The organism is Acetobacter sp. JWB, assembly GCF_003323795.1.
GTDB lineage: Bacteria > Pseudomonadota > Alphaproteobacteria > Acetobacterales > Acetobacteraceae > Acetobacter > Acetobacter oryzifermentans.
This window is the reverse complement of record NZ_CP030871.1, coordinates 1,380,539-1,438,209: the sequence shown is the minus strand read 5'-3', so window position 1 is coordinate 1,438,209 and position 57,671 is coordinate 1,380,539. Positions and strand designations below refer to the sequence as shown.

The following is a 57,671-nucleotide window of genomic DNA, read 5'->3' as shown; positions in this document are numbered from 1 at the left end:
CATGCCGGGCTTTTAAGTGCAGGGCCAATATGAAGGCCAGTAAGGCGTTCAAGCGTAACACGGGGCATTTCCCCAAGCTGCGCATGGCTTTGAAGAAAAAGCTGCCCGACAAGCCCCACCATTACACAAATGGCCACCAGCCATCGGCTGGCAAACAGGCGCATTTTTGCGTGCATGGTGGCTGATCTAGACAAAAATCCTCTCCAAATTGTGCACTTGTTAAAGGAAGATAATTTGCCTTTTGTCAAGGAAGAGTGGTTGGCGTGATCATGTTACACGTAAAAAGCACGGTATAATCTGGCACAAGCCAGAGGTCAGCAGGGCTGTTCTGTTGTGTAGGCAGGTATAGCTGCTCCTATATCAAGTCTATCGCTTTTGCGAATGAAGGAGCGTAACCCAATAAAAGGCCTGCATGAGGCTTTTATCGGCTTCCTGTATTTCAAAACCGAATTCAGGCCTGATTGTTATTCCTACAAAAAGGAAACAAACCATGTCAGCTTACAGCATTTTACGGACTGCCATTGAACAGAAAAAAGCCGTAGCTTTTACGCTTCATGACAAGCCGCAGCTAGGCTCACCTCACGCTCTGGGCAAAGGGGATGGCGTAGAAAAGGTGCTGATGTATCGTGGTGTAGATACACACGAAAAGCGTGTACCTGCCCAAGGGCAGTGGGATTGCCTTGCCGTATCTGACCTGAACGATGTGAAGCTGCTTGCTGACGAGCCGTTCCACCAAGGCCACCCGGATGCCACACAGCGCGCTGGTATTCGTGAAGTGGATATCGAGCTTTAAGATCGCCCTGTTTATCGGCATCACTTAATTTGATGCCGATAAAACCCTTATACAGTTACCAGATGACTAAACATTATTTCCACAAATGATGGAAATGGTGCAGGGGGCCGTGCCCATGCCCGACATCAAGCATATCACTCGCTGCAAGCGCACCATGCAAATATGCTTTTGCTCCTCGCACGCTTTCTTCAACCGATTTAGAAGGGAGAAGAGCCGCTATTGCAGCAGAAAGCGTGCAGCCAGTACCGTGGTCATTACGTGTGCAGATGCGTGGTGCTGCAAACTCAATAATTTTTCCAGCGGAACCATAAAGCAGATCAACACTCTGCGTTGATCCTTCAAGATGTCCCCCCTTTAACAAAACCCATTCCGAACCCAGCTTGGCCAACTCTTTTACCCGTAAGCGCATTTCATCCAGCGTCCATACGGGGTGAGCATTCAGCAAAACACCTGCTTCTGGCAGGTTGGGGGTAATAAGCGTTGCAAGCGGCACCAAAAAGTCTTTGATAGCACTTACCGCGTTGCCTTCCAGCAGGTGATCTCCACTTTTGGCCACCATAACAGGATCAAGCACAATATTTTTTGCACCATGATAATGCAGGCGGTCTGCAATAACCTCAGCAATGCTGCTGTTGGGAACCATCCCTATCTTCACCGCATCCACCCGCACGTCATCAAACACGCTATCAATCTGTTCGCCCACAAATTGCGGGTCTAGGGCCACAAAAGAACGCACGCCTTGAGTGTTCTGGGCCACCACAGCCGTAATGGCCGCCATGCCATACGCCCCATAGCCGAAAATGCTTTAATATCAGCATGAATTCCAGCGCCTCCTGTGGGGTCGGTGCCGGCAATACTCAAAACATTGGCGATCATGGTCAGGCAATTCCCTTTTCGCAAGAACGTAGCTTCCTGCCGCGAAACTCCAGCAAAAAAGGATAGGGTGGCCAAACCTGTCCCTTCGCCGGCATAACCCGGATCAGGTTCAAAGGGTCATTGCGCTGCCTTTTGGCCCTGCAATATCTCAGCTCCATGTCGGAGCCCCCCTCGGTAACACGCAACGTATCAGGGCAAGGGGCTTTATGCACGTAATATTAACAGTAGGTTTGGAGGGCGTCTTCAGTTTTACAGCGGCCTGTGTGATATCCATATCTTTGACACCATGAGAGGCAGGTATTCTTAGAATTACGGTATAAAAGAAATTAGAACAGGCTTTTTACGGAATAATGACTATCCATGACTTTTAGCATACGTACGGCGTGTATTAAGGATGCGCCTGTTCTTCCGCTCATTGAAAAATCCGCCGCGCAGATTTTTCGGCAAATTCCTTCATTAAGCTGGATAGCCGATCACGCCGTTTTGCCGGTGGATACGCATCTTGCTGCCATAACCACAGGCACAAGCTGGGTTGCTATTGATAAGCAGGGCCACCCAATTGCTTTTCTTTGTGCGCAAATATACGCGCAGGAATTGCATATTCTAGAAATATCCGTTTGCAAAAAAGAGCAGGGGCGGGGCATAGGCACCGCGCTGCTTTACACGGCATGTAGTTGGGCAAAAGCATATGGCCTTAGAGCCGTCACTCTGACGACTTTTCGTGATCTACCGTGGAGTGCGCCTTTTTATGCGCGTCTCGGTTTCAAGATACTTCCAGAAGGCTTAATAAGCCCAAGGTTAGCTGCTATATTACAGGATGAGGTAAAAAGTGGTTTTTCCAAACAAACCCGCTGCGCTATGCAATTGAGCCTGAGCCACTTTAAGCCCGCATAATCTGCTACAAGCCTTTTATAGCACAAATGGCAATCAAACAGCCGCAAAGCGTAGTATCCCAGCCTTATACATTGAAATGGCTGGGATATTCACACAGATTTTTATTTTTGCAGTACAGGCGCAGAAATGGCGACGCCGTTTTCCCATGTTTCAATAATTTTGTCGGCATTTGCAATGTTGGTTGCGGGGTTACCGGTAACAACTAACACATCAGCCCGTTTGCCCGGCGCCAATACGCCACGGTCAGAAAGATCCAGCAAATCTGCTGCGTTCTGTGTGGCGATATGAATAGTCTCTAAAGGTGTCAGGCCGGCCTGCACTATAAGGGCCAGTTCCCGATGTTCTGCTACGCCGGGCACTCGTAAAGGGGTGGCACCGCTATCTGTGCCAAAGCCGATTTTTACGCCCGCATCATGCAATGTTTTCAGGTTTTGTAGGTTCATTGCCAAAGATGTGCGGGCAAAATCGACCTGTTTGCCCGTTTTGTGCTGCGCCTGCCATGCTGGATCGTTAATCTGTTTTTGTAGAGGGCCAGAAAGACCGGCTGTTGCAAAGGGTGTTTGCGTCCACGGTGCGCGATCAGCCCATGCTGTGGTGGCTTCATCAAGCTGAAGGGTGGCAATATACCAGATCCCGCGGGCTTTAAGCGTTGCAATCAAATCCGGTGTAACGGGTTTGTCTCGTATGCCGTGGGCCAAAATATCCACTCCGGCGGCCACAACATGCTGAGCGTCTTCCAGATCATGAATATGCGCCGCCACACGTAGCTTGCGTTTATGGGATTCCTCTACAACGGCGGTAATAACATCTGGGCTCATTTTAACAGGCAGTGTGCCATCAAAATCATCAACCCAGATTTTAACCAGATCCGTGCCTTCATCTGCCATTGTGTCCACGGCTTCTCGGGCTTCATTGGCGGTTTTCGGGCGGAAAAGCTGGTTGGGTGCCACATTCACAGGCGGCGCACCATTGGGAACACCAATACCTTGATCAACACCGAACAGATCAGCCGGGGTTTTACCCGCATGTGCTTCCTTACGGAGCGGATCAAACACATCTGGCACGTTATTACCCAGCGCCGTAACCGTGGTAACACCATAACGACGATACTGACCAAGCGCCGCCATAATATTGGCGCGTGTATAAAACTGAGAACCCGTGGTAACGCCCTCATACTGTCCAACGTGGCTGTGATCGGAAATAATGCCGGGCAGAACGGTATCTCCTGCACGATCCAGCACTTTGGCATCTTTGGGAATATCCACCTCCTTGCCCACCGCAAGAATATGCTCTCCCTGCATCACAAGCGTTCCATCTTCTATGGGGGCTGCTCCGGTGCCATCCACAATACGCACATGCGTAAGCGCAATAGGGGGAGATGAGGCAGCAAGCACCGGCGTTGTTATAAAAAGAGCAGTTGTGATGAAAAGCATACGGCGCATATTGATCTCCCTAATAGCGTCATAAACGGCAAGAAAGTGATATTCGTTCCATGTTTATCAGATATTCATGAACCAAGGATCACTTCTACTTTATGTAAAAGCCCATCATCTTTCATATTTATTTCATGCGTCATGTAGCTTTGCACGCCATCTATGGTGATCTTTCTTACACCATGGCAAACATGATCCGGGTTTTTTACCAGAATACTGTAACGCGCTGTTTTCCACTGCAATGTTACCTCAAACTCTGGCCAATGCTGCGGAATGCAGGGGTCTATCAAAAGCTTGTCCCCCTGAATGCGTACACCAAGAATGGTTTCGGTTCCCACCCGTTGCATCCAACCGGCAGAGCCTGTGTACCAAGACCACCCACCACGCCCAACATGCGGGGCTTCAGAATATACATCAGCCGCAATAACGTAGGGTTCCAGCCTGTAACGCGCGGCTTGTTCCGGTGTTTGGCTATGGGTGATGGGGTTAAGCATATGGAATAATGTTTGGGCCAGATTGCCATCGCCTAAAGCTGCAATGGCCATAACTGTCCATAACGCTGCATGGGTGTACTGGCCGCCGTTTTCACGTATGCCGGGTGGGTATCCTCGAATATAACCGGGGTCTGACATGGCTTTATCAAACGGTGGCGTAAGCACAAGAATAAGTCCGTCCTGCTCCCGTACCAACCGATGAACGGCAGAGCGCATGGCATGGTTGGCCCGTTCTGGCGTGGCTGCACCAGAAAGTACAGACCAAGATTGAGAAATGGCATCTATCTGACATTCCGGCATGGTGTGAGAGCCCAGCGGCGTGCCATCATCAAAATAGGCTCGCAGGTACCAATCTCCATCCCATGTGTGTTCCAGCGCCTTGGCCAGTTTGCGGGTATGCTGCTGCCATTTATCAGCCCGCATATCTTCATTCCGAGCGCGGGCAATGGGGATAAATATCTCAAGTGTGGTGTAGAGGAACCAGCCAAGCCACACACTTTCCCCTCGGCCCTGTTCTCCTACACGGTTCATGCCATCGTTCCAGTCTCCCGTGCCCATGAGGGGAAGGCCATGAACGCCTACAGCAAGGCTCCGATCAAGCGCACGGGCACAATGCTCAAACAGTGTAGCACTTTGTGCCGAGTGCGCTGGCACCATAAAGTTATCATGCTCGGTTATGGGCAGCGGAGGGGCTTCCAGAAAACCAATAGTTTCATCCAGAACAGCAAGATCCCCCGTTGTGTTAACGTAATGCGCAACCGTGTAACCAAGCCATGTGCAATCATCCGAAATATGGGTGCGCACGCCTGCTCCTGTCTGCGGGAGCCACCAATGCTGTACATCGCCTTCCACAAACTGGCGGGAAGCGGCCCGTATCAGATGCTCTCGCACCAGAGCAGGGCACGAAACCGCAAGGGCCATGCCATCTTGTAACTGGTCTCTGAAACCATAAGCGCCGCTGGCCTGATAAAAGCCTGCGCGTGCGCGCACGCGGCTGGAAAGTGTTTGGTACAACAACCAGCCATTCAGCATGATATCCATGCTGCGATCTGGGGTTTTAATCTGAATAGAACCGCAAATGCTGCGCCACTGCTGTTTGACATCATCCAGAACAATATCCAGATCAACCGTCCGATAACGGGCAATCATCTGCCTGGCTTCAGCCTCGTTTTCCGCTTCTCCTAACAGGAAAACAATTTCTACGCGGCCATCTGCGGGCAAGGTGACTATGGTTTGCAAAACACCACATGGATCAAGCCCAGCACCGGTGCTTCCCTGCACGGTATCGGCTAGTGTTAAGGCATACGGGCTATCAAGCGTGCCATTTCTGCCAACAAAGGTTGTGCGGTCTCCCGAAATGGCGGTTACGTAGCCACCAATATCAGCAAAGGCAACGCGGCCTCCGTAAACGGCACTCCAGCGATTGTAAGCAAATAGTGCTCCCGTAGCGTCATCTATTTGCGTTGTAATGAAAGATGCTGTTTTGGCGCGTGCCGTCCCAAGCACCCACTCAACATATCCGGTAAGAGAAAGCGTGCGGGCATGGCCTGATAGGTTGTGCAGTTGAATGCGAGAAATCTTTATAGGGTCTTTTACCGGCGTATATTGCAAAAGCGTGCTGGCTATGCCGTGTGCAATACGATCATACTGCGTATAGCCATACCCATGCCGGCTGACATAGGTGGCATCTATATCTCGGCGGATAGCAGCCGTTGGGCTCCATAATACTTTGGTATCTTCATCCCGCAGGTAAAAAACTTCGCCCGGTTGGTTGCTGACAGGATCATTAGACCACGGGGTAATCTGGTGCTCACGGCTGTTTAGCGCCCATGTATAGCCACTTCCTTCGGCAGAAGCCTGAAAGCCCGCAGTATCATTGGCAATAACATTAATCCATGGGGCAGGCGTTGTGCGACCGGAAGCGAGTACAACCACATATTCCTGTCCATTCTGGGCAAACCCACCGTGACCATTGAAAAATTCAAGCTCAGGAATATCGGGCACCTTGAACGCACTGGGTGTAAACACATGCGGTGTTTGAAACAGAACAGATTTAGGAGCTTCGGCCACATTGGCCTGATCAAGCTGTTCTGCCAGCCCCTTATCTGCCGAAAGAACAACGCGGGCAGCTGCCAATAAAAGATTCTTTACCGGTGTGGAAATCAGATCTGCCCGCAAAATGCAGATAGAGCCCGCGACAGTTGCCCTTTTGGGCATAGAGCGCACAAGATTTTCAAGCGTGTTCTGTAGATCTTGTAAGTAGGACGATGGGTGCTCATTCATCAGCACAAGATCAACAGCAACTTGTTTCAGCCGCAAGTATTCATGCGCCAGCAAAACCTGCCGGATAATATCTGTATCTGGCGTATCCTTTACGCGCAAAACCACTAAAGGCAGATCACCAGAAATACCTTGTTCCCATAGTATTGGCTGGGCAGCCATACCTTGCATGATAACTGCGGATGATGCGCGCAAAGCAGCATTTGCAAACAGAATATGGCCCGCCAAACGCTGGAACATATCTGCTTCTGCTGGGGTAATATCAAAATGTCGGAACTGAATCTGCGCTTGTGTCCAGGCCAGTGTGCGTGCGCGATCCAGCGCGGTATCATCCTGATGCACCTCAATCAAGCGCTCCAGTTCCTGACGGGATGACGCAACCATTGTCCAAAACGTTATCCGTGCTGTAGCACCGGGCTTGATGCTTACGCGGCTACGAATAGCAAAGCAGGCGTCCAGCACCGTGCCGGTTTGCCCAGATAGTTGTGTTTTACCCGTTAAAGCCGCAGGAGATCGCGCTGTGCGGCTGCGCCCAATAAACTGCGCACGGTTTGTTTCCACCGTGATTGGGGTAGAGCACACGGCTACATGCGCAGCCCAGATTTCAGGCTCATCGGGGGTACGCCGCCTACGGGTTGCTATAAGGGTTTTGGCTTCCGGCAGGTAATCTGTTTCTACAAATAGTTTGGTGAAGGCCGGATGCGCGAGATCTGAATCTGGGGCAAGCAAAGCCAGTTCTGCATAGGATGTGATATCTATTTCAACACTATCATAGCCAGCATTAAAAACGCTCAGATAGCGTACATCAGCATCATCTTCAGCAGAAACCATGACCTCCACAGTTGTTGTTAGAGAGCCATCGCGCCGGGTGAATTCGGCGCGATCTTCATGGAAAACACTTACGTAATCATCCGGCTCCTCTCCACAGGGCTGAATGCCAGCAGACCATACTTTCCCGGTCTTTACGTTTTTCAGGTAAAGATAAGACCCAAAGTTATCCAGTGTTGGATCTTCCCGCCACCGAGTAACGGCCTGTCCCTGCCACATTGTGTAGCCAGACCCCGCTGCTGTGAGCATGACGGTATAACGACCATTGGAAAGAAGGTGCGTAATGGGTGCGGGCGTATAATCCGTGCCGTAGTACCTACCAGATGCCGCTTGTGGCAATTCCGAGCGCGGCAGAGGATATTCTTCTATTGGCAGAGGATGAGCCACAGCGCCTGTGCGTGGCGCACGTTCTTGCAATAACAGCTCGGCCGAGGCAATCACGGGGTCATCATGGAAGCGCTTTCTCATGATACCGTCCAGAACTGCATCTGCCACGGAAAGAATGGACATGCCCTGATGGTGTGCCATGTAAGCCTGCACAATAGCCATTTCCTGCCCATCCGGCACACGCTCCGGGGTATAATCCAGCGCTTCGTAAAAACCGTAACGACCGTGTGCCCCTGTTTTTTCCAGAACAAAAAGATTGGCAACAGCTTTTTGCGGATCAACCATAGCGGCCAGCAAGGTGGCATAGGGGGCTACAACTCTATCCTGCCCAAGGCCACGTTTTAACCCCAGCCCCGGAACGCCAAAGTTTGAGTATTGATAGGTGTAATCAACATCCCGCACATTATAGGCGGATTCCGAAATCCCCCATGGAATATTGTGAGACTGCCCATAAGCAATCTGGCGCTGCACAATAAGCGCGTTAGTTTGCTGGAGCAGGCTACCTATAGGCGCACGCATAACCAGAGAGGGCATAAGATATTCGAACATGGAACCCGACCACGAGACCAATGCTGCTCCGCTGCCAGCAGAGGTTAGGGCACGACCCAGACGGAACCAATCCCGCGCAGGAATGTCTCCTTTTGCAATGGCAAAAAAGACTGCTAGCCGAGATTCAGAGGCTAACAGATCATAACAGTTACTATCGGAGATATCTTCAGTAACAACAAACCCGATAGACAAAAGTTTGCGTGCAGGATCACGCAAAAAAGCAAAATCCATGCCGTACGCCAGCATGGTTGCTTTGCTCTGCAATGCTTTCAGCCGGGTTTCAAAGGTCGTGTTATGCGTATGATCCAAATCACGCAAATGGCTTTCAAGCGCTTTTAATGGCGCCACACACCAGAAAAGTGGGTCTGACGTTGTTTGTTCTTCGGCTGCATTGGTTTCTGCATAAAGATGGGCTGCGTGTTCTGCTATGGTTTGCGCCTGTTTCAATAATGCTTGCAAACTCTCCTCTGTTTTGACTTCAGGGGCTGCCAGAACAGATGTTTTTAACCGCGCGAGGGCTCGGATAAGAACTTTTTGCTGTTTTGTATTCTGCAGCCGTTCTCCATTGCGGAAGGTAAGATCTGTAATGGCAAGGGTAATGGCATCTGCTATACCTTCGCGCCACATGGAAGGTTGGGCCGTATATGCAGTCCACTCACAACAAGCACGTGCCAGCGCAACAAGGTGACCAGCAAAATTACCGCTATCTACAGTAGAAACATATAAAGGAGCCAACGGCTCCAGATCAGCCGTACTGTACCAATTATACAAATGCCCTTTATATTTTTCTAATTTATCTAGTGTTTTAAAAGTATTTTCAAGCCGATCTATTGTATCAGCCAAGCCGTTCCAGCCAAAATCATAGGCGCTAACTGTGCATAAAAGATAAAGCCCTATATTGGTAGGCGATGTACGTCTGGCGATAACAGGAGAAGGAACTTCCTGAAAGTTGTCTGGCGGAAGCATGTGGTCATCCGCCGTTACAAATTCTTCAAAAAAGCGCCATGTATTGCGGGCTGTAAGACGTAAAGTGCGAATATCTGTGCGGGAAGGCCGCGATTGGGCCGTTAAAACGGCTGCGCGACTTGTCCATAACCCAATAGCAGGAGAAAACGCCCACAGAATAGCCAGAGGGCCAATAAAAATCAGGTTTCCCACATCCTGCATGGTAACTTGTAGAACAAGAATAACCGCAATAAGTGGGCCAGAGAGCATTTTCAGGTAATATTGTTGCAATCCGGACTGTAGAAGATCCGCCGTTTGCGCTGCTGGCACCCATTGCAGCAAATAGCGCCTTGTTACAAAAACACGCCCAAGGGTACGGATAATGGCATCACCTAACAAACAAGCCTGATGCACCAGAAACGTGACGTTAAGTGCCGTCATAACAACGGCATTGGAAATGGATGCCCCCAAAACATTAAAATAACTACGAAAACTGATCCACTCCCGGCGTGGCGCAATATCGGGAATAACTGGCAAAAAAGCAGGTATCGCCATAATCAGAAGGATAAACAGTGTCCAGATACCAGCGTTTTCTGGCAACAAAACCCAGCAGATAATCAAAGCCAAAAGCGTAAAGGGCGCGCATAAGGTGCGGCGCAGATTGTCCACCATTTTCCAACGCGCAATTCCAGATAAACTGTTGCGTGGGGAAGGGGTGCGAAATATGCCTGAAACAATCCAGGGAAGTAGCTGCCAGTCTCCTCGTGTCCAACGATGGAGCCTTTGGGCTGCAACCAAATAGTCTGTTGGAAATTCCTCTATCACCTCAATGTCAGAAGCCAATCCGGCGCGCGCAAAAATACCTTCAAACAAATCATGGCTTAAAAGGGTTGCTTCAGGCACACGCCCAGCCAAAGCGGCTTCAAACGCATCAATTTCGTAAATACCTTTGCCTGCATAAGACCCTTCTCCAAACATATCCTGATACAGGTCTGATATTGCAGATGAATAGGCATCTATACCGCTAGACGCGGAGAAAATACGCTGGAACAAAGTGCTTTGATGCCCGATAGGCAAAGATGGCGTAACACGAGGCTGCAAGACGGCATAACCTTGCTGCACACGCCCGGTTGTTGCATTAAATTGCGGCGCATTAAGGGGATGTGCCAGTTTACCCACCAGTTTTTTTACTGTTTCAAGGGGCAGACGTGTATCGGCATCCAGCGTGACGATATATTTTACAGCTTGTGGAATATTCTGGCGGCATTCTGCCAAAAAAGTGGTGTCAGACGCACCATGCAACAGGCGGTTTAGTTCATGCAGTTTTCCGCGCTTACGTTCCCACCCCATCCATACACCTTCACTCTCACTCCAAACCCTATGGCGATGTAGAAGGAGGAACCTGTTGCCATCCGGCACAGATCCGTATTTTTCGTTAAGATGGTGAATACCGGCAGAAGCTAACTGGAAAAGTGCATCATCTTCTGGTGCAGATGCCTCTGAATGATCAGACCAATCTGTTAAAAGCGCAAAGTAAACACCGCTATCATGAGTGGCCAGATAGTGGACTTCCAAGCGGGATAAAAGTTCATCCACCGTTTTGACGTTGGTAAGAAGGGCAGGAATAACCACCATTGTACGCAATTTTACGGGAATACCATCTAAAAGCTCCAACCCCGGCAATGCCGTTACCTTGGCAACACGCAAAGCCAGCCAGTTGATGCATGCAACGGCTGCTTCCAATGCGGGTGAAAAGGCCAGAACAGCCACCAACAAAACCCACGGGAACCAAACATTTTCCTGAAAAGAAAGCCACACCGGTCCAGCCAGAAAAATAAGCGCCAGCATAAACACAACCACGGCATAACCTGTAATGCCGCTTTGGCAGAATGTTTGGGCCAGTTTTCTGGAAAGATTGGAACGAAAACCTATAGAGGCTTCCAGAATGGAACGCCCTTCCATCACAAGATAATAACCGGGATCATTCTTGCGTTGATCAAACGCATTGGAAGCAGCAGCTTCTTGCGCTAAAAAAACAGCCTTCTTGGCAATATCAATTTCATCAACAGTGCTGCCATAAGCCAAATCCTCAATAGCTTTGCGGTAGAGATCTCGGCTGGCAAAATCTGCGCATGTAAAACTTGCATATTCTGCAAATACTGTATCAACCAAGCAAACTTGTTCAAAAATCTCTGCCCAATCAGATTCTGCAATATGTCGCAGACTGGTAATAATATTTCGAATAGTGGCGTTAAAAGCACCCTGCGTTTGTAAATACTCTTGAATTCCTTGCTCAATATCTGTTTTTTTATCTGCCAAGCGCTGTTCTAACCACACAAGAACAGGATTTTTTTCTGGATCTATACCTCTTGAACGATGTGCAAGCTGCGCCGTAAATGCTGGCGTAATAATGCGTGGGTCTATTTGGGATAATATGGCGGACAATGCAGCAGCATCGTTCTTTCGGGCGGATGCAAGCTGATCAGCCAAAAGATCAGCCGCTTGCTGGCTTGCGTGGCTATCTATAATGGCACTTACAATGCGGCGCAGGTTTTCTATTAAAACAATGCGCAAGGTAATGGGAACAGCCCAAAGCTCACCTATCGTAAGCGGGGCAACCGTTTGATAGGCAAGCAGAAACTTACGCAGAAAATCTGGCTGTAAGTAACTGTCTGTATGCGCAACAAAAGCCCACGTAATGCCAAAAACGCGCGGCAAACCAACAAAAGGGCCATTCGCAAGTTTGGGAAGGCGCGTATAATACCCACTCGGCAGATCCAGACTGGTCTCTCTAATCTGCATATCAATAAGGGCATAGTTATCTGCCAACCACTGGGCTGCTGGCGGCAGCAGTCGGCCCCTTTGGCTAGCCTTGGTAACAGTTTCATTGGCCGCTGCAAGCAGGGCGGCATTTTCAGCTAACCTGCGTTTAAGGGGTTGTCCGCGTCGGTTATGCTTGGCGGGTACAACAGCCTGTGCGGCCGCCAGGCTTCTGGCATGAGCCTCCAAGCGTTCAATACCAAAAATTTCGCTTTTTATCGGGAAGAGGTCATCCTGTATGTGAACGTGAATGTGCCCCCCAAACAAACGGCGCAAAAATGAACGTCGGGCATTTTTGGGGCCAGTATCTGATAGTTGTTCTGTATGCATGTACCAACTCCCTGATAAGGGCCGTACAAAGCTGTAATGCGGCCTTTATTCGTTATTTACGGAACAGGATTTTTCTTGTTTTTACGCTGGGAAAAGGCACTTTTTCTTCTAACAAAGAATGGTTTTTCACCATTTTGTTTTCTGTATGAGTGGGATTTGGCAAAACATTTTTACTGGCTGCGTTGCCACCATCAGTTATATTCTGTTCCACCTTCTTTTTTGTTTTTGAAGGAGCAGAAGGAGCCTGATTGTTTACAAAGTGAGTGCGCATATTCTTTCTCCATCCAAGAAGAAGTCAGCCGCAGATGTTTCGATTGTACTTTAGGTAGATTTCGAGAAAGAAAATCATGTAACCAGACAGATAGAATATAATTCTAACCGCCAAGTATTGAGCCGTTATTCAACGCAGGAACGGATGAAACGTTCCAGAACGGATTGGGCTCTATATAAGGCAGAGCTAAAAATAATTTTCAAAGAAAATGCCAGCCCATCCACATTGGCTTATTTTACAATATCAATCATCAAACCGCACTGTGCGCCCCTGTTTAATACGTGCGCGATGCGCTTTTCCCTGCAACCGCCGTTGGCGCGCTGCGCGACTAGGCCGGGTGGCAACACGAAAAGCCGGACGATGTGCAGCCTCACGTATTAAAGCGGCTAAACGTTCCACTGCGTCTTCACGGTTGCGCTGCTGTGTGCGAAACCGTCGTGCTGTAATAACAATAACCCCATCACGCGTGGCCCGACTTCCGGCCAGTTCCAGCAAGCGCGTACGCACGCGATCTGGCAAAGAAGCAGAATGTGCCGCATCGAACCGTAATTGGGCAGCCGTAGCAACCTTGTTTACATTTTGCCCGCCAGGGCCAGACGCTAAAATATAAGTGACCTCCAATTCGGAATCGGCCAGAGAAATATTGGGAAGGATAGAGATTGCCATAAGGTCAGCATAACACGTTTTGTGTTGTTATGCTTGTGTGCCCAAAATCTGCCGTTGGAACCATTTTGCATCTCATGCGTAAAATTAAGAACACGGGGAGCGACGAAACCTTAGAAACGCGCGATTTAAGATTATGTAAAGGGACGACGCTCCCGCCGAAACACGGGCGAGGAGAAGATCATGGTTGTCAAAAAAAATACGCCAAGCAAGACTGCTAAACATGGTTTAAAAACAGATAAAAATAAAATTGAACCAAGCTATACCGAGCAACAAGGTAATGGGGGAGAAACACACCAGCAAGCTGGTGGTGATGTGGCAACGCTTACCTCTGCTCAGGGTATTCCTATAGCGGATGATCAGAACACTCTGCGTTACGGTGCACGTGGCCCGGCGTTGATGGAGGATTTCCATTTTCGGGAAAAGATTTTTCATTTTGACCACGAGCGTATTCCCGAACGCGTTGTGCATGCTCGTGGCTATGGCGCACATGGGTATTTTGAACTGACAGACAGCCTTGCAGACGTTACACGGGCCGCCATTTTTCAGAATGTGGGGGAACGCACGCCTGCCTTTGTCCGATTTTCTACGGTTGCAGGCTCTAAAGGTTCATTTGATGTCGCGCGGGATGTCCGTGGGTTTGCTGTCAAGCTTTATACCAAGGAAGGCAACTGGGATCTGGTTGGCAATAATATTCCGGTATTTTTCATTCAGGATGCCATCAAGTTCCCGGATATGGTGCATTCTGTAAAACCCGCGCCAGACCGTGATTTTCCGCAGGCGCAGTCTGCCCATGACAACTTCTGGGATTTCATTTCGCTAAGCCCAGAAAGCTTTCATATGATCATGTGGGTGATGTCTGATCGGGGTATCCCGCGTTCCTTCCGTTTTATGGAAGGATTTGGGGTGCATACATTCCGCTTTTTAGACAGCAATGACCGCTCAACCTTTGTGAAGTTTCATTGGAAGCCCAAGCAGGGCTTGCAGTCTGTTGTGTGGAACGAAGCCGTTAAGATCAACGGGGCGGACCCTGATTTCCACCGGCGAGACCTCTGGGGCGCAATTTCCAGCGGAGACTTTCCCGAATGGGAACTTGGTGTACAGCTCTTTGATGAAGAATTTGCCGAAAAGTTTGATTTCGATGTGCTGGACCCCACCAAACTTATTCCAGAGGAACTGGTGCCTGTCAGAATAGTGGGCCGTCTGGTACTGAACCGCGTTGTTGATAACTTTTTTGCCGAAACAGAGCAGGTGGCCTTTTGCACACAGAATGTGCCACCCGGCATTGATTTCTCAAACGACCCCCTGCTGCAGGGCCGAAATTTCTCATATCTGGATACACAGATCAAACGGCTTGGTAGCCCCAATTTTACGCATATCCCCATTAATGCTCCTAAATGCCCCATGGCGCATTTTCAGCAAGATGGGCATATGGCCATGCACAATCCCGTAGGCCGCGCCAATTATGAGCCGAATAGCTGGGGGACGGCAGGTGGCCCGCGTGAAAACCCCAAACAGGGCTTTCGCAGTTTTGCGAGCGAGGAAACTGGCCCCAAACGGCGCCTGCGGCCTGAAAGTTTTTCAGACCATTACAGCCAGGCCCGGCAGTTTTACATCAGCCAGACACCCATTGAGCAGAAGCATATAGCAGACGCCATTACGTTTGAGCTGAGCAAGGTGGAACGGCCAGATATCCGCTCTCGCGTTGTGTCGCATCTGCTACATATTGATGAGGAACTGGCAATAACGGTAGCAGACGGGCTGGGCTTACCATTGCCAGAACCCGCACAGGGAACACAGCCTACACGCACAGATCTTCCGCCATCTGATGCGCTCAGCATCCTTAAGAATGGGCCAAAAACATTTGCTGGCCGAAAAATGGGTATTTTGGCGACGGATGGTATAGATGCAGAGCTTTTTGCGGCGCTTATTGCCGTCCTTCAGGCAGAAAAAGCCGATTATGAAGTCGTTGCTCCCAAAATTGGCGGCATTACATTATCGGATGGCACCAAGATAACGGCGCAACAGAAAATAGATGGCGGCCCATCTGTACTCTACGATGCCGTAGCCATTCTTGCTTCCAAGGAAGGTACAAAAGTGCTGGCCGGTAATCCAGCAGCCAAAGATTTCCTGAGCGATGCTTTCACGCATAACAAATTTATTGGCTATTCTGCAGAAGCTGGCACGTTGTTTAAAAAGGCAGGTCTGGCAGAAGATGTTGATAAAGGCTGCATCAAACTTGGTAGCAAAAACGATGCCACTGCGTTTGTAAAAACCTGCGGCGCACTCCGCTTCTGGCAACGTGAAAAGCTGGATTAAGAATACACATCAGTCCTCACACGCGTTTATAAACGTGGGTGAGGACTACCCATTTTGCCAAAAGCTATTTGTTACTTATAGCCTCATAATTTGCAGGATACTGGCTGCGCTGTGTAACGGGTGAACAGCGCAACCAGCACCAGCCCGCCAAAGCCGCAACAACAGACCCGGCAAAAATCCCCATTTTTGCTGATACTACCGTATCCATATCCTGGAATGCCAGACCGGCAATAAACAAGCTGATGGTAAAACCAATGCCACATAGCAAGGAAAGCCCAAAAAGCATTTTCACCGATGTTGCCGCTGGGGCAGGGGCTATGCGCAACTGGAATGACAATATGGTTGCTCCAAACACACCAACGGGCTTTCCCACCACCAACCCCAATATGATGCCAAGGGGAACAGGAGCAAGAAGCCTGCCCAGATGCACGCCAGCAAGAGAAACCCCAACATTCATAAAGCCAAATAGGGGAAGCACCAGCCACGTAACAAAAGGTGTTAGTGCGGAGGATACTTTTTCAAGCGGTGTTATTTGTTCTGTATTTTTTGCACATGGTTGGGCGGGCAGGCAAAGACCAGTAATAACCCCGGCAAGCGTTGGATGCAGGCCGGAAGATAAAAGCATGCCCCAAAGCAGCAAGCACCCAAGGGCGTAAACCCACACAGATCTGCAATCCAACAACCGATTTGCAGCAATCATGGCCATGGTTACAAAAAGCACACCTACCAACGCGGGCCAATAAAGGGCAGAACCGTAAAACAGGGCAATAACAACAATGCCCAACACATCATCAAAAATGGCAAGAGCCATAAGCCACGCACGCGCCCCGGCAGAAACACGCGCCCCCAACGCCATAATAACGGGCAGTGTAAATGCAGCATCAGTGGCTACAGGAATGGCCCATCCATGAAATGCTTCTGCATGCCCATGCGTTACCAAAAGGTAGGTAAGCGCTGGCACAATCATACCCCCCAACGCGCCAATTAATGGCAAGGCAATCTGGCGCATGGATGAAAGATGGCCCGAAACCATCTCTTTCTTGATTTCCAGAATAATCAGCAGAAAAAACAGCGTCATCAACCCATCAGATACCCATGCCGTAAGTGTATCTGGCATATGCTGCTCTAAAAAAGGCAGCCGCATAGGCATTGTAATCAGGGTTTCATAACCATCAGACCAAGCCGAGTTTGCTAGGGCAAATCCTGCAAGCGAGGCTAGGAGCAGGGCTGTTGCACCTCCTGCGGGAGATTGCAAAAAACGTTGGATACGGTGAACACACGCAGCAGAAGTATCTGTCATGCGTGCATATTGAAGGCGTTACATACCCCACACAAGGGAAGAAAAGCGTAAAACCGCCGCTTCTCTTCCTATCAGCAAACCCCAATATGTCTGGGTAATTTTATTCCGGGGTTGGGGTGCATTGCGGCGTAACAGCTTGCCCGTTCATAACATCCTGCGTGAAAGAAGCTGAATCTGGCAACGAGGCATTTACCGTCTGATCATGGTTCAGGCTTTTGTAAACATGTGCCTGCACCACTGTGCCAGCAGCACAGGCAGCTTTTACCAGCCCGAGCTGAAGCGGTGGTGGCACATCCTTATCCAGCTCTCCTGTGCCCATAAACAGTGGTTGCGCCAGATGCATGGTAGGATATTGCATGGCCTTTAAGGCTGGAGAGAGATTTTTTGCAAAGTCAGGCTGAAGTGAATTGCTAAAATTCAACCCATCTGCCTTCACCTTATCTGTCAGCTCATGCACACATAAATTGGCTGCGGCACGGTAGGCTGGCATGGCTTTAGCTGTAAAAACGCTTTCTGGCTTAAAGGCTGTATCATACCCAGAAAGTCCCTGTGCCAGATAAAGCGTATAAACCATAACAGGATTATACGGCGCATTATCCGGCGCGGTTGCTATTTGCTTAAGCAGTTCTGGCGTAATATACGGCGCACCCGTGGCCACAGTGCCTCGGATATTCAAATCTGGCGCATATGTTGGTGCAAACGCTGCAGAGGCAAACGCTGCCCCACCACCCTGAGATTGCCCAACAATCATGATTTTGTTCTGCAAATCTGGCACCGAGGCCAAGGCCGCCTTCACACTGTCCAGCAGGTTATAGGCTTCCACGCGCGCGTTAAGATACGGATGAATACCGGAGGTTCCCAAACCCTGATAATCCGTACCTACTACGGCAAAGCCACGTTTCATCCATTCAGAGAGATAACGCTTGTTACGTGCGCTCCACGGATTGTTAGAGGGCGCGCAGTGGCCTGCAACACCTACCGTACCATGCGCCCATGCAACAATGGGCCACCCACCAGCAGGCGGCTTGCCTTGTGGTAGAATAACTTCTGCCGTAACCGGCACCAGCCCTTTGCCCGTAATACCATTGGTGGAAAGGTAGGTGATGCGCAAGGATCGCCCAGCATCAGGCAATGTAAAAGCCACAGGCAAAGATTGAGACGATGTCAACGTACCAGCCGCACCAGATGGGGTTGCCGATGCAGCAATGGCGCCGGAACTTGCACCCATAAGGCAAAGACCAGCAACCAAACGAGAAACATGATAAACAGAGGGGAGAAAACGCAAGAGATATCCTTCTTCAGGCTATTGGTCTTGTGTTTGACCGCCCGATACGCTGAAACTTAACAACGTTAAGAATGGAGCATGAGAAAAGAAAGTCAAGTGTTCTAATGGCTATCGCGAATATTCCGGAAAATACATCATGGCCCAGCCTGCTCAGCCTAAAAAAGCTTACCATCATGGAGATCTGCCAACCGCTCTTTTGCGTTCTGCGCGCGCCATTCTAGAGGAACAAGGCATTACAGCCCTAGGGCTGCGGGCCATTACGCGCCATACGGGTGTCTCACAAACAGCCGCAATTCCGCATTTTGGAAATTTAACAGGCTTGCTCAGTGCGCTGGCAACAATAGGATATGAAGAACTGGCAGCAACGCTTACACCGCTGCTTAATAAAGGGCCACACGCTGTTGGCGTGGCCTATGTACAATTCGCCATGCAACATCCGGGCCTGTTTACCCTTATGTTCCGTAGCGATGTAATTGATAGAAAAGACCCGCATCTGGCTGCAGCTGCGGCCAAAACATCCGCCATGCTCACTCAATGTGTAGGAGACCTAAAAGGCAAGCATTCCGCCCATACACGTGCTGGCGCACGCGCAGCCTTGTGGGCCAAGGTGCATGGCTTAGCTGTATTGGCGATAGACGGCCTTTTGGAAGCCTTGCTGACGCGAGAAGGCGAGGGCATGACTCTGGATGCGCTTATTGAAGATGCTCTTAGGCTGTAAATTTTGTTTTTATATTTATTATCATATAGTTATGGATGATTCTTCATTTGGAATGAATAGCTTTCTGCTATTCTAAAAATGCATCCGTGCATTCCAATAATGCGGTTGCACAATCATCGCTCCCATTTTAATTCCATCCAGACGGATTGAAATAATAAAGGACGGTGCATGGGCCGCCGCAGAACCATTGATCGGGAGAGCGTTCTGGACAGCGCGGAACAGCTTGTTCAGAAGGGCGGGGCAACTGCTTTAACGCTTGATGCCGTAGCCAAGGCCGCAGGAATTACCAAAGGTGGCCTGCAGTATTGCTTTGGCAATAAGGATGATCTGATTACCGCCATGATTGATCGCTGGATAGCAGCGTTTGATCTGGAAATAGCAAAATATGTGGGGCCCAAGGCTTCTCTGGCAGAGCGGGCACGCGCCTATGTTATGGCCTGCCGCCAGATAGATGCCGCCACGCAAGCCAGAATGGTGGGAATGCTCATTACCTTGCTGCAATCTCCCAAATACCTCAACCGGATACGGGAATGGTACGCCGGATGGTTTGGGGATTGTAACGCCACCTCGGAAGATGCGCATCAGGCGCGTACGGCAATTTTTGCCGCGGAAGGGGCTTTTCTTCTCAGAAGCTTCGGCTTTATCGCTATGGATCAGTCTGGATGGGATACAGTGTTTACAGATTGCCTGCGGCTTATTACGCCCCAAGCAGAAACACCGTGATCTTTAAAACAGGAACCAATGAGTCTTTCATGATATTTCGCGCAGGTATGACACAATGAATATGGCAAGCCGTTTTTCATTAAAGAAGATTTTGCGTTCTGGTTCAGACACTCAGGGAACAAACGTTAACACCCTTATTCAGTCTGGAAGCTCGGATATTGTGCGTCAAAAACCTGCTCCACAGGTTCCGGCAGATCTGTCCGCCCTTAAGGCAATGGGAAACAGCCTGACCCATACGCTCTCTTCTGCCTGTGAATGGTTGATGAAACAGCAAAAGCCCGATGGACATTGGGTTGGATCTGTTGGTTCCAATGCCTCCATGGAAGCTGAATGGTGTTTGGCCCTGTGGTTTTTGGGGCTGGAAGACCACCCTTTGCGGCCACGTCTGGGTAAGGCGCTCCTTGAAATGCAGCGTCCGGATGGATCTTGGGGCACATATTATGGCGCTGGTAGTGGTGATATCAACGCAACGGTGGAAGCCTATGCAGCACTCAGATCTTTGGGTTACGCAGAAGATGACCCAACTGTTAGCAAAGCCGCAGCGTGGATTATCAGCAAAGGCGGCCTGAAGAATGTGCGTGTATTCACCCGTTACTGGCTGGCCCTGATTGGGGAATGGCCGTGGGAGAAAACACCTAATCTTCCGCCAGAAATTATCTGGTTCCCCAATAATTTTGTGTTTTCCATTTACAACTTTGCGCAGTGGGCTCGCGCTACCATGATGCCGCTGGCTATTTTGTCTGCGCGTCGTCCATCCCGTCCATTGCGTCCGCAGGATCGGCTGGATGCCCTTTTCCCTGGTGGCCGGGAAAACTTTGATTACGAACTGCCCACCAAAGAGGGCAGGGATGTTATTGCCGATTTCTTCCGTATGGCTGACAAAGGGCTGCATTGGCTCCAAACCTCTTTCCTCAAGCGCGCTCCTTCGCGGGAAGCCGCCATTAAAGACGTGCTGGAATGGATTATCTGGCATCAGGATGCAGATGGCGGATGGGGGGGCATTCAGCCGCCGTGGGTGTATGGTCTGATGGCCCTGCATGGTGAGGGTTACCAATTCCATCATCCTGTTATGGCCAAGGCCCTTGATGCGCTGAATGATCCCGGTTGGCGGCATGATAAAGGAGATGCCAGCTGGATTCAGGCCACAAACAGCCCAGTGTGGGATACTATGCTCTCCCTTATGGCGCTGCATGATGCCAATGCCGAAGAACGCTTTACCCCAGAAATGGATAAAGCTCTGGATTGGCTGCTATCCCGCCAAGTGCGCGTAAAAGGGGATTGGTCTGTTAAGCTCCCCAACACAGAACCCGGCGGCTGGGCGTTTGAATACGCCAATGACAGATACCCCGATACAGATGATACCGCCGTTGCACTCATTGCCCTTGCATCCTGCCGCAACAGGCCAGAATGGAAAGCCAAAGGCGTAGAAGAAGCCATCGGCCGTGGTGTTCGGTGGCTGGTAGCTATGCAGAGTTCTTGCGGTGGTTGGGGCGCTTTTGACAAAGACAACAATAAGGGCATTCTTGCCAAAATTCCGTTCTGCGATTTTGGGGAAGCTCTAGACCCGCCATCGGTAGACGTAACAGCGCATGTTCTGGAAGCGTTTGGCTTGTTGGGCCTTCCGCGTGATCTGCCGTGTATTCAGCGTGGGCTTGCGTATATCCGCAAGGAGCAAGACCCCACAGGGCCGTGGTTTGGCCGTTGGGGTGTGAATTACCTGTATGGCACAGGGGCCGTTCTGCCCGCTCTGGCTGCCTTGGGTGAGGACATGACACAGCCCTACATTTCCAAGGCGTGCGATTGGCTGATTAACTCCCAGCAGGAAAATGGTGGCTGGGGCGAAAGCTGCGCTTCCTACATGGAAGTGGAATCCATTGGCCGCGGCACCACAACGCCATCTCAAACGGCATGGGCGCTTATGGGGCTGATAGCCGCCAACCGACCCCAGGATTATGATGCCATCGCCAAAGGCTGCCGTTATTTGATTGATTTGCAAGAAGAAGACGGAAGCTGGAATGAAAAGGAATTCACTGGCACGGGCTTTCCCGGCTACGGCGTGGGCCAAACCATCAAACTGGATGATCCAGCCATTTCAAAGCGCCTGATGCAGGGGGCCGAACTCTCACGCGCCTTTATGCTGCGTTATGATCTTTACCGGCAGCTTTTCCCGATTATTGCACTTAGTCGTGCTTCCCGTTTAATCAAAATCGGGAACTGATGCCGCAATGCTGGCCCATAAGGATACAGGATTACTCTCCTGTATCCTTTTTGCGTGAAATGCTGCACACATAACACTGCGCAGCGCGGGTAAGATGTTGCAGCTACAAATCTTGGCTTTAATGGCCAGAGGGCGTTATCTGGTCCTGATGCTCCGCAGCTTGGTTACTTGTCATAGCCATATCACCGCCGCCTTGCATACCGCCTCCACCACCTCCTCCATTACCACCACCGCCACCGGATTTTTCTGATCCGCCATCTTTCCCTTTCCCGCCAGATGCCTGCACGCGGGTTGGCCCTTGTGTAGGAATACTCAGATCAGATGGAATGGGGGCAAGATCCAGCGCCTGCCTTACAAAATTGCGCAAGGATACAACCAGATCATGCGTATGCACCCGCTGGCCCGCCACCAGTTCTCGGGCAGCGCGTTCCGCTAAGCGGACATGCTCTTCCGTACCTAGAAGAATAATATCGGATAAAGCTGCCTCTACAGCATCACGAATACGCCGCGCACGATCCGATGTGTTGGCATCTTCCAATACAGAAGTGGTTGTTATGGCTTCTGTATCTGCCGCCACGCGGAAATCTCGCTTATGCCTAGGATCTACGGCCAGATCTCCGGTAAAAGAGCCACCCAATGTGCGGTAAGCAGCAATCAATGTGCGCAAACGCTCATTGATCTGGCGGTTCATACGCTCCCGCCGTTGCTGAATCAGCACCATCATCAAAAGCCGGATGCCAACACCAATCAAAGTAATAAGCGAAAGCCCGATCATGGTGAACAGGAAACTGTGCCATGAACTAAAGTCTAGATTATGCAATATGGGCTCCCGATACAATCCGGCAAACAGTATACCTAAAAATACAACAATCAGGTGCTGGCCTTACCGTTTGGTTGTTTGCGTATCCCAGCCACCACCAAGAGCACGGGCAAGACGCACTGTTGAGAGGGCCTGCCGAGTTTGCGCACTTACCAGTTCATCTTGTGCAGAAATCTTTTTTATCCGGGTTGTCAGAATATCCTGCATGGTAAACTGTCCGCCCTCATAAAGCCCCTGCGCCTGAGTTGTGGCGAGGGTGAGGGATGAAACTTCTTTGCTCAGGCTGGCAATATTCTGGTCTGCGCTGGAACGGCTTTCATAAGCATCTTCTACTTCTGCCAAAGCTGTCAGCACAGTTTGATCATACGATGCCACAGCCTGTTTAAGCTGAGAGTCCGACGCGCGTATCTTGGCCTGTATGCGCCCAGCCGTAAAAAGAGGCAGATAGGCATTCACAGCCATAAGCCCACCAGAACCGGATACACCCGGAATGCCATCAAACCGCAAACGCCCATCACCACCAAAAAACTCTAGCCCAAACCGCGGCAAAAGGTCTGTTTTAGTGCTAATCAACCGTTCTAGATTGGCCTGCACAATGTTTTTTTGCAGCAATACATCGGGCCTGCGGTCTAATACTGTAGAAGGCAGTTCCGTAGCAGGCGGCGCGGGCACTCGGTATTGAGCCGGTGCGGTGATATCTGGCGCTTGTTCTGGGGGTAAGCCGGATAGAATAGCCAACCGATGGCGGCACGCATCCAATGCGGCAACTAATAATGGCCTTTGCGCCTGCACTTGCTGCACCTGCGCTGTTATGGTTTCCAGATCAGCCCGTGTGGTCTGACCTGCATCAAACCGAGCCGTGGCATACCGCACAAGCTCCTGCAACGTGCGGGCAGATTGATCCAGCAACACAATGCGTTGTTGCAGCCCGCGGGCTGTCAGATAGTTGGCAGCCACATCTGCTGCAATAGCCATATGCGTGCCATGTAGCACGTCTGCCGCTGCCAGAGCCATATGTTGCGCAGCCCGTTTACGCGCACGGTTGCGGCCCCAGATATCTGGCTCCCACGCCATGGTTATGCCAGCCAAATGCCCATCTGTTGCTGGGTCCTGAATATCCGGATCTGCCATCTTCATGAGCGGAGGCACCGGATGCCGCCAATCCACACCACCGCCCATCATGCCGCCTGTGGCTCCAATGGTAGGATACAAGGCAGATTTGGCCATTTGTGTATAGGCGCGAGATTCCTGCACGCGCTCCTGCGCCATCCGTATTTCGGGGTTAGCAGCCAGTGCATTCTGCACAAGTTGATCAAGCAACGGATCCTGCCACGCTGTCCACCAGTTTGTTAAGTCCGTAGGCTGTGCATCCTGTGGCGCGGCATTGAACTGAGCCGGAATAGCCACATGCGAAGGTGGTAGCGTGGTATGGAAAGGAGAGCACGCTACCAAACCAGCGCAGAGAAAAGTGCTGAGCAATAGGCGCGTAGGAAATGAAGAAAGAGACATCAGCATTCAATCCTGACGGGCAAGCATGGAGCGGAAACGAAGCAGCGCCATGGCAAGAAAAAGAGTAGAAGAGAACACAATAGCCAGCAGGGAAGGCCAGATACTTTCCAGCCCAGCACCGCGATATAAAATGGATTGTGAAATTTTGACGAATTGCGTGGTCGGAAAAAACCGCACCAGAGATTGCACAGCCTCTGGCATGCTTTCAACCGGCGTAGCTGCGCCAGAAAGCAGATAGGCCACAGCATAAACAGGCACCACCAAAAGCCCAAATTGCGGCATGGTGGGCGCAATGGTGGCCAGCATCATCCCCAGCGAAGTTACAGAAAACAGGTATAGAATAAGGCAGGCAGCAAACAATAACGGCGAGCCAGAAATAGGCACGGCCAACCCAATATGCACGATAATCCAAAGGGAAAGCATACTGGCTACAAAGATAACAGCACCATTTGCCAGAATTTTCCCAATAGCAATCTGGCTGGCAGAAACAGGCAAAACAAGCAGATGCTCAATGGTGCCGTGCTCGCGCTCACGAATAACAGCCGCCCCAACCAGCACAATGGAAAGAATTGTTGCATTGGTGACAACCTGCATAACAGATGTAAACCATGCAGATTCACTATTCGGGTTAAAACGGATACGGCTTTCAGGGTGAAATGGCATCAGCTTATTGATATCGGGGGAATGAAGCTGTGCCTGTACTTCACCCAGAAAAATCTGTTGCAGATAAACACTGCCCAGCCCAGCCTGTGTCATGGCTGTAGCATCAATCAGTTCCTGTATCTGCGGCATGCGGCCTGCCAGAACATCGGCCTCAAAACGGGGCGGAATATCAATAACAAAATTGTACGTGCCGTTATCCATACCCGTTTTGCCGTCAATACGGTTGGTTAGAGTAGGGGGCTTGAAGTAAGGCGGTAGCACAACAGACCGCAATTGGCGGGAAAGGGCTGAGTGGTCTTCATCAATAAACGCAACTGTTGCGTTTGCAACATCTACGCGCACCCCATGCGCTACAAGAACAATAGCCGCAGAAAATGCAAAAACAATCAGGCCCATCAGCACAAAATCGCGCATCAGGCTATGAAATTCCTTGCGGCACAGAAGGCCGACATTGATAAGCCAGCGCAGCATCACGTATCCTGCTTTTTCAAGAAAAGGCGAGCCCCCACCATGTAAAGGGCCGCAAACCCGCCCAACGCCAGATACATGCCAAGAAAGGATTGAACGCCCAGCCCCTTTGTAAAACTGCCAAGGCTGATAAGCTGAAACCACGAAGCCGGAAAAGCTTTACCAAGATAGTAGGTAAAGCCCGTAAGTGTTGAAACCGGATAAAGCAAACCCGAAAAATTGGCAGACATAATCAGGCAGATAATGGCCGTGCCAAAAATGGCAGCCACCTGAGAACTTACAAAAGTAGAAATCAGCAGCCCCAGCCCGGTGCTGGCCAAAATATACAGCGTAGCCCCAATACTCAGCCCGATAAAAGAGCCCTTAAGAGGCACACCCAGAACGGTAACAGAAAGTGCTACCAGCACCAGATAAGCCATAACAGCCAGGGCCACATAGGGCAGTTGCTTGCCCACCAGATACTGCCCGGAACTGGCGGGGGAGGCATACAGGTTCATAATGGAACCAATCTCCTTTTCCCGCACAACACCAAGGGCTGTAAGCATGGTGGGAACAAGAATAAGCGCCAGCATGATAGTGCCGGGAGTCATGGCGTAAATACTGCGAAATTCCTGATTGTACACAAAGCGCGGCACAATGCTGACGGGTATCAACCCAGATGTTACGGATGTCGGCAGGGTTTTCTGCATATTGGCCATATAGGTTAACAGCACGGCATCTGTATAAGAACGCACATTGGCGCTTAAAAAGGGCATGGAGCCATCAATAACCACACCAATGGCAGGGTTACGGCGTGCAGCAACATCACGCCCAAAACCGGGGGGAATATCCAGCCCCATTGCAACCTGTCCATGCTGTATGCGCGTTTCCAGTGTTTCGCGATCTGGCGAGAACGCAGTTTCCTGAAAATAGCGGGAGCCCCGAAACTGCTCCACAAGTTCACGGCTGGCGTGGGTATGATCGTAATCTACCACGGTGTAGCGAATGGTATTGATGTCGAACGAAATACTGTAAGCTGAAATCAACAGCAAAATAGTCGGGCCAAGAATGGCAAACATCAGCCGCAGGCGATCACGCATCAGTTCCACAGCCTCACGCCGCGCAAAAGCCCAGCAGCGTGAAAACCAGCGTATATAGGGCGGTATTGTCCGCATTGCAGCAGTTGATTCTGAAGCGGTCTGTTGAGGCTTGGCAACAGCTATGGAATTGCCCGCTTTTTCTAGACAAGCAATAAAAGCATCTTCCAGAGTGGAAGCGCCTTCCTCCTGCGTAATTTCTGCCGGGGTGCCCATGGCCAGCACTTTGCCCTTATCCATAAGGGAAATGCGGTCACACCGGGCGGCTTCATTCATGAAGTGCGTAGAAACAAAAATGGTCACATGTTTCTGGCGTGAAAGCGCTACAAGATGCTTCCAGAACATGTCCCGCGCAGCTGGGTCCACGCCAGACGTTGGCTCATCCAAAATAAGGATATCGGGGTTGTTAATGCAGGCGGCCGCAAGTTGCAGCCGTTGCCGAAACCCCAAGGGCAGGCCTGTTGGGCGACTATCGGCCTCTGCCCCCAACTGAAAGCTCTGGAGCATGTTGTCAACACGCTGTTTGGCCTCGGCTGGCGGAAGCTGAAAAAGCTCTGCTTGCAACATAAGGTTCTGGCGTAACGTCAGTTCTTCATACAAAGAAAAACCTTGAGACATGTAGCCAATACGCATGCGCGTTTTCATGTCTCCCGGTGTTATCGGGCGGCCAAACAGGGTTGCCGTGCCACTGGTAATATCCAGCAGCCCTGTCAGCATTTTCATGGTGGTGGATTTACCGCACCCGTTAGAACCCAGAAAGCCAAAAATCTCACCCCGACGGATACGGAAGCTAACGTGATCTACCGCTGTGAAAGATCCAAATTTGCGTGTCAGGTTTTCTGCATCAATAACGGGAGAGCTGCCATCATCCTGATAAGGCGGAATTGTAAAATCCGAAATTTCTTTTTGGTCTGCCGCAGGTAGGAGAGAGATATAAGCTGCTTCCACCGTTGTGGTGTGGGTCTGCTTTTTAACTTCCTCCGTAGGGCCAGAAGCCAGAATACGCCCATCATTCATGGCCACCAGCCATGAAAAGCGCTCGGCTTCGTCCATATACGCGGTAGAAACAATAACCGTCATGGAGGGCCGTTCAGCCCGCATTTGTTCCACCAACGCCCAGAACTGACGCCGAGAAAGTGGGTCCACCCCCGTTGTGGGTTCATCCAGAATAAGCAGATCTGGCTCATGCACCAAAGAGCAACACAGGCTGACCTTTTGCTTCATACCGCCAGAAAGATGGCCTGCGGGCCTATCGGGAAAAGGGGCAAGGCCCGTGGCATCCAGCAGATGCGTAATACGGTTGGCGCGGGTTGTGGCATCCAATGCAAATAGCCGACCAAAAAAATCGATATTCTCGCGCACGGAAAGGGTAGGGTAGAGGTTCTTGCCCAACCCTTGCGGCATAAAAGCGAGGCGGGAAAGAAAAGCCTCCCGTTCGGCTCTATTGCTGATATCCACCCCAAGCGTGTGAATAGACCCGCGCTGAAGATGCCGAACGCCTGCAATCAGCCCCAGAAGTGTTGATTTACCAACACCATCTGGCCCAATAAACGCAATGGTTTGCCCTGCGGGAAGGGTGAGAGAAATATCGTGCAGAACATTACGCCCATTATAGGCATGGCTTACGCCTTCAACACGAATTCCAGCAGCAGATACCTCCATTATCTGGCATCGCCAGACAGTGCAGCTTTAGGCCATGCTGCATCTGGCCGTTGCTTGATATAGCCTTCACCCGTCATTCCAGCTTTTAACAATGCGCCAAGACGTTTCTGTTCATCCGCGGTTACACGCAGTTTTACACGGTATACAAGCTGTTCACGCTCGGTGGCTGTTTCCACATATTTTGGCGTAAACTGAGCCTGACTATCAATAAAGGAAACGGTTGCAGAAACAGGCATATCCATCCCATCAAACCGGATACGCGCTTCATCACCTACTTTAAGATTATTGATGGATGCAGTGGGGAAAAACAACGTCATGTAAGGGTCAACTGGATCCAGCATGGAATACACGCGCCCACCTGGCGGTAAAACACTACCTGTTTCAATAACGCGGTATTCGATACGGCCAGAAACAGGGGCACGGATAGTCATATCATCCAGCACGGTTTGAACCTGATTAACCTGCGCTACGGCTCCCTCCTTGGCATGCAAGGCTTCCTGCACAGCCTGAGAGGCTGCATTTACCGCTGCTTGTGCTGTTTCAACCTGTGTGCGCCTTTGTGTCACTTCCATATCGGAAATCAGGTTCTGTTGCCGCATCTTTTGGGCATGGCGCAGTTCATCATGCGCAAGTTGCAATGCGGCCTGCCGCGCTACAAGCTCAGCCGAGGCCCGACCAGCCGCACTTGTGGCGCGGTTTTCCTGCGCTCTTGTCTGGTCGTATTGTGCCTGAATGGTGGCTTTATCTTCCTGCGCAAGAATTTGGCCAGAGGTTACATTATCACCTTCCTGCACCAGCAATTGCGTAATGCGTCCCGGGTATTTTACGGCCACATCCACACGGGTAAATTCCAGCCGCCCATTGCCGTAAATAATGCCATCAGGAACACTTTGAGCCACTTGATGCTCATGCCACGCGAAGGCTCCACCCGCGACCGCAAAGAGAGAAATGGCGATAATTGTAATTTTGGCAGGAGCTTTCACAATAAACCTTGCTGAAAAAAAGCGGATCACAATGCGTTAAAGCGCAGCATGCAGACAAGGCAATATGATTAAATAATGACACGTCAGTCAAGTTATTATTTTATACATATGAACCCTTACCGTAAAATCTATAGACCTATAATTTTTTGGTCATGTAAAATAAGAGAAGTGTAAAAATACCTCAATGATCTTGATCAAGAAGGCGGGGAAAACAGATGAAATCGTGCAAAATATAATTTGACATTGTGTTCATTTTTATAAATCTGATTTCCCAGCGCGTAATTCTTATAAACTATAACAAAGTTATTACATCAAAGCGTCTATATGGATTTAAAAATAGATCCTACTGTGGCCATTCTATAATGCGTTCATTCGCTTTATGATATTGCTCACTCAAAAATTGGAAGACACACTTATGCCTTTGCCCCGCGTTTCTATTCACTACTGCACGCAGTGTAATTGGCTTTTGCGTGCCGCATGGATGGCGCAAGAGCTTCTTTCTACTTTTGGAAATCAACTTGGCGAGGTCGCTCTTTGCCCTGATACAGGCGGAAAGTTTGAAATCCGTGTAGATCACGAAATGATATGGGAGCGCAAGCGGGATGGAGGCTTCCCCAACCCTAAAGAACTCAAGCAAAGGGTAAGAAACATCATCGATCCAGAAAAAGACCTCGGTCACATAGATCGATAAAATAGGTGCATCAGAAGCAAGGCTGGAGAGATATTTTTATCTTTCCTGCCCATATTAAATCCCTCTCATCAAAACATTGAAGACATCGTTAAGCTTTTAAAATTCAGTCGTATGAAACAATTTAAAAACTCACTTAACTAACGCAGGCAAATAAACTTTCATTGTCAAAGTTTTTTCAAATCGCGTTTGCCAAACGCTATCTAGCCGTGCGTCTTGACACGCTTTTTTACAAAATTGCGCCATACGGGAAGGCTCATGCTTTGCCAGAATATCGTGGGCCCTTATAAAATAACTATAAAAAATAGTCTTTTCCCAATTGACTCATTTTGAATGTTATATCTACATAAAAACCTTATGGTTTCGTTATTTCGAGTGGAAACAGACATGCGCTGCTATGATTCTGACAGGCACAGCCTTCCCGATCACTATTTGGCAACGAGGAAGTGCATTTTTTGTTTTTGGTAAGAAACGAAAATTTATCTTACCTTCGAAAAGTAACAATTTATCAGGAATAATATTTTTCTAGAGTTGCTTTTTCAAAATTTTCTCAAAAAGCAACGGAGGGAAACTGGCGTAATGCAGGATAACTCTCAACAATCGGAGGGGAAGGAGCGTTATGTTCTTCGCGCTGGTGGTGCGGTTGGAGCTGGTGCGCTTATAGCGGTTCTTCTTTTGCATGGAGCTGGTGTGTGGGGTCTGATGTATGGGATGGGCACCACAGCAAACGTGCCTGTTGAGCATCCGCCGATTAAGGCTGAGATGCTGCCACCCCCTCAGCCGCCCCCGCCGCCACCTCCACCGCCGCCGCCACCGCCGGTAATGGCCGAGCCACCACCACCGTTCATTCCGCCGCCCAAGATCAAGGTGCCGCCACCGCCCAAGCCGCCCATCAAGCATGTGGCCAAGGTGCCGCCCAAACACCCGGCACCACCACAGACCAAAACGGCCAAGGCCCCGCCAGCCACCACCGAGCCCGCAACCAGCGCACCGCCATCCGATGCGCCGGACACCACGGCTGGTACGGCGCCGCTGAACCATGTGCAGCCGGTCTATCCACCAGAAATGGAGGAAGACAATATTGAAGGCCGTGTGACAGTGGCATGTGATGTGGAACCTTCGGGCATGACCAGCAACTGTCATGTGCAGTCGGTTTCTGGGGGGCAGGCCTTTGCTCAGTCGGCATTGGATTACGTGCACAAGGCCCGGTATCGCCCCGCCACGCGCAATGGCGCTCCGGTGAAGGAACTGCACAAGGTCTATGTCATCCGCTTTAGGCTGGATGACTAAAACGGGGTCAGTTTTTCATACTGGCCAGTAGTACAAATACGGATTGCCCGATCTGCTTGCGTAACAGGGTAGCGGATTGGGCCCTGATGATGAGGATTATGAGGAAGATGACCAGACTGCCCCGTTCTTTTGTGTCAGGTCTTGCCGCTCCGGCTCTGGCGCTGCTGATGAGCACGGCCGCCCCAGTTGCGGCCTTTGCGCAGGATGCAGCCCCCACAGCGCCTGCGGCCACGGCTCCAGCCCCCGATGCGGCGCCATCTTCCGCACCGGCGCCTGCCGCCACACCGGATGCCACCCCAGCACCCGCACCGGCCGAACAGGCCCCACCTGCGGCAGACACCAAGGAAGAAGCCAATCCCTACGGTCTAGGGGCTTTGTGGTCCAACGGTGATATCATCGCCCGCGGCGTGCTGCTGATCATGCTCATCATGTCTTTAGGCACATGGTATATCATGATCACCAAGTTCATTGAGCAGGCTCGCCTGTTTGCCGCCGCCAAGGAAGCCACCAAAAGCTTCTGGACCAAACACAGTATTCAGGAAGGCGCTTCGGCTCTCACCTCCACATCCCCATTCCGCTATATTGCTGATACCGGTATTGTGGCGGCCGAGCACCATGAAGGCACGATGCAGGAAAGCATTGATCTGCATAGCTGGACGGGCATGTCCATTCAGCGCGCGGTGAACAACATCCAGAACAGCCTGCAAAAGGGTCTGGCCTTTTTGGGCACGGTGGGCTCCACCTCTCCGTTCATCGGTCTGTTCGGCACGGTGTGGGGGATCTACCACGCGCTGACAGCTATCGGCATTGCCGGTCAGGCATCCATCGACAAGGTGGCGGGGCCTGTGGGTGAATCCCTGATCATGACGGCCATTGGTCTGGCAACCGCCGTGCCTGCCGTTCTGGGCTACAACCTGCTGGTGCGCCGCAACAAGACAGCCATGGATCTGGTGCGTGACTTTGCGTCTGACCTGCAGTCCATCCTGATCGGGGGTGTGCGCCACGGTGCGGCTGCAGAGCAGATTGAGGTGCGCCCAGACAACTCCCCCACCACAGCCACGGTATCCAACCGCGTCGGATAATCGGTCAGGTCAAGGCTAAGGAGAGCGCTTATGGGCATGCAGATTGGCGATAGTGGCGGGGAAGACGACGTCGTCTCCGCCATCAACACCACACCGCTTGTGGATGTGATGCTGGTGCTGCTGATCATCTTTCTGATCACCATTCCGGTGGCGACACATACCGTCAAGGTGCATCTGCCCAAGGACACAAACCAGCCCACCCAGACCAAGCTGAGCAATGTGGTGTTGGCTGTCACGGCAGATGGGCAGACCTTCTGGAATGAAACGCCGATCAGGGATCGGGCCGATCTTCTGGCCCGGCTGGAGAAGGCAGCGGTGCAAAAGCCCCAGCCGCAGATCCAGATCCGCGGGGATGTGACCACACGCTATGAGAGTGTGGGCCGTCTGGTGGCGACGTGTCAGGAAGCGGGCATCAGCCATATCGATTTTATTACGGAAAAGCCGAAATAGGCAGGGGCGGGTGGCGCAGCACGCCACCCCATCCTTGTGGGGAGAGCACAGCCATGGGCATGAATGTTGGCTCTGAGAGCACAACGGAAGATGAAGGCATTGTTGACATCAACACCACGCCACTGATTGACGTGATGCTGGTGCTGCTGATCATGCTGATCATCACCATCCCGTTGCAGACGCAGGCGGTCTCGATTGATCTGCCGCAGGGCAACCCGCCGCCCAGCACGGAAGAAACCCCTGTGGTGACGCTGGTTGTGGACTTTGATAACTCGCTGACATGGAATGGCCAGCCGATTAATGGGGAAGCCGATCTGCAGGCGCATCTGCGCGAGATCGCCAGCGGGCCCGAGGCCAGCCGACCAGAATTCCATCTCCAGCCCAACCGTCTGGCAGACTACAAAACCGTCATCCACGTCATGGCCGATGCACAGCGCCTCGGCGTTACAAAACTCGGAATCGTCGGGCAGGAACAGTTCGTAGACGGTAAAATATAAGGGGGTGGGTTTGATCATGAAATTGTGGTCAAGTATCTGATACGTCGTTTTTATTATTTCCATTTATGAAAAGCGGTTGATTGTCATGCAGCATACATTCCAGTCTGGGCGCGGGATGGTGACATCACCGCATCATCTGGCCAGCCAGAGTGGCCTTTCCATACTGAAGCAGGGCGGCACAGCTCTAGAGGCTATTGTGGCAATGGCCTCTACCTTATGTGCGGTTTACCCTCATATGACTGGTATTGGAGGCGATGCTTTCTGGTTGGTTTCTTACCCAGATGGCCGGGTGGAAGTGATAGAAGCCTGTGGTGCTGGAGCCTTACAAAGTTCAGCAGATGCATATCGTCAAGCAGGACATACCACTGTGCCATGGCGTGGAGGGTGGGCCGCCAACACAATGGCTGGCACTGTTTCTGGCTGGCAGCTTGCTTTGCAGCAGAGTGCATCTATCAAGAACCCACTTCCATTGAATGCACTTTTGGAAGATGCCATTTGGTATGCTGCAAATGGCTATGTTGTTTCAGAGAGTGAAGCCGAGCTTCTGGCTTCCAAGCAAAGCGAACTTTTGCAAAATCAGGATTTTGCACAGTCTTATGCGCCTGATGGCAAATTGTTTCAGCATGGCATGGTGCGTAAGAACCCGGCATTAGGGCAGACACTGCGCCAACTTGCCCAAGATGGATTGCAAAGTTTTTATACAGGTGCCACCGCGCACACCCTGTTGCAGGATCTGCAACGCGCAGAAAGCCCCTTAAGGGCAGAAGATTTTGTATCTCATAAAGCTCTCTTTAAAAAACCACTTGCTGCAAAGCTGAAGGGGGCACACGTTTACAACGCACCGCCACCCACTCAGGGCGTGGCTTCTTTGGCAATCTTGCAGCTATTTGAAAAACTGGGTGTGCAGGAAGGCGAGGGCTTTGCGCATATACATGGCCTGATAGAGGCTACAAAACAGGCCTTTTTGTTCCGCAATGCGCATGTAGGTGATCCACGGTGGATGACAGAAGATGCACAGGCTTTTCTAGACAACGAAAAACTGTGCACCGAACTGGCGCATAAAATTGACATGCAACATGCTTCCCCGTGGCCTCAGCCCTCACAGGCCGGAGACACCACATGGATGGGAGCTATTGATTCCTCTGGCATTGCTGTCAGCATGATACAAAGCCTGTATTTTGAGTTCGGATCTGGTGTTTTTCTGCCGCAAACAGGAATTCTATGGCAAAATCGTGGTGCTTCCTTCCAACTGGGGGAAGGCGCATGGAATGCCTTTGCACCGGGCCGCAAGCCTTTTCATACCCTCAATCCAGCACTAGCGCATTTTGATGATGGCCGGGTGATGGTTTACGGCACAATGGGGGGAGAAGGCCAACCCCAAACACAGGCAGCGGTTTTCACCAGATACGCACAGTTTGGCACATCTTTGCAGCAGGCTGTTACGGCCCCCCGATGGTTACTGGGCCGCACATGGGGAAGTGAAAGCCAATCCCTAAAGGTAGAAAGCAACATGGATGCAGGTGTTGTGGCCAAGCTGGAAAAAGCAGGCCATCCTGTAGAACGTGTTGCACCTTTTTCCAGCATCATGGGGCATGCCGGGGCTATCGTACGGCATGCTCATGGTATTCTGGAAGGCGCGGCAGACCCACGGAGTGATGGATGTGTGGCGGCTTTTTAAGGCCGCTCATACACAGATTGCCCATTCACCCACGTTGCTTTTACGCTGCGATCATCCCCCAGAATAATCAATGGGAAAAGCATATCCTGCACCGTCTGGCAGGGGGCTGTTCTTTGCGCAAGCATAGGCGTAGCAGCCGGATCTAATATACAAAAATCCGCCTCCATACTAGGTGCAATGCGGCCGATTTTTGTATCCAGTTTAAGAGCTTCTGCAGCTCCAGCCGTTGCAAGCCAGAAGGCCTGAAGAGCTTGCAACCTTTCTCCCCCAGCCATGAGAGAAACTTTATAGGCTTCTCCCATCGTGCCAAGCATGGATAAGGTTGTGCCTGCGCCAATATCTGTACCCAAGCCGACATGCACGGGCCGGTCTGACCGCATGGCATCAAACAGTTTAAATAAGCCGCTCCCTAAAAACAGGTTGGATGTCGGGCAATGAGCAAGCGTGCACCCTGCATGATGACATTGCTGAAAATCTGTTTCCTGCAAATAAATACCATGCCCAAAAATAGAGCGTGCTCCAACTAACCCTGCCTGTGCGTACACATCCAAATATGAAGCGGATTTTGGAAACAAGCTGGCAACAGCTTTTATTTCATCCAGATTTTCCGCCAAGTGCGTTTGCATAAACACATCTGGATGGCGTGCCAGCAGATCACCCGCCATTTCCAATTGTTCCGGCGTGCTGGTAATGGCGAAACGAGGCGTGACCGCGTAAAGCTGACGGCCTTTATTGTGCCAGCTTTGAATTAAAGCGGTTGAATCATCATACCCACTTTTGGCCGTATCTCGTAGATTATCTGGGGCATTGCGATCCATCAGCACCTTGCCCGCAATCATGCGTGTCCCACGTTTTTCTGATTGTTTGAAAAACGCATTCACTGATTGCGCATGCACTGTGCAGTATACGGCAGCTGTGGTTGTTCCATTCCGCAAAAGTTCGTCCAGAAACGCGCTGGCAACAGCTTCTGCATAGGCCGAATTATCAAACTGGGCTTCGGTTGGAAAAATATACTGTTCCAACCACGGTAAAAGTTGCTGCCCCCAGGAGGCAATAGCTGGCATTTGCGGGTAATGAACGTGCGTATCAATAAACCCGGCGGAAATAATGCTATCTGGGTAATGTGTAACTGCAATGGCCTTATCTAGCTTAGGCGCAAGGGCCGCATAAGGCCCACAATCTATTATACGGCCCGCTTCCATTATAATCAGGCCGTCTTCTTCAACACTCAGGCTTTCTTCCGGAGGCACCAGAAAAGGATTGCCCGTGAACGTAATGTAGCAACCCCGAATAGCCGTTTTTGCTGAAGATACTGACATGATTTTATAGCTGTTCCAGAAAGAAATTTTCAATTTCGCTAATAATAAACCGCGCTGCCGTAGAAAGCTGGCGAGAGCGGTCTACACACAAAGCCAAGGATAATGGCGTAAGTTTTTTATGCACAATAGGGGTAAAAGCAAGTTGGTTTTTTTGCACTTCATCATAGGCATCCAGATAACTTAAAATCCCAATTCCCGTGCCCTCCAGCACCAGAGATTTGATCATCTGAATATTATCTGCACGGGCAACAGCAGCTATTTCTATACCTGTTTCTGCTTCCAAAAGCCCAATGGGCCGCCAAAGCGCAAGAGGCGGCGAAGGCACAATAACCGGATATTCCGCAGCCACACTAAAACGTGCCTCGCTTAACGCCGCAACGGGGTGAGACGGCAGGGAAATAAATCCCAAAGGGATTTCCTTATGCGCCCGTACGGTTAATTCCCGCATGTGGCTTGGGTTAAACATAAGGGCAAAATCTGCGTGTCCCTTTACCAGAAGTTCTCCCATATTCTGGCTTTTGCGCACATGCACACTCACCAAAATACCCGGATGGCTTTCACGCAGCCGCCCCAATAGAACCGGCAAAAAACCTTTGGTAAGTGCATCTGGAATAAGAATATCCGCCGTGCCCTGCCGCAAGCCTTTAAGATTATCAAGCTGGATTTTAAGCGTATTTAAGTCTCGCGACCAATGGCGGCAGGATGTTAGCAGCAATTCCCCTGCCGTTGTTAGGCGCAGACCTGTTGGCAAGCGTTCGAACAATAACGTGCCCAGTAATTTTTCACCCTGAAGAATCTGCCTATCAATAGCGGAAGCGGCAATATGCAATTCGTCCGAAGCCTTACGGATTGAGCCATGCTGAGCAACAGCCATGAAGTAACGAAGAAAACGGGAAAAAACTGGCATTTGCTTTTGCTCTCATTTTGCGAACGCACCATGCTGAATTATGTCATATACAAGAACGATGCGAATGTGAAACATTATGCTTGATTTTATCGTCGTTGTCAGGGGCATGAATCAGATTGTTTTCGGGCAACGCATATTTCGGACTGATATGCAGGCATGGAACAGCTTAATAAACGTGTGCGTGATGATCTCGCAAAAATTCAGTATGCAACAGGCAATTGGTGCATTCCCCACAAGCATGATGGCGAAGATGTTCTGGATGTTGCTATTATTGGCGGCGGGCAGGGCGGTTTGGCCACCTGCTTTGGGCTAAAGCGGCGCGGCATTACCAACACCTGTATTTTTGATACCGCCCCCAAAGGGGGTGAAGGCCCGTGGATTACGTTTGCACGTATGCTAACCCTGCGTACGCCCAAATATGTAACCGGCCCAGATTTGGGCATTCCCAGCCTGACACCTCAATCCTGGTACGAAGCACGCTACGGAGCTGCTGCATGGCACACGCTGGATAAAATTTCCCGCCAGGATTGGCAGGCTTATCTGGATTGGGTGCGTGATGTTCTGGATTTGCCTGTAAAAAATGAACACGAACTATTAGATATTGATTGGCAGGATAACCTGCTGAAACTAACTTTTGCATGTGCCGGTGGCGTAAAAAAACAGGTTTGGGCGCGCAAAATTGTGCTGGCAACGGGTATTGAAGGCGGTGGCGCATGGCATGTGCCAGACTTCATTACAAAAGCTCTGCCAAAAGCACGTTATGCCCATACGTGCGAACAGATTGACTTTGAAAAACTGCGCGGCAAACGCATTGGCGTTCTTGGTGCCGGGGCCTCGGCTTTTGATAACGCGGCAACGGCTTTGGAGCATGGCGCCAAGCAGGTTGATCTGTGCCTGCGTCGTAAAAAAATTCCATCTGTAAACCCATACCGCTGGATGGAAAATGCTGGATTTCTCAGCTATTTTTCAGAACTGGATGATCTGGTGCGCTGGCGCTTCATGCGGCGGATTTATGATCTCAACCAGCCGCCCCCGCAGGATACGTTCTGGCGCTGCCGGAGCCATAAAAACTTTGCCTTCCACACGGGCACTCCGTGGCTTTCCGTGAAGGAGGAAGGGAAAGACGTGGTTGTGACCACGCCACATGGTGAAATGCGGTTTGACTTCCTGATTATTGGCACAGGATTTGTTATTGATCTGGCCCAGCGGCCAGAACTGGCTAAAGTGGCGCCGCATATTGCCCTTTGGCGGGATTGTTTTGCCCCACCGGAAGACGAACAAAGCACACTTCTGGGCAGCCACCCTTATCTGGGCGAACGCTTCCAGTTTTTGCCGCGCAATGCGTCCGATCCACTAGCTCCAATGCTTGCGGCCATTCATAACTTTACATTCTCTGCCACACCCAGCATGGGGCTTTCTGGCTCGTCCATCAGCGCCATGCGGTTTGGGGTGGAAAAACTCACCTTCGGCATCGGGCGTGATCTGTTTGTGCAGGATGGTGAAAAACACCTGCAAAGCCTGCTGGATTACAATGTAGATGAATTGGTCAGTCTGGAACCTCCTCAGTGTATGTGATGATGTATTCAGGAAGGTAAGGAAATAATGCAGAATTACCCGCGCGATATGGTGGGATACGGCGCTTGCCCGCCGGATCCACGCTGGCCCAACGCTGCCCGTATAGCCGTGCAGTTTGTGGTGAATTACGAAGAAGGTGCCGAAAACTCTGTCCTACATGGAGATAAAGGGTCTGAGGCGTTCCTTTCGGAAATGATCGGCACAACATCTATCGTAGGCGAACGCTGCATGCAGATGGAAAGTCTGTATGAATACGGTAGCCGCGCGGGGTTCTGGCGCTTACATCGGTTGTTCGAACAGGCGGACATCAAGCCCACCGTATTTGGTGTGGCAACAGCTATGGCACGCAACCCCATAGCCGTTGCAGCCATGCAGAAAAGCGGATGGGAAATTGCCTCTCATGGCCTGCGCTGGATTGATTATCAGCATATGCCTGAAGATGTTGAGCGTGAGCATATTCAACAGGCCATAAAGCTACATACGCAAGTTACGGGGGAACGTCCGCTTGGGTGGTATCAGGGCCGCACAAGCCCGAACACAGCCCGCCTTGTGGCTGAAGAAGGTGGCTTTGTTTATGATGCGGATTCATATGCAGATGACCTTCCGTATTATGACAGAACACACGGCAGGCCGCAGCTTATTGTGCCTTACACGCTGGACGTGAACGATATGAAGTTTGCGGCTCTGAACGGCTTTACAGAAGGCGAACAGTTTTTCCGCTACCTGCGAGACTGCTTTGATATGTTGTATCAAGAGGGCGGCCGCATGATGTCTGTTGGCCTGCACTGCCGTCTAGCAGGCAAGCCCGCGCGCGCCTTGGCGGTTGCCAAGTTTATACAGCACATCCAGCAGCATGAAGGAGTGTGGGCACCAACCCGTCTGGAAATAGCCCGCCATTGGCAAAAGGTGCACCCGGCATGATGTGCTTGCAGGATGTAAACACGCTCTCTCCCGCACAGTTTGTTGAAACATTTGGGAGCATTTACGAACACTCTCCATGGGTGGCGGAAGCGGCTGTAACGCAACGCCCCTTTGCCTCCTTGCAGCAGATGCAACTGGTCTTTTCCCAAGCCGTGCAACAGGCTCCGGAAAGCCAAAAACTGGCGTTGGTGCGTGCCCACCCAGAACTTGGCCACCGTATGGGCATAGATCCGGACTTAAGTGCTGAATCAACGCAGGAGCAGGGGAGAGCCGGGTTAGATCGGCTTTCTCCCACCGAATACAAGCAACTCCGTGAGCTGAATGACGCTTACCACAAAAAATTTGGCATGCCGTTTGTTATTTGTGTCCGCAAAGCCACCAAAGCCATTATTCTGGAGGCCTTGGAACAACGTCTGACAAGCTCCTTTACAGTAGAGCTTGCAGAAGCGCTAAAGCAGATTGATGCAATAGCGGCCTTAAGATTACAGGATAAGGTGCAGGTATGAGCTCTCTTTCCACACATGTGCTTAATACAGTTTCTGGCCATCCGGCCAGTGCTGTGCAAATCCGCCTTTTTGCCGGTGATACTCTTGTGTTTACAGGGGTAACAAATGCCGATGGCCGCTGTGCAGAACTCAGAAATCTTGAACTCAAACCCGGTCAGTATCGGCTGGAGTTTGAAATCGGCACCTATTTTCAGCAACAGGGCATGAATCTGCCAGAACCTCTTTTTCTGGATATCGTGCCAATTGTTTTTGGATTGGGTGAAGCCATGCACGCCCATGTGCCGCTGCTTGCTGCGCCTTATGGTTATTCTACTTACAGGGGAAGCTAACAGATGAAAGCTGCCAGAAACGTTCCGCAAGCGGTTCATCCTGTAGATGAATTCCTGCCTTTCTGGCAGTTGGGTGTTTATGGATTGCAGCACGTGCTCACATTTTATGCTGCATCTGTAATTGTACCTATTCTGCTTGCCAGTGCTCTTGGGCTTTCGCACGATGCCTTGGAACACCTTATTGAAGCCGATCTTTTCACCTGCGGCATTGCCTCGCTTATTCAGGCCGTGGGTATTGGGCCTCTGGGTGTCAAACTTCCTCTGTTACAAGGGGTTACGTTTGTTTCCGTTACCCCCATGATCGCCATTGGCATGGCTGCCGGGGGTGGCATTGAAGGGCTGCATCAGATTTTTGGTGCTGTTATTGTTGCGGGTATTTTTTCCTATTTTATGGCGCCATTTTTCTCACGATTGATCCGTTTTTTTCCGCCTGTTGTCACTGGGTCTGTCATTCTGGTTATTGGGTTGGCTCTGCTGCCTGTGGCGGCCAATGATATTGTTAATGGCCAAGGCACGGGCACCATGCAAAACCCTGTCAGCCTGCGTAATGTTGCGTATGGCTTGGGTACGCTGCTGTGCATTCTGGCTGTTCAACGTTTCTTCAAGGGTTTTCTGGGCACCATTGCTGTGCTGGTTGGCCTGATTATGGGCACGCTGGTTGCATGGATTTTGGGAGATGCACATTTTGGAGATGTGTCATCCGCACCACTCTTAACCATTGTGCGCCCGCTATATTTTGGCATGCCCAGTTTTCATATCGTACCCATTCTTTCCCTGATTATCGTAATGATGATTTCCATGCTGGAAACAACGGGAGATGTGTTTGCCACTGGTGCTATTGTGGACAAAAAAATCACTCCGCGTGATATCACTCGCGCCATTCGCGCAGATGGGGCCGCTACAATGCTGGGGGGTATTTTCAATTCCTTTCCCTACACCTGCTTTGCTGAAAACGTAGGCCTGGTGCGGCTTACAGGCGTAAAAAGCCGGTGGGTTGTGGCTGCCGCAGCCCTTATCATGATGATTATGGGCTGCTTGCCTAAACTGGCCGTGCTTATGGCCTGCGTGCCGCTGCCTGTTTTGGGGGGCGCAGCTTTGGCTATGTTTGCAGCGGTTGCCGTGGTGGGTATCCAAACCTTGGCGCAGGTGGATTTTGATAACCAAAACAACGGCATTATTGTTGGCACCAGCGTTGGCTTGGGCATGCTTGCTACAGCACAGCCCCACATTGCAGATCACTTTCCCGCATGGGCTCAGATCATCTTTGGCAGCGGCATCACGCTTGGGGCCATGTCCGCCATTATCCTGCATTTAATCTTCAACCACGGCACGCATGGCGCTGTTGTGGAAGAAAAAGAAGCCGCCCCACAACCAGCCACCACCCACCCAGAAATGTGGAAGAACGTTGTTGTGATATCAGAAGATAAGCTTGGGCCACGTCGTCCAAAATCCTGTTCCAGATAAATCCTGACCACTGCGTCTTCTACAGAGATCAAAAAATGCGACACCATATAAGGTTTTATCTGGGTCAGACCTTGCACGAAGTGTCTGATCTTTCTCCCACTCACACAGTATTGGACTGGCTGCGTGAGCAGAAAGGCCAAACCGGCACCAAGGAAGGGTGTAATGAGGGCGATTGCGGTGCCTGCACGGTTATGGTTGTGCGCCTTGAAAACGGCCAGCTCACATGGTGTAGCGTAAATGCCTGCATCCAGTTTTTATGGATGTTGGATGGCGCACAGCTTTTTACAGTTGAGTATTTGCAAAACCCGGATGGCTCCCTGCACCCCGTGCAACAGGCTATGGTGGACTTGCATGGGTCTCAATGCGGGTTTTGTACACCGGGCTTTGTGATGTCCATGGTGGCTTATGTACAAAATGGCGGGGGAGATGATCCTAAAGCCATCAACACAGCCCTTGCGGGCAATTTATGCCGTTGCACCGGCTATGCACCTATTATACGCGCCATGCAGCAGGCACGCCACACTATGCAGCAACAGGGCAACCGTTTTGATGGGGAAAAACAAGACATCATTCTGCGCCTTTCTGCCTTACAGGATGGCAGCAGTGTAGATATTCAAAACACCCAAGGCCGCATCACTTTGCCAGCCAATTCCGATGCGCTTGCAGCCGTTTATCGGGAAAACCCTACAGCCACTCTGATTGCTGGCGCCACAGATGTTGGCTTGTGGGTGACCAAGCATTTGCGAGACCTGCCACATGTTGTTTCCGTAAAATCCGCCAAGGATCTGCATAAACTAGAACAACGTGATGGTGGTTTGTGGATAGGTGCGTCCGTAACGTACACGCAGGCCCTTCCTGCCTTGGCAACCCATCTGCCCGATGCACTGGAAACCATAAAACGTATTGGTTCCACGCAGGTAAGAAACGCTGCCACTGTTTGCGGCAATATAGGCAATGCCTCACCCATTGGGGATGGGCCACCATTGTTTATAGCTGCCGGAGCCGTGCTGCATTTACGGCAAGGCAATACACGACGGCAGATTCCGCTTGAAAACTATTTTCTGGAATACGGAAAACAGGATCGCCGTCCAGCCGAATTCATAGAAGGCGTGTTTATACCAGATCAATCTGCTCAAACTGTTATGCGGGCCTATAAGGTTTCCAAACGGTTTGATCAGGACATTTCTGCAATTATGGCAGCCTTTGCGCTTTGTGTAGATACAGATGGCCACATTACAGAGGCTCGTCTGGCTTTTGGTGGAATGGCGGGCATTCCCTGCCGCGCCAAGAAAGCGGAAAAGGCTTTGGTCGGCCAGAAGTGGGATATTGTAGCGTTGGAAGCTGCCCGCACGGCCATATTGGATGATTTTACACCCTTAACGGATATGCGCAGCAGTGCGTGGTATCGCTCTACAGTATCCGCCAACCTGTTAACGCGCTTTTTTGAAGAAACAGCACCACAAGGAAGCAGTCAACCTATCTGCCTGGAAGGTTGGAGAGAAATTTCCCATGCTTAAAAACCATAAAAGCGAGCAGAAAATTGTTCCCGGTGGGGCAACGCAAAGCCTGAAGCATGAAAGTGGGCAGCTGCACGTTTCCGGCAAGGCAACGTATATTGATGATATTCCGACCCCCGCAAATGTTGTGCATGTGGTGCCCGGTTTAAGCACCAAGGCACATGCACGCATTGTTTCTATAGATCTGGAACACGTTAAAAATTTTCCGGGCGTTTTATACGTTCTGACGGCCCAAGATGTGTTGGGGGAAAACCAGATCAGCCCTGTAGGCGCGGGGGACGAACCTCTTTTGGCCAAAGATGAGGTTTTCTATTACGGACAGCCCATTTTTGCCGTCGTGGCCGAAACGCGCCTGGCCGCCCGCAAAGCCGCGCGTCTGGCAAAAATTGTTTATGAGGATCTGCCTACCGTTCTCTCCATTGAAGAAGCCCGCCAAAAAGGCGGTTCTATGGTGTGCCGTCCGTTAGAAATGGTGCGCGGCAATGCGGCAAATGCCTTGGAAAAAGCTCCTAAACGGCTTTCCGGGCGCATTACGGTTGGGGGGCAGGAGCAGTTTTATCTGGAAGGCCAAGCCGCACTGGCTACGCCGGGCGAAGAGGGAGAGATACGCGTATGCTCCTCTACACAGCACCCCACAGAAACCCAGCACATGGTGGCACACGTTCTTAACCGCCCCAGCAATTTGGTAACCGTAGAAGTGCGCCGCATGGGCGGTGGCTTTGGGGGGAAGGAAACACAGGCAAACGCTCCAGCCTGTCTGGCTGCTCTGGCCGCAGAAATCACCCAACGTCCCGCTAAATGTCGTCTTGACCGTGATGATGATATGATCATGACAGGCAAGCGGCATGACTTTGTCATTGATTATGATGTCGGCTTTGATGCGCAAGGGCATATTCAGGGTGTTGATATGCTGCTGGCCGCACGGTGCGGATGGTCTGCTGATCTATCTGGCCCTGTCACGGACAGAGCATTGTTTCATGCAGATAATTCCTATTATTACCCGGATGTAAGGCTGCGGTCAGAACCATTTCGTACCAATACCCAATCCAACACGGCATTCCGGGGCTTTGGTGGGCCGCAAGGCATTGCCGCGGCTGAACGTGTTGTGGAGGAAATTGCTTTTGCCACGGGGCTAGACCCGCTGGATGTGCGTTTGCGCAACACATACGGCACGCAAGATAGGAACATCACACCGTATTTCATGACCGTGGAAGATTCCATTTCCCGCGAAATCATGGAACAATTGGCCGAGGAGTGTGATTACCGCAAACGCCGTAAGAAAATTCACGCCTTTAACCACACCAGCAAATACATTCGCCGGGGCATAGCACTTACACCTGTTAAATTTGGTATTTCCTTTACCGCCACGCATTTCAATCAGGCAGGCGCTCTGGTGCATGTCTATACCGATGGCTCCGTACAAGTAAACCACGGCGGTACAGAAATGGGGCAGGGGTTGCATACCAAAATGGTGCAAATTGCCATGCGGGAATTTGGCCTACCCGAAAACCGCGTGCGCATTACCGCCACAACCACAGGCAAGGTGCCCAATACGTCTGCCACAGCGGCATCTAGCGGAGCGGATCTGAATGGCATGGCTGTTCTGGACGCTATCAGCAAGATCAAAGGTCGGCTTATCAGCTTTGCTGCCACACACTGGCAGGTGCCAGAAAGTGCCGTGCACTTTGGAAGCAACGGCGTACAAGTAGGGGAAAGCTGCATTCCGTTTGTGGATGTGGTGAAAGCCGCCTACATGGCCCGTGTTTCTCTCTCCTCATCCGGGTTTTACAAAACACCCAAAATTTCGTGGGACCCGAAAACAGGCCGTGGCCACCCATTTTACTATTTTGCCTATGGTGCCGCATGTGCGGAAGTTGCGGTTGACCTGCTAACTGGTGAAAACCGTATGGAACGCGTAGATATTCTGCACGATGCGGGGCAATCTCTAAACCCGGTTCTGGATATTGGCCAGATAGAAGGGGGCTTTATCCAAGGGGCAGGGTGGCTGACAATGGAAGAGCTGGTATGGGATCAAACGGGTCGGCTGCGCACGCACGCTCCCAGCACCTATAAAATTCCAGCTTGTTCAGACAGACCCCCGATTTTTAATGTGAAATTGCTCGAGAATTCCCCGAACCGGGAAGAAACCATCTTCCGTTCCAAAGCTGTGGGGGAACCCCCTTTTGTGCATGGGCTGGCTGTATTGCATGCCATATCAGACGCCATAGCGAGCATTGCGGATTACCGTATCTGCCCTCAGCTAGATGCGCCTGCCACGCCAGAACAGATTTTACGCGCAGTAGAACGGCTTAAAAAACAAAAGGAAATATCTCACGAATAGGAGCTGATGATGCGAGAGGTTGCAAGGGTTCTCCAACACTGGCACCACCATCCAGAACAGCTCATTCTTGTGCGCGTTATAGAAGCCAAAGGTTCTACCCCGCGGGAGACAGGTGCTTTTATGCTGGTCGGCACCTCTTTTCTGGCCGGAACAGTAGGGGGCGGCGCGTTAGAACATGAATGCGTATTACAGGCGCGCCAAATGCTGTGCCAACATGAAAAGCTGCGTGAGCATGAATTTATTCTGGGTGGGCAAAATACCAACCAATGCTGTGGAGGTTGGGCCCGTGTGCGGTTAGAGCGTGTAACGCCAGACATTGTGCGGGAGCTGGAAAACAACATACAGCAAGAGCGGAAATTACGCCCAGTTTTACTTATGTTTGGGGCTGGCCATGTTGGCCGCGCCTTGGCTTATGCGTTGGCACCATTACCTTTGAAGTTAACATGGGTGGACCCCAGAGCGCAGGAGTTTGGCAATGTTCCCGCTGGTGTAGAAACATGCATAACAGACCAATGGGAGCCAATATTGCACGCCACACCGGCTAAATCCGGCGTGCTGGTGCTTACCCCCAGCCACACGTTGGATGCGCTGATTATAGAATCTGCTCTTTTGCGGAATGATCTGTCTTATGTAGGACTTATTGGCTCTGCCACCAAACGCAGACGGTTTGAACACAGCTTCCGCCAGCTTGGCATGGAAGAAGAGCGTTTACAGTCCCTCATCTGCCCCATAGGAGAGCGCGGTATCAGGGATAAACGGCCAGAAGTTATTGCAGCCCTTGTAGCGGCGGAAGTGGTGGAGCATGTGCTCCACCCAGCCCAATAACGTTCAGGCCATTTCCTTTTCTGGCAGGGGTACGCACCCTGCCAAGCCGCTTTTCTTCAACGCCCGCGCAACACTAAACAGCGCGGCTTCCTGCCCCGGAGCCGCAACAAGCTGTAAACCAAGTGGCAAAGAGCCTGTATTTTTCAACGGCAAACACAACACGGGCAAGCCCGGCAAGCTTAAAGGCTGTGTAAACAAGCCTAGATTGGCCCGGGCAGACACGGGTTTGCCATCCACCATAATGGTTGGCTCATCCAGCAAAGGGGCTTCTCCCATAACCGTTGGCGCTATGAGAACATCTGTTTTCTGGAATATCTCGTGGATTTTCTGCCGGAACCAGTTTCTAAACCGCTGTGCCTGCAAATAAGTGGATGATGGCAACAAGGCTCCAGCAATCAAGCGGTCTCGCGTAGCGGGATCATACTCTTCAGCCTGTTTGCGCAGGCGGGACAGATGCAGGTTTCCACCTTCCGCTGCTGTTATCAAAAAGGATGCTGCACGTGCGCTTGCTACTTCCGGCAACTCAACAGTGCTAGAATTTTTCAGGCTGGCGCAAACACGGTTCAGTGCAGTCACAAGGGTAGGGGATAGATTAGATGCAAACCATCCTCCCAATCTGGAAATCCGAAGTGTATCTACGGCTGGTTCTGGCGCTGGAATGCTGCCATCCATCACGTAAAATGTTGTAATCAGATCATCCAGAGAGGATGCAAAACTCCCCACCACATCCAAACTGGCAGAAAACGGATAGGCACCAGCACGGGGTAGGCGGCCAAAAGTGGGCTTTATCCCCCATACACCGCATAATGATGCCGGAATACGAATAGACCCGTTGGTATCAGACCCAAGGGCAAAAGGTAGAAAACCCGCAGCAACAGCCGCAGCAGACCCACCGGAGGACCCGCCAGCCATACGGGCCAGATCATGCGGGTTATGGGTGGTGCCATAATGTGCGTTTACGGTTGCAAATCCGTAAGCAAATTCATCCATGTTCAATGTTGCCACGGGAATAGCCCCCGCAGCTTTAAGCCGCTGTACAATGGCGGCATCTTTTTGCGCTGGCGGTGTATTGCGCAGCACAATAGAGCCTGCCGTAGTGACATGGCCTGCAATATCAAACAAATCTTTTACGCCAAACGGTACCCCCGCCAAAGGGGGTAAGGTTTGGCCCGCCTGCCGCATGGCATCTATTTTATGAGCCTGCTGCAAAGCCTTATCGGCAAAAATATGCGTCACACATCGGATATCGTTATCCTGTGTACGCAACGTATTTAATGTTTCCTGGATAGTGGAAACTGCACTTTTTTTACCAGAGCGAATAGCCTCCGCAATGGCAAGCGCGCTGGAAAAATGGGTCATGGAATGTACTCGTATGCTGGTTCACACGTATCGGGCAGGGTGTGCTGTTCAACCAGTTTGGCATAGTGCGCCAAAAGGGCGGAATTGCTTATCACTCCCGGTAGGCATGAGGGAGAAAGATCAAGCCCTATGGCTGCAGCGCGTGCGCGAACAAGATTTTCCTGATTAGAGGAAGGGGCGGTCATGGGCCTATTTCCTTATAAAGCAGGGCTTTCGGTTTCTGGGCGAGCTGCCATGAGCGAGACATGTGCTGCCAGAATTTTCCATCCATTGTCTGTCCGGATCCATGTCTGCATTTGCCGACCGGTTCGGTCTGAGCCTTCACGCTGAAACTCCAGACTGACAACAGCGCTTTCAGTGCCAATAGCGGTAATGGTGCGCCGCAGGTTACGGCGTGGGGGGCTTCCTCCTTTTCTGGAGCGGCGAAAAGCTGCTATTTCTTCCGCTCCATACAGATTTTCTCCCACGCCGTAGCGCACCACTTCCGGGCCATTCCAGAACAGATCATCCAGAACTTTCACATCATTTTCGGCCAGAGCACGTTCGTAACGGTCTGAACATGCTTCAACCTGCCGGAGTGTTTCTGGATTATTCAGTTCCATTACGCGTCCCCCACTGGTTACGGCCAAGATGCCAGGGCGGCATCCACAGCAGCCCCGCGCGGTGGCTTAAACCCTTCGGCGGCTAAAGCCGCTTCCAATGCGCCCAATGTCAGCAGCACTTTGTGTTTAGCGGCATTGTAACCCATGGTGCCAATACGCCAGATTTTGCCCGTTAGCGGGCCAAAAGCCGTGCCAATTTCAATGCCAAAATCTTCACGTATACGCAGTCGGACTTTATCTCCATCCACGCTGGCCGGAATCCATACCCCCGTTACGTTGGCCATACGATAGGCATCATCACCAAAAATGGTGAGCCCCATAGCACGTAGGCCTGCAATAAGTGCCGTGCTGGCCATTTTGTGGCGGGCAAAACGGTTTTCCAGCCCTTCTTCCAGCACAATACAGGCAGCCTCTCTGGCACCATATAACATGGTGGTTGCTTCGGTATGGTGGTTCAGCCGCTTTTCAGACCAGTAATCCATCACCATAGCCAGATCGAAGTAATTGGATGGAATACGTGGCCGTTGCCCATCCGTAAGGCTTGCATTGCGGATACCGGCCTCTACATGTCGGCGGGTCATAATATGTTCAGCAGCCCGGTCCGAAATAGTAATGGGGGCAGAACCCGGCGGCCCACCCATACATTTCTGCAAACCGCCAGATACCACATCAATCCCCCACCGATCCGTGCAAACAGGCACGCCACCTAGGGTGGCCGTTACATCGGCATAGGAAAGAACATTGTATTTTTTGCACAATGCTCCAACACCATCCAAAGGCTGCGCCATTGTAGTGGAGGTATCACCATGAATACAGGCCAAAACCTGTGGCTTATGTTCCTGCAATGCTGCTTCTATCTGCGCCAGAGAGGCTACTTCACCCCATGGCAGATCCAGCGTGCAGATTTCTGCTCCAACCCGTTCGGCAATTTCAGAAAGCAGCAAGCCAAAGCGCCCGGCACGCACAATAAGAATTTTTGCACCCGGTTCCACCAAGGAAACAAGGGCTGCCTCAATCCCGGCGCGGGCCGTACCATCTACCAGAAATGTCCATTGGTTCTGTGTCATGAATACCTGGCGGTACAGCGCCATGGTTTCATTCATGTATTCTGTCATTTCCGGGTCAAACTGCCCCAGCATATCGGCAGACATGGCACGCAAAACACGAGGGTGCGCATTAATAGGGCCGGGGCCCATCAGAAACCGTTGAGGCGGATCTATCTGCTTAAACATTGGTGGAATCATACGGGTTTGCTCCATGGTTAGATGGCTTTTTCTGATGGAATATTCTGGATGAAATCGCACATGACACGTAAAGCCGTTTCTACATCCTGATCCTGCACAGCTTCGGCAGGATTGTGGCTTATGCCTTTTTCACAGCGGATAAACAGCATACATACAGGGGCCAGTGCCGCCATAATCATGGCATCATGCCCAGCACCGCTTACAAGTGGATAAGCCGTTTGGCCCGTTACTGTGTGGATGGATGCGGCAAGAATGTTGCTAAGTTGCGGGTTACACTGTGTGGCGGAAAGATCATGCTGGAGGGTAAGTTGCATCTCCACGCCGCGTTTTTGGCTGATTTCCTGCAAAGCATGAGTGAGTGTTTCTGCTGCTGTGTTGCGTACATCTTCCGTGCCAGCCCGCACATCAATACTAAATTCCACCCAACCGGGTACAATATTGGGGGCACCTGGCTTTACGCTCATCTGCCCTACGGTTGCCACCAGATCATTCGGGCCGGATTGCGCAATTTTTTCTATACAGCAAATCGCTTCCGCAGCTGCGGCCAAAGCATCTTGGCGCAAATGCATGGGCAATGTGCCTGCATGCCCGGCCATGCCTTTCATCGTCACCTTAAACCGATATTGCGCGGCAATAGATGTTACCAAGCCTACCGCATGGCCCGTACTTTCCAGAACAGGGCCTTGTTCTATATGCGCTTCAAAATACGCGAGAACCTGAGAAGGCTTATAAGCGGCTTCCAGATAGCATGCGGGATCTAGCCCTCTTTCCTGAAGCGCCTGCTGGATGCTGGTGCCTTGAGTATCCTGTACGTTTGGCAACGTGTCTAAAGAGCCCGCCACAGCGCGAGATGTCAGCATGGAAACCGGAAAGCGCGAGCCTTCTTCATCTCCAAACCCAATGATTTCTATGGCGAAGGGAAAGCGCTTTTGTTGTGCATGAAAGCGCGCAATGGCCTCTATGCCCAGAATAACGCCTAATGTGCCATCATACTTGCCTGCGTTTTTTACACTATCAAGATGAGAACCAATAAGCAGGGCAGGAGCGTTAGGGGTAAGGGCCTCATAGCGGCCAATCAGATTACCTGCGGCATCTATCCGGCAGTGCATACCGGCTTCTTCCATCCATGTGCGCACCTGCTTTACGCTCGCCATATAGGCAGAAGAAAGATAGGAGCGGAACAAGCCCTCTGATGTATCTGAAAAAGGAATGTGACCTAAAAAGTCACACCGTTGTACTGCCCTTTTCCCGGACGCATCTGCAACACATGGAACATTGGGCAGGATTTGCATGCAGGCCTCTAGGGTTAGGAGGTCAATAAAAAACGTTACTTCTTGCGCCATATCAAGGGCGAAACAAATTATACGCAGGTTTTTTCTGTTCTCTCAAAAGCAAAAAAAGCAATGTTGCATTGCCAAATTCAGATCAGATAGCGCTCTTAAAACGGCAATAAGAAAATGCTTTTTTTGTTTTTGTGCGATCACTTATATACCTATATATATCGATATCGTATCGTTTTATCCGCCCGCTGCCCGGAGCCTTAATCTCATGTTGGAAGCTTACTCAAAGATCTCTGCCGATTTTCAAATTACGGCTTCTACACAGGTCAATTTGAATAAACTGACCTCCTGTTTCTGCATCATTGTTAAGCTTCCCTGCTGAGGAATTTTCTCATGTCCTTTCGGATTATTGCGCCGTCCCGCCCAGTTTTGTCCCGACTGACATACCGCCAACATCTTGCAACATTGTCCTGCCTTGTCAGTGCTGTTGGATTTTGCGCCAGCCTTTCTACGGCTCAGGCACAAACGGCTACGGCAGCCAAAAAATCATCCCAGCTTACACGGGCATCTTCAACGACTTCCGCAGCGCATGCACGCCCACGCTCCACAAAAGCAATTGAGGCGCATGGGGCAGAAGAAATCTCGGTGGGTTCCACACGCCGCAAGCGCAATGGCGGTGGCGGCATGATGCGGCTTGAAACAGCCCCTCATGCGGTGCAGACAGTCACCAAAGAATATATTGATATGCGCAGCCCCGTTTCCACCGCGCTGGATCTGGTTAAAAACCTGCCGAGCGTGAACGTTACCACGCCAGATACATCGGGCATGCAGGGCGGACAGGTGCAGACACGCGGCCTGACAGACCGTGATATGGCCATTATGGTAGATGGCATTTCTGCCGGGCAGGCAAAATATCTGGCAGAAATTATTGATTCAGAAAACGTGGATGAAGTTAGCATCACCCCCGGCAGTGCCGCGCGTGATCTACCGGTTATGTCTGCCGCTGGTGGGGTAATGAACTCCAAATCCCATGTCGCGTCACATAAATTTGGCGGTATGACGGATTTTTCTTACGGCACCAACAATCTCTCGCGCGAATTTATTCGCCTTGATTCCGGTGATATCGGCAATAGCGGTATCCGAGGCTACTTTTCCTTCTCCAACACGCATGCACGTAGCTGGATGGGCTCTGGCATTAACGAGCGTAAGCATATTGATTTTGGCGCACGCAAGGATTGGGAAAACGGTTCCAACGCCAACCTGTTTATCTCATGGAACTCGGCTGACTGGACCATTGATAACTACCCCACAGAAGATCAGTTCATGCTGTATAAGCACACGGGGCAGGGCTGGGATCGTTCATCCCATCCGGGGAATGCAAACTATTGGAAGAACAATGCTGACCACTGGAACCAGATTTTCCTGAGTGCACCGATCCACACCGTTATTACAGACAAGCTCTCGTTTGATCTGCACCCATACCTCACCTACGGGCAGGGCTGGAGCGCCAAACCCAATGGCGCGGAAGCGAATGCTGCGGGTGATATGCAGAACACAATCGGTTACTTTCAGGAGCATGGTGACCGGGTCGTGGGGGCTACGGCATCCCTCAGTTACGATATTGACAGGCACAACCACCTGACCTTCGGTTACTGGTATAACAACAGCCAGTCAGACCGTAGCTATCCTACCAGCTTTGCTATGCCTGCGGGCGGTGCCCCCAGCCCGAACTGGTCTCAGTATCGTATTGATAAAGGCGATCGGCAGGTTGCTGGGTATGAAATCCATTCGCTGTTCATTCAGGATACAGCCAAGTATCTGCACGACAAACTGCTGATTAACGGCGGCTTCAAGTTTGTTATGTCCAACGCATGGAATAAGGATTACTATGGAAGCCAAGGGCGCAATAGCACGGCGCCATTGCCTCAGCTTTCCATCAGCTACAACATTAACGATCAGAACCAGATCTATGTGAATGCGGAAGGGGATTACCGCCAGCCGACAGAAAACGATATGGGCTGGCTGTACACAAATGTGCCTATCCTGAAAAACCAGTATTCCATCAAAGAAGAACTGGGGTATCGCTACCACAACCGCTACATGATGATGGATCTGTCATTCTTCAACTACAACGTTACCAACCGTGTGGTTGACCAGTATTTGGGTATGAACAACTACCGCCCGTTCTCCATTGGCAGCCAGACCATGCGCGGGCTGGACTTCATGATTGCCGGGCGTGAAATCCACGGTTTCAGCCCCTATGCTTCTGTGGAGTATCTGCACGCCACGCAGGATAGCAACGTGTTCGATCCTTACCAGAACATCATGCTGCATTCCAAGGGCACGCAGGCCATTATGGCGCCACGGGTTATGGCTAACTTTGGTTTGACCTATAAGTATAAAGGCTTCTTTGCCAATGGTTCCGTGCATTACACCGGCCCGCAATCCGTGAGCGTTGCCGGAGACCAGAGAATACCGGGTTACGTGACCAACAGCCTGACGGTTGGGTATCACTTCAAACCATTTGGCTTTGTGAAGTCTCCCACATTCCGGTTGAACTTCACCAACCTTACGGGTTCTATTGTGCGCACAGGCGCCATGGGCGCTGTTTACAGTAAGCATGATTCCGGCACGGTTTATAGCGGTAGTTCCGCAGCATATACTGGTTACGGCAACACCTTTATGGTGGAACCACGTTTCTCCATGACAGGCACAATTTCTACCTCTTTCTAATGCCGTCCTGAACAAACTTAACGCCCCTCTCTTTGACTACAAAGGGAGGGGCTAGGTGTTTTTACCATGTCACGTCGATACTTGCTGAAAAATGCCCTCTGCCTCGTCACAATGGATGATGCCAGGCAAGAATTGAAAAACGGATGGATCGCGGTAGAAGGGCGGCAGATTGTCGCCCTTGGTGGTATGGAAGACCCGCATCCCCCAGCAGATGACGTGCTTGATATGTCTGGCCATGTGGTCATGCCCGGCATGATAAACACGCACCACCACATGTATCAGTCCTTAACGCGGGTTATTCCGCAAGCTCAGGACGCATCGCTTTTCCAGTGGCTGCAAACACTTTACCCCATTTGGGCACGCTTAACGCCAGAAATGGTAAAAGCCTCCACCCGCACAGCTATGGCGGAACTGTTGATGTCTGGCTGTACGACAACCAGTGATCATCTCTACCTTTTCCCCAATGGATGCCGCCTTGATGATGAAATTGAGGCTGGGCTTGAAATGGGCATGCGCTTTCATGCCTGCCGTGGCAGCATGAGTGTTGGAGAAAGCTCAGGAGGGCTACCACCGGATAGTTTGGTAGAAAAAGAAGCCGATATTCTGCATGATACGTTGCGCGTGATTGAAACGTACCATGACCCAGAGCCTCTGGCGATGCTAACTGTAGGAGGTGCGCCGTGCTCGCCTTTTTCTGTCAGCCCAGAGCTTATGCGTGATATGGCAGAACTGGCCCGCATCACAGGCACGCGGCTGCACACGCATCTGGCCGAAAATGAGCATGATGTCGCTTACAGCAAGGAACGCTTTGGCCAAACACCAGCAGAATATGCAGAAGATGTTGGCTGGGTTGGGGCCGATGTCTGGCATGCCCATTGCGTTAAACTAGACACCGCAGGCATGGCCCGCTTTGGCCAAACGGGTACGGGAATAGCCCATTGCCCCTGTTCTAACATGCGTTTGGCATCTGGCATTGCCCCTGTTTGGAGCATGCAGCAGCATGGTGTTCCGGTCGGGCTGGGGGTTGACGGATCTGCCTCTAATGATGGTGCGAGCATTCTGGCAGAAGCCCGACAGGCTATGCTGGTTTCTCGCCTATTATCTGCGCAGGATGAACAGGCCATCATGCTTAAAGCGCGTGATGTGTTGGCTTTAGCTACGCGCGGAGGGGCCAAAGTTCTGGGCCGCACAGATATTGGCCAATTAGCAGTAGGAAAAGCAGCCGATATTATTGCATTTGATATGCGCAAACTGGAATACACTGGCGCATTAAGTGACCCTGTAGCTGCTTTGGTATTTTGCACACCATCTTCCGTTGCCTTTAGCATGGTTAATGGCAAGGTGCTGATACAGGGCGGACATTTCACAAAGCTGGATGTACATGCCGTCATAGAACAGCATAACCGGCTGGCAAAAAAACTGTATGAGGGAAGTTAAACTTCCCCCATATTTATCCTTTACTTGTGTTTTTGCACAAAGTTGGCATGTAAGCGTTGGTAAATGTAGTCTTCCGCTGTGATAGGGGGATATTTACCTTCTGGCCCTTCAATCACAGCCTCCCGGTTTGCCTGGCAGAAAAATGGAACAGACAAGCGTGGGCCAAGATATTCACCCGGTTGCGGCATACGCACACGGTGGAGGGTGGACTTAAGCTTATCATCGCTCCAACGCATCAACATATCGCCAATATTGCAGGTAACGGCACCAGCTACGGGTGTAACTTCTGTCCACGCATTGGATGAAATTTCGTTACCTGGGCAAAGCTGCAAGCCGCCTTCACCTTCGCGCAGATGCAAAAGCGTGAGACAGTCGAAATCTGAATGGGCACCGGCACGCCATTGCTTGAAATCTTCCGGTTTGGCGTTTTCCATGCTCATGTAATGGATAAGACGTAAGGTACACTGATACCCCGGAGAAGATCTTTTACAGCACTCTGCAAAAAAATCTGTTTTAAACCCAAGCTTTTCAGCAAAACAGGAAAGTATTTTCATGGCAAGTTGCCAGTTATCTTCCTCAAATTGCAGAAGTTTTTCCTGAAATCCTGGAAGAACTTGTTCATCAGGCCACAGATTATCCATTTCCGGCAAAGTAATCTGGTAAGATTCCTTGTTATCTGGCGTGCCCGTGGAAGGCCGTACTTGAGAGCAATATTCCCAGCCAGCATTCACGGTTGGTTTCTTTTTGAAAACCTCTTTTTCTGACATGGGAAGAGCAAAAAATCTTTTTGCTTCTGCAAAGGCATTATCAATATCTTCCAAGGAAATACCGTGATTGATAACCTGAAAAAAACCATCTTTTGTAGCGGCATTCCACAGATCATCTGCAATCTGGTTACGCCTGTTCTCGTAATCTGAAAAATCAATCACCGGGATGGATCGGGCAGAGGTTGTGCCCATACTGCCAATAGTAGCCTCGCGCTTAAGCTCCTCCATAGAGTAATTTGGAGTGGTTTTGGTGTTTAGGGTCATGGCGTTTCTCACACACAAATTGCAAACTGGCCTGTAGGGCGTAGCAGTTGGCACTAACCAGCATGTGGGAAAGCATAGTATCTAGCGGCCAAAGCTTTCCCCATGCTGAATAAGACCAACATGGTGGAGCAATGCCCAGAATATTTCCATTCCGACCGCTTCTACTCACTTTCTGTAGTATAGATGAATATATTTCGAATAGTCAACAAAATTGCGCTGGTAACAAAGTCAATTTTCAATGCTGAACGCGATTATATAACACCAGTTTTTTGATGCTACTGGTAGCCATATAGAGCGCAAGACCGGTAAGGGTGATCATGAACAGCGCAGCAAACATACGTGGAATATCCATCTGAAAACCAGCCTGCAAAATTTCGTAGGCCAAACCGGCACTGTTTCCCCCTGTGCCAGCCACAAACTCTGCCACTACAGCGCCAACAAGGGCCAAACCGCTGGAAATTTGCAAGCCCGCCATAAACATGGGCAAAGCGCTGGGTATTTGCAGGCGCAAAAGCGTTTTAAGGCGCGAGGCTTTATGCATACGGAAAAACGCCGCCAGCCCCGGATCAACACTTTTAAGGCCCTGCAAGGTATTGGAAATAATAGGAAAAATGGCAATCAACGTGGCGCAGATAACAAGAGCCAGAAATGTTGTTTTCACTAAAATGATAATCAACGGGGCAAGGGCTACTACAGGCGTTACCTGCATAAGCACCACATAGGGCATCAGGCTGCGTTCGATTAGCGGATGTTGCACCAATACAAAGGCAACCAAAACACCTAAAACCACAGAAACCAAAAGCGCCACCAATGTTACCGTAAGCGTGCTGTACAACGCATGGCACAAGGTGCCAATATTGCTGGCCAGAGAGTGTGCGATATCAGATGGCGCAGGCATAAGGTAAGGCGGAATATGCCAAAAATAACAGACACCCTGCCACAACAGCAGAAACAGAATGCCAACAGCAAGCGGCGCAAAAATGGATATCAGGCGGGCGGGCATAGGCTAGGCCACCTCTGCAAGAAGGGAGGAGTGAGAGGCTTCGATAAGCAGTTTGCTGAGATCCTGGCAGATCATGGCAAAGGTATCGCTTAAGCGAAAATCCTCATTTCTGGGGATAGCAGGATCAATTTTATATTCGGCAAATATACGCCCCGGATGCGCCGCCATAACCATAACACGGGTAGAAAGAAAAGCGGCCTCGTACAAAGAATGCGTTACAAACAACAGAGTAAGATCATCCTTGGCGCATAATGTGGCCATGTCTTCATCCAGCCGATTACGGGTG

Annotated in this window: 45 protein-coding genes and 1 riboswitch (2 of these 46 running past the window's edge); of the genes, 22 read left to right on the top strand and 23 right to left on the bottom strand. The window is 50.9% G+C overall.

The genetic code is table 11. The annotated features are described in order from the left end of the window. Positions 1-164: the beginning of a DUF2946 domain-containing protein gene (locus tag DS739_RS06845; RefSeq protein ID WP_035353767.1), read on the bottom strand. 274 nt of this gene lie to the left of the window's left edge; 164 of the gene's 438 nt are visible here — the first part of the coding sequence; the start codon lies at positions 162-164; the stop codon falls past the left edge of the window. A 326-nt stretch (positions 165-490) separates the two neighbouring features. Between DS739_RS06845 and DS739_RS06840 the strand changes: the two genes are divergently transcribed. Beyond that, entirely contained in the window at positions 491-793 is a 303-nt protein-coding gene (locus tag DS739_RS06840) for a hypothetical protein (protein WP_006115485.1), read from the top strand. 73 nt (positions 794-866) lie between these two features. On the opposite strand, the gene thiD is transcribed toward DS739_RS06840, so the two are convergent. Further along, positions 867-1,571, bottom strand: coding sequence for a bifunctional hydroxymethylpyrimidine kinase/phosphomethylpyrimidine kinase (gene thiD / locus DS739_RS06835; RefSeq protein ID WP_369870007.1), 705 nt, complete (start codon positions 1,569-1,571; stop codon positions 867-869). A 160-nt stretch (positions 1,572-1,731) separates the two neighbouring features. Further along, a riboswitch (TPP riboswitch) is annotated at positions 1,732-1,851 on the bottom strand. Between the two features lie 178 nt (positions 1,852-2,029). On the opposite strand from thiD, the gene DS739_RS06830 reads away from it, so the two are divergent. Then, complete coding sequence (locus DS739_RS06830; protein WP_006115483.1) at positions 2,030-2,563, top strand: GNAT family N-acetyltransferase; 534 nt, start codon at positions 2,030-2,032, stop codon at positions 2,561-2,563. Positions 2,564-2,664: 101 nt separating this feature from the next. Here the strand turns inward: DS739_RS06830 and DS739_RS06825 are convergent, their stop codons facing one another. From DS739_RS06825 to arfB, 4 genes are all read right to left on the bottom strand, one after another. Next, a complete protein-coding gene (locus DS739_RS06825; protein ID WP_006115482.1) occupies positions 2,665-4,005 on the bottom strand; it encodes an amidohydrolase family protein in 1,341 nt (446 codons plus the stop codon). A gap of 65 nt (positions 4,006-4,070) precedes the next feature. After that, positions 4,071-12,629: a GH36-type glycosyl hydrolase domain-containing protein gene (locus tag DS739_RS06820; RefSeq protein WP_006115481.1), complete on the bottom strand. Its 8,559-nt coding sequence runs from the start codon at positions 12,627-12,629 to the stop codon at positions 4,071-4,073. 52 nt (positions 12,630-12,681) lie between these two features. Continuing rightward, positions 12,682-12,900 carry a hypothetical protein gene (locus DS739_RS06815; RefSeq protein ID WP_006115480.1) on the bottom strand — a complete coding sequence of 73 codons (219 nt, stop codon included), beginning with the start codon at positions 12,898-12,900 and terminating at the stop codon, positions 12,682-12,684. A gap of 243 nt (positions 12,901-13,143) precedes the next feature. Further along, positions 13,144-13,566 carry an alternative ribosome rescue aminoacyl-tRNA hydrolase ArfB gene (arfB, locus tag DS739_RS06810; RefSeq protein ID WP_006115479.1) on the bottom strand — a complete coding sequence of 141 codons (423 nt, stop codon included), beginning with the start codon at positions 13,564-13,566 and terminating at the stop codon, positions 13,144-13,146. Between the two features lie 180 nt (positions 13,567-13,746). Between arfB and DS739_RS06805 the strand changes: the two genes are divergently transcribed. Further along, the gene (locus tag DS739_RS06805; RefSeq protein WP_006115478.1) at positions 13,747-15,882 is read left to right on the top strand and encodes a catalase; all 2,136 of its coding nucleotides are present in this window, start codon (positions 13,747-13,749) and stop codon (positions 15,880-15,882) included. Positions 15,883-15,946: 64 nt separating this feature from the next. Here DS739_RS06805 and nhaA read toward each other — a convergent pair whose 3' ends face one another. Further along, entirely contained in the window at positions 15,947-17,182 is a 1,236-nt protein-coding gene (nhaA, locus tag DS739_RS06800; protein ID WP_006115477.1) for a Na+/H+ antiporter NhaA, read from the bottom strand. 100 nt (positions 17,183-17,282) lie between these two features. Then, on the bottom strand, positions 17,283-18,467 hold the full coding sequence (locus DS739_RS06795; protein WP_006115476.1) for a lipase family protein: 1,185 nt from the start codon (positions 18,465-18,467) through the stop codon (positions 17,283-17,285). A gap of 136 nt (positions 18,468-18,603) precedes the next feature. Between DS739_RS06795 and DS739_RS06790 the strand changes: the two genes are divergently transcribed. The 3 genes from DS739_RS06790 (at position 18,604) to shc (ending at position 22,126) form a co-directional block, all read left to right on the top strand. Then, positions 18,604-19,185, top strand: a complete 582-nt coding sequence (locus DS739_RS06790; RefSeq protein ID WP_006115475.1) for a TetR/AcrR family transcriptional regulator — start codon at positions 18,604-18,606, stop codon at positions 19,183-19,185. 168 nt (positions 19,186-19,353) lie between these two features. Further along, positions 19,354-19,908 (top strand): TetR/AcrR family transcriptional regulator, encoded by a 555-nt coding sequence (locus tag DS739_RS06785; protein WP_006115474.1) that lies wholly within the window; start codon positions 19,354-19,356, stop codon positions 19,906-19,908. 55 nt (positions 19,909-19,963) lie between these two features. After that, positions 19,964-22,126, top strand: coding sequence for a squalene--hopene cyclase (shc, locus tag DS739_RS06780; protein ID WP_006115473.1), 2,163 nt, complete (start codon positions 19,964-19,966; stop codon positions 22,124-22,126). Between the two features lie 118 nt (positions 22,127-22,244). Here the strand turns inward: shc and DS739_RS06775 are convergent, their stop codons facing one another. From DS739_RS06775 to DS739_RS06755, 5 genes are all read right to left on the bottom strand, one after another. Further along, positions 22,245-22,946, bottom strand: coding sequence for a hypothetical protein (locus DS739_RS06775; protein ID WP_162853390.1), 702 nt, complete (start codon positions 22,944-22,946; stop codon positions 22,245-22,247). 63 nt (positions 22,947-23,009) lie between these two features. Then, positions 23,010-24,461, bottom strand: coding sequence for a TolC family protein (locus DS739_RS06770; RefSeq protein WP_006115471.1), 1,452 nt, complete (start codon positions 24,459-24,461; stop codon positions 23,010-23,012). Continuing rightward, positions 24,462-25,589 carry an ABC transporter permease gene (locus tag DS739_RS06765; protein ID WP_035353753.1) on the bottom strand — a complete coding sequence of 376 codons (1,128 nt, stop codon included), beginning with the start codon at positions 25,587-25,589 and terminating at the stop codon, positions 24,462-24,464. Further along, positions 25,589-28,324, bottom strand: coding sequence for a ribosome-associated ATPase/putative transporter RbbA (gene rbbA, locus DS739_RS06760; protein WP_006115469.1), 2,736 nt, complete (start codon positions 28,322-28,324; stop codon positions 25,589-25,591). The genes DS739_RS06765 and rbbA overlap by 1 nt, the downstream gene beginning before the upstream one ends. Next, positions 28,324-29,307, bottom strand: a complete 984-nt coding sequence (locus DS739_RS06755) for an HlyD family secretion protein (RefSeq protein ID WP_035353773.1) — start codon at positions 29,305-29,307, stop codon at positions 28,324-28,326. The genes rbbA and DS739_RS06755 overlap by 1 nt, the downstream gene beginning before the upstream one ends. A 415-nt stretch (positions 29,308-29,722) precedes the next feature. On the opposite strand from DS739_RS06755, the gene DS739_RS06750 reads away from it, so the two are divergent. The 6 genes from DS739_RS06750 to DS739_RS06725 all read left to right on the top strand — a co-directional run bounded on the left by DS739_RS06750 (position 29,723) and on the right by DS739_RS06725 (position 34,992). Next, positions 29,723-29,998 (top strand): SelT/SelW/SelH family protein, encoded by a 276-nt coding sequence (locus DS739_RS06750; RefSeq protein WP_035353756.1) that lies wholly within the window; start codon positions 29,723-29,725, stop codon positions 29,996-29,998. Between the two features lie 576 nt (positions 29,999-30,574). Next, positions 30,575-31,285: an energy transducer TonB gene (locus DS739_RS06745; protein WP_035353759.1), complete on the top strand. Its 711-nt coding sequence runs from the start codon at positions 30,575-30,577 to the stop codon at positions 31,283-31,285. 107 nt (positions 31,286-31,392) lie between these two features. After that, positions 31,393-32,367 (top strand): MotA/TolQ/ExbB proton channel family protein, encoded by a 975-nt coding sequence (locus DS739_RS06740; RefSeq protein WP_089178348.1) that lies wholly within the window; start codon positions 31,393-31,395, stop codon positions 32,365-32,367. 30 nt (positions 32,368-32,397) lie between these two features. Beyond that, on the top strand, positions 32,398-32,817 hold the full coding sequence (locus tag DS739_RS06735; protein ID WP_035351226.1) for a biopolymer transporter ExbD: 420 nt from the start codon (positions 32,398-32,400) through the stop codon (positions 32,815-32,817). Between the two features lie 53 nt (positions 32,818-32,870). Continuing rightward, positions 32,871-33,314: a biopolymer transporter ExbD gene (locus DS739_RS06730; protein ID WP_063354054.1), complete on the top strand. Its 444-nt coding sequence runs from the start codon at positions 32,871-32,873 to the stop codon at positions 33,312-33,314. 85 nt (positions 33,315-33,399) lie between these two features. Then, the gene (locus DS739_RS06725) at positions 33,400-34,992 is read left to right on the top strand and encodes a gamma-glutamyltransferase family protein (RefSeq protein WP_035351323.1); all 1,593 of its coding nucleotides are present in this window, start codon (positions 33,400-33,402) and stop codon (positions 34,990-34,992) included. On the opposite strand, the gene guaD is transcribed toward DS739_RS06725, so the two are convergent. Next, a complete protein-coding gene (gene guaD, locus DS739_RS06720) occupies positions 34,989-36,311 on the bottom strand; it encodes a guanine deaminase (protein ID WP_035351325.1) in 1,323 nt (440 codons plus the stop codon). The two genes, DS739_RS06725 and guaD, sit on opposite strands and share 4 nt — an antisense overlap. Positions 36,312-36,315: 4 nt before the next feature. Beyond that, complete coding sequence (locus DS739_RS06715) at positions 36,316-37,218, bottom strand: LysR family transcriptional regulator (protein ID WP_006115357.1); 903 nt, start codon at positions 37,216-37,218, stop codon at positions 36,316-36,318. Between the two features lie 156 nt (positions 37,219-37,374). Here DS739_RS06715 and DS739_RS06710 point away from each other — a divergent pair, with 156 nt between their 5' ends. Genes DS739_RS06710 through xdhC form a run of 8 tightly spaced genes read left to right on the top strand, consistent with a single transcriptional unit; the run spans position 37,375 to position 46,696 of the window. Beyond that, a complete protein-coding gene (locus DS739_RS06710; protein ID WP_006115356.1) occupies positions 37,375-38,793 on the top strand; it encodes an NAD(P)-binding domain-containing protein in 1,419 nt (472 codons plus the stop codon). A gap of 27 nt (positions 38,794-38,820) precedes the next feature. Next, positions 38,821-39,714, top strand: a complete 894-nt coding sequence (puuE, locus tag DS739_RS06705; RefSeq protein WP_006115355.1) for an allantoinase PuuE — start codon at positions 38,821-38,823, stop codon at positions 39,712-39,714. After that, complete coding sequence (uraD, locus tag DS739_RS06700) at positions 39,711-40,220, top strand: 2-oxo-4-hydroxy-4-carboxy-5-ureidoimidazoline decarboxylase (RefSeq protein ID WP_081461403.1); 510 nt, start codon at positions 39,711-39,713, stop codon at positions 40,218-40,220. The genes puuE and uraD overlap by 4 nt, the downstream gene beginning before the upstream one ends. Continuing rightward, a complete protein-coding gene (gene uraH / locus DS739_RS06695) occupies positions 40,217-40,549 on the top strand; it encodes a hydroxyisourate hydrolase (RefSeq protein ID WP_006115353.1) in 333 nt (110 codons plus the stop codon). The genes uraD and uraH overlap by 4 nt, the downstream gene beginning before the upstream one ends. A 3-nt stretch (positions 40,550-40,552) precedes the next feature. Further along, on the top strand, positions 40,553-42,013 hold the full coding sequence (locus DS739_RS06690; RefSeq protein WP_006115352.1) for a nucleobase:cation symporter-2 family protein: 1,461 nt from the start codon (positions 40,553-40,555) through the stop codon (positions 42,011-42,013). Positions 42,014-42,048: 35 nt separating this feature from the next. Continuing rightward, positions 42,049-43,530, top strand: coding sequence for a xanthine dehydrogenase small subunit (gene xdhA, locus DS739_RS06685; RefSeq protein ID WP_006115351.1), 1,482 nt, complete (start codon positions 42,049-42,051; stop codon positions 43,528-43,530). After that, positions 43,523-45,871 carry a xanthine dehydrogenase molybdopterin binding subunit gene (gene xdhB / locus DS739_RS06680; protein ID WP_035351331.1) on the top strand — a complete coding sequence of 783 codons (2,349 nt, stop codon included), beginning with the start codon at positions 43,523-43,525 and terminating at the stop codon, positions 45,869-45,871. The genes xdhA and xdhB overlap by 8 nt, the downstream gene beginning before the upstream one ends. A gap of 9 nt (positions 45,872-45,880) precedes the next feature. Then, positions 45,881-46,696 carry a xanthine dehydrogenase accessory protein XdhC gene (gene xdhC, locus DS739_RS06675; protein WP_035351691.1) on the top strand — a complete coding sequence of 272 codons (816 nt, stop codon included), beginning with the start codon at positions 45,881-45,883 and terminating at the stop codon, positions 46,694-46,696. Positions 46,697-46,699: 3 nt separating this feature from the next. On the opposite strand, the gene DS739_RS06670 is transcribed toward xdhC, so the two are convergent. From DS739_RS06670 to DS739_RS06650, 5 genes are read right to left on the bottom strand one after another with little or no spacing between them, the layout of a single operon-like run. Then, a complete protein-coding gene (locus DS739_RS06670) occupies positions 46,700-48,055 on the bottom strand; it encodes an AtzE family amidohydrolase (protein ID WP_006115348.1) in 1,356 nt (451 codons plus the stop codon). Further along, positions 48,052-48,240, bottom strand: coding sequence for a DUF4089 domain-containing protein (locus tag DS739_RS06665; RefSeq protein ID WP_035351333.1), 189 nt, complete (start codon positions 48,238-48,240; stop codon positions 48,052-48,054). Before DS739_RS06665 ends, DS739_RS06670 begins: the two co-directional genes overlap by 4 nt. Positions 48,241-48,252: 12 nt before the next feature. Beyond that, positions 48,253-48,657, bottom strand: a complete 405-nt coding sequence (gene hpxZ / locus DS739_RS06660; protein WP_035351335.1) for an oxalurate catabolism protein HpxZ — start codon at positions 48,655-48,657, stop codon at positions 48,253-48,255. A 17-nt stretch (positions 48,658-48,674) separates the two neighbouring features. Next, the gene (locus tag DS739_RS06655) at positions 48,675-49,916 is read right to left on the bottom strand and encodes an alanine--glyoxylate aminotransferase family protein (RefSeq protein ID WP_035351338.1); all 1,242 of its coding nucleotides are present in this window, start codon (positions 49,914-49,916) and stop codon (positions 48,675-48,677) included. A 2-nt stretch (positions 49,917-49,918) separates the two neighbouring features. After that, positions 49,919-51,244: an allantoate amidohydrolase gene (locus tag DS739_RS06650; protein ID WP_006115346.1), complete on the bottom strand. Its 1,326-nt coding sequence runs from the start codon at positions 51,242-51,244 to the stop codon at positions 49,919-49,921. A gap of 330 nt (positions 51,245-51,574) precedes the next feature. Here DS739_RS06650 and DS739_RS06645 point away from each other — a divergent pair, with 330 nt between their 5' ends. Both DS739_RS06645 and DS739_RS06640 read left to right on the top strand, forming a co-directional pair. Next, positions 51,575-53,914: a TonB-dependent receptor gene (locus tag DS739_RS06645; protein WP_006115345.1), complete on the top strand. Its 2,340-nt coding sequence runs from the start codon at positions 51,575-51,577 to the stop codon at positions 53,912-53,914. Between the two features lie 66 nt (positions 53,915-53,980). Beyond that, on the top strand, positions 53,981-55,351 hold the full coding sequence (locus DS739_RS06640; protein WP_006115344.1) for an 8-oxoguanine deaminase: 1,371 nt from the start codon (positions 53,981-53,983) through the stop codon (positions 55,349-55,351). 20 nt (positions 55,352-55,371) lie between these two features. Here DS739_RS06640 and DS739_RS06635 read toward each other — a convergent pair whose 3' ends face one another. The 3 genes from DS739_RS06635 to DS739_RS06625 form a co-directional block, all read right to left on the bottom strand. Beyond that, complete coding sequence (locus DS739_RS06635) at positions 55,372-56,382, bottom strand: isopenicillin N synthase family oxygenase (RefSeq protein WP_035351346.1); 1,011 nt, start codon at positions 56,380-56,382, stop codon at positions 55,372-55,374. 235 nt (positions 56,383-56,617) lie between these two features. After that, complete coding sequence (locus DS739_RS06630) at positions 56,618-57,385, bottom strand: ABC transporter permease (RefSeq protein ID WP_006115342.1); 768 nt, start codon at positions 57,383-57,385, stop codon at positions 56,618-56,620. A 3-nt stretch (positions 57,386-57,388) separates the two neighbouring features. Further along, a protein-coding gene (locus tag DS739_RS06625) for an ABC transporter ATP-binding protein (protein ID WP_006115341.1) crosses the window boundary here: on the bottom strand, positions 57,389-57,671 show its 3' end. Its footprint extends 509 nt past the window's final position; only the last 283 of its 792 coding nucleotides appear in the window; its start codon lies off the right edge, out of view; it ends in the stop codon at positions 57,389-57,391.

Coding starts and splice junctions, on each gene's coding strand:
- DS739_RS06715 (WP_006115357.1), bottom strand. CDS start 37,218: ATGCCAGTTTTTTCCCGTTTTCTTCGTTACTTCATGGCTGTTGCTCAG.
- xdhC (WP_035351691.1), top strand. CDS start 45,881: ATGCGAGAGGTTGCAAGGGTTCTCCAACACTGGCACCACCATCCAGAA.
- DS739_RS06665 (WP_035351333.1), bottom strand. CDS start 48,240: ATGACCGCCCCTTCCTCTAATCAGGAAAATCTTGTTCGCGCACGCGCT.
- DS739_RS06640 (WP_006115344.1), top strand. CDS start 53,981: ATGTCACGTCGATACTTGCTGAAAAATGCCCTCTGCCTCGTCACAATG.
- DS739_RS06765 (WP_035353753.1), bottom strand. CDS start 25,589: ATGCTGCGCTGGCTTATCAATGTCGGCCTTCTGTGCCGCAAGGAATTT.
- DS739_RS06630 (WP_006115342.1), bottom strand. CDS start 57,385: ATGCCCGCCCGCCTGATATCCATTTTTGCGCCGCTTGCTGTTGGCATT.
- DS739_RS06730 (WP_063354054.1), top strand. CDS start 32,871: ATGGGCATGAATGTTGGCTCTGAGAGCACAACGGAAGATGAAGGCATT.
- DS739_RS06710 (WP_006115356.1), top strand. CDS start 37,375: ATGGAACAGCTTAATAAACGTGTGCGTGATGATCTCGCAAAAATTCAG.
- xdhA (WP_006115351.1), top strand. CDS start 42,049: ATGCGACACCATATAAGGTTTTATCTGGGTCAGACCTTGCACGAAGTG.
- DS739_RS06635 (WP_035351346.1), bottom strand. CDS start 56,382: ATGACCCTAAACACCAAAACCACTCCAAATTACTCTATGGAGGAGCTT.
- guaD (WP_035351325.1), bottom strand. CDS start 36,311: ATGTCAGTATCTTCAGCAAAAACGGCTATTCGGGGTTGCTACATTACG.
- DS739_RS06805 (WP_006115478.1), top strand. CDS start 13,747: ATGGTTGTCAAAAAAAATACGCCAAGCAAGACTGCTAAACATGGTTTA.
- puuE (WP_006115355.1), top strand. CDS start 38,821: ATGCAGAATTACCCGCGCGATATGGTGGGATACGGCGCTTGCCCGCCG.
- DS739_RS06725 (WP_035351323.1), top strand. CDS start 33,400: ATGCAGCATACATTCCAGTCTGGGCGCGGGATGGTGACATCACCGCAT.
- DS739_RS06670 (WP_006115348.1), bottom strand. CDS start 48,055: ATGACCCATTTTTCCAGCGCGCTTGCCATTGCGGAGGCTATTCGCTCT.
- DS739_RS06825 (WP_006115482.1), bottom strand. CDS start 4,005: ATGCGCCGTATGCTTTTCATCACAACTGCTCTTTTTATAACAACGCCG.
- thiD (WP_369870007.1), bottom strand. CDS start 1,571: ATGGCGGCCATTACGGCTGTGGTGGCCCAGAACACTCAAGGCGTGCGT.
- nhaA (WP_006115477.1), bottom strand. CDS start 17,182: ATGACAGATACTTCTGCTGCGTGTGTTCACCGTATCCAACGTTTTTTG.
- DS739_RS06830 (WP_006115483.1), top strand. CDS start 2,030: ATGACTTTTAGCATACGTACGGCGTGTATTAAGGATGCGCCTGTTCTT.
- DS739_RS06690 (WP_006115352.1), top strand. CDS start 40,553: ATGAAAGCTGCCAGAAACGTTCCGCAAGCGGTTCATCCTGTAGATGAA.
- arfB (WP_006115479.1), bottom strand. CDS start 13,566: ATGGCAATCTCTATCCTTCCCAATATTTCTCTGGCCGATTCCGAATTG.
- DS739_RS06785 (WP_006115474.1), top strand. CDS start 19,354: ATGGGCCGCCGCAGAACCATTGATCGGGAGAGCGTTCTGGACAGCGCG.
- DS739_RS06820 (WP_006115481.1), bottom strand. CDS start 12,629: ATGCATACAGAACAACTATCAGATACTGGCCCCAAAAATGCCCGACGT.
- DS739_RS06735 (WP_035351226.1), top strand. CDS start 32,398: ATGGGCATGCAGATTGGCGATAGTGGCGGGGAAGACGACGTCGTCTCC.
- DS739_RS06655 (WP_035351338.1), bottom strand. CDS start 49,916: ATGGAGCAAACCCGTATGATTCCACCAATGTTTAAGCAGATAGATCCG.
- rbbA (WP_006115469.1), bottom strand. CDS start 28,324: ATGGAGGTATCTGCTGCTGGAATTCGTGTTGAAGGCGTAAGCCATGCC.
- DS739_RS06745 (WP_035353759.1), top strand. CDS start 30,575: ATGCAGGATAACTCTCAACAATCGGAGGGGAAGGAGCGTTATGTTCTT.
- uraD (WP_081461403.1), top strand. CDS start 39,711: ATGATGTGCTTGCAGGATGTAAACACGCTCTCTCCCGCACAGTTTGTT.
- uraH (WP_006115353.1), top strand. CDS start 40,217: ATGAGCTCTCTTTCCACACATGTGCTTAATACAGTTTCTGGCCATCCG.
- DS739_RS06740 (WP_089178348.1), top strand. CDS start 31,393: ATGACCAGACTGCCCCGTTCTTTTGTGTCAGGTCTTGCCGCTCCGGCT.
- DS739_RS06815 (WP_006115480.1), bottom strand. CDS start 12,900: ATGCGCACTCACTTTGTAAACAATCAGGCTCCTTCTGCTCCTTCAAAA.
- DS739_RS06770 (WP_006115471.1), bottom strand. CDS start 24,461: ATGCTGATGTCTCTTTCTTCATTTCCTACGCGCCTATTGCTCAGCACT.
- DS739_RS06650 (WP_006115346.1), bottom strand. CDS start 51,244: ATGGCGCAAGAAGTAACGTTTTTTATTGACCTCCTAACCCTAGAGGCC.
- DS739_RS06645 (WP_006115345.1), top strand. CDS start 51,575: ATGTCCTTTCGGATTATTGCGCCGTCCCGCCCAGTTTTGTCCCGACTG.
- DS739_RS06840 (WP_006115485.1), top strand. CDS start 491: ATGTCAGCTTACAGCATTTTACGGACTGCCATTGAACAGAAAAAAGCC.
- shc (WP_006115473.1), top strand. CDS start 19,964: ATGAATATGGCAAGCCGTTTTTCATTAAAGAAGATTTTGCGTTCTGGT.
- hpxZ (WP_035351335.1), bottom strand. CDS start 48,657: ATGGAACTGAATAATCCAGAAACACTCCGGCAGGTTGAAGCATGTTCA.
- xdhB (WP_035351331.1), top strand. CDS start 43,523: ATGCTTAAAAACCATAAAAGCGAGCAGAAAATTGTTCCCGGTGGGGCA.
- DS739_RS06790 (WP_006115475.1), top strand. CDS start 18,604: ATGGCCCAGCCTGCTCAGCCTAAAAAAGCTTACCATCATGGAGATCTG.
- DS739_RS06750 (WP_035353756.1), top strand. CDS start 29,723: ATGCCTTTGCCCCGCGTTTCTATTCACTACTGCACGCAGTGTAATTGG.